Consider the following 55,731-nt stretch of genomic DNA (forward strand, 5'->3'; position numbering starts at 1 on the left):
GCTTATGGACGGGGCGCTGCTAGTGATTGCCGCCAATGAGCGCTGCCCCCAGCCCCAGACCTACGAGCACTTGATGGCTCTCGACATAGTGGGTACCCACGACATCGTGATAGTGCAGAATAAGGTAGACGTGGTGACCCCGGAGAGGGCCAGGGAGAGCTACCGCGAGATAAAGGAGTTTGTTAGGGGTACATTCGCGGAGAGCGCTCCAATAATGCCGGTCAGCGCGCTCCACAAGATAAATATAGACGCCGTGCTCATGGCCATGGAGTACATCATACCAACTCCCAAGAGGGATCCATCAAAGCCTCCACTAATGTTCGTGGCAAGGAGCTTCGATGTAAACAAACCCGGAACACCGGTAGAGGAGCTGGAGGGAGGCGTGGTGGGTGGCTCCCTGATACAGGGCGTCCTCCGCGTGGGCGACGAGGTCGAGATAGTCCCAGGCGTGAGGGTCGAGGATAAGGGGCGTGTACGCTACGAGCCCCTAGTAACCGAGGTGACCAGCCTACGCTTTGGCAGCCTGGAGGTGGAGGAGGCTAAGCCCGGCGGCCTCGTCGCCGTCGGCACCAAGCTGGATCCATCCATAGCTAAGGCCGACAATCTTGTCGGCAACATAGTGGGGAAGCCTGGCCACCTGCCCCCGGTCCGTGATACCCTGAGGCTCGAGCACCATCTCCTGGAGCGCGCTGTCGGCGCACGCGAGTTCGTCAAGGTGACGCCGATACGCCCGAAGGAGATACTGATGCTGACTGTTGGGACAGCGATAACCCTAGGCATAGTCACCAAGGCGGGCAGCGGTGAGGTCGAAGTGAAGCTCCGCAAGCCCGTGGCGGCATGGGAGGGCGCCAGGGTAGCGATCTCCAGGCAGATCCTCGGCCGCTGGAGGCTGGTTGGATGGGGGTTGGTAAAAGACTAAAACGGGTCATTTACGACACCAGTATGCTAATGCTCCTCTATGAAGGCGTTCCCGTGTTCGAGGAGAGCGCCTCCCTACTCCTATCAAATCCCGAGTGCGTGGTGCCGCGCCAGGTTCTAGAGGAGCTGGAGCGCATCGCCTCCGGCCCTGGCCCCATCCACCGCCGGCGGGCCGCCCGCCTCGCCATAGAGGCTCTAAGGAGGGAGAGCTGCCGCGTTGTAGACACTAGCGCCGAGAGCGCCGACGAGGCTATCCTGGCGCTTGCCCTCTCCGACCAAGAGGCTATAGTGGCTACGGCCGACAATGAGCTCCGGAGGAGGCTCCGGGAGAAGGGGCTCCCCAACATTTACTACCGCCGGTCCCGCCACGGCCTCATGCTCGAGGGGGATTAGCCTGAGGGCCCCTATCCTTATTTTTAGGCCTATACGGACACGCTTAATACTTCCCAGCCTCCAGTCAGCCCTCGGCGCTGCTAGGGTATCGTATAGGCGATACTGAGGCTCATGTGCGGGTGACAGCTTGTACATGGTATACCGTGTTAGGGACACTGTTAGGATCCCGCCAAGCATGTTCGGCATGCCCCTTGAGGAGGCTGCCTTCCAGGTGCTGACTGAGAAGTACGTAGGCTATGTGCACCCTGATATGGGCATCATAGTGGCTATATTCGATGTAAAGGTTGGCGAGGAGGGCCGCGTAATACCGGGCGACGGCGCCACTTACCATGAATCGGAGTACAGTGTGCTGGCCTTCAAGCCGGAGGTCAAGGAGGTCGTCGAGGGCACTGTGGCCAATGTGCAGCAGTATGGCCTCTGGGTAAACCTTGGCCCTGTCGAGGGGTTTGCCCACATAACACAGCTGATGGATGACCGTGTCGTGTTCGACCCACAGAGGAAGGCGCTGATAGGAGAGCGCACGCGGCGCCTGGTAGAGATAAATGATGTGGTGAGGGCAAGGGTGGTATCCGTATCGATGCCCTCCGAGCCCACTATGAGGCCCAGGATACAGCTGACGATGAGACAGCCTTACCTGGGCAAGCTGGAGTGGTTTAAGAAGACGGAGGGCAGGGAGAGAAGCGCCGAGGCGGAGAAGGCGGCCTAGCCTACAGACCGCGTTTTATCCGTCTCGTGTGGCCCGGGAGTTCGCGTACATGGTATCGCCTGTGTCACGGCACCCTCATATGGGATAGTGTCCACGGAGGTATTGGGGCGCTATGTCCGCGCGTAGGAGCAGAACTCCCCCTTTCAAGGCCTGTCGTAGGTGTAAGAGCCTAGCGCCTCGCGAGGCCACCCGCTGCCCTGTATGCGGCTCCACAGACCTCTCCGAGGACTGGGAGGGCGCGATAATAGTTATAGACCCGGAGAACTCGCTCATAGCGAAGAAGCTGGGCATTACGAGGCCGGGCAGGTATGCCATCAAGGTTAGGTAGGCCTGCGGGAGGGGGACGCCGCCGAGGAGCATCCGCGACGCCCCTGGGCGACGGGTGATGTTCTCCCGGCCCCTCTGCCTCCGGGAGGAGCTCCGGCCCCTGCTGGCCTCGAGAGTTCCACGCGGCGAGCTGGTTCCAGGCCTGGGGCACGTTGCCGCCGGGCTCCGCTACACGAGGCTAGTGACCGTAGGGGACATGGTGTCGAGGACCGCCTTCCGGCTAGGTCTCCGTCCCTTCGTGGCGGTGTATGACTGTAGAGAGATGCGCAGCAGCGTCGGCTGCCCCGAGCCTCCCCCGGGCTATGTCCGCATCAGGGCTCGTAATCCTCGCTCCACAATCCAGCCGGAGGCGGCTGGGGCAGTCCGGGAGGCCCTCCGCCGCGGCAATGCAGTGGTGGAGGTTGATGGGGAGGAGGACCTACTAGCACTGCCAGCAATACTCTACAGCGACGTCGGGGTTGTGGTGGCTTATGGGCAGCCGGGGGAAGGCGTGGTGCTGGTGCAGGTCGACCAGGCCGTGAAGAGGCTTGCCGCCGCTATACTTCGCAGGCTCGCCCCGTGCAGCCCGGCTGGGAAAGGCTAAAGAGCAAGCCTGACAGGCCCTGGGGCTCCCACGGGCTAGGTAGTAGGGGTGTCGGTAGTGGCGCAGGAGGCTGCCCCCATGGATATAATGGAGCTACTGAGGCCTAAGGACGCTAAGAGGCTTGAGGTGGATCTGGGCGAGGGCTACGAGGTATACGTGGTGAGGGACTGGTACAACCCGCTTATCAAGCGCCGCGAGCTGGACCTTGTGATACTCCACGTGGGCAAGCCTACTCCCAGCCGGATGAAGCTCCGCCATGCCTTCTCCAAGGCGCTCAACGTGGATGTGAAGAGGCTCTACGTGAGGAAGGTTGAGAGCGAGTACGGTGTCGGGAGGAGCAGGGTGGAGATACACGTCTACGACTCCCCCGAGCGCGCCCTCCAGTTCGAGCCCAAGTATATTATCGAGCGTAACAAGCTGCCGGAGGAAGAGGAGGAGTAATTAGCCCTGCATAGCTCCTCCGAGGCTCAGTGGGTGAGGAGGCATGGCGAATAAGGAGCTGAAGCTGTACGTGCACAGGCTCTACGAGTACGACTACAAGACTGGGACCATTAGGCGCAAGAACAAGATATGCCCGCGCTGCGGCAGCTTCATGGCCTTCCACAAGAAGCCCGTGCCGAGGTGGCACTGTGGCAAATGCGGCCACACCGAGTTCGTCAGGGAGAGTAAGTGACCCCCGTCTCCTCTACCGTGGCCTTGACTGGGACCGTGAGGTATACGTGCTCGGGATAGAGTCTACCGCCCACACGTTCGGGGCAGGCGTGGCCTCCACGAGGCCGCCCTACATACTTTCTAACGTGCGTGACACTTACCGCCCCGAGAAGGGCGGCATCCACCCCAGGGAGGCTGCTAGTCACCACGCCCGTGTGGCCCCCAGGGTACTCCGGGAGGCGCTTCGGGAGGCAGGGCTCAGCATACGCGACGTGGACGGCATAGCTGTCGCCCTGGGCCCCGGCCTGGGCCCCGCCCTCAGGGTTGGCGCCACTATAGCCAGGGGGCTCGCCGTCTACTACTCTAAGCCTCTCATACCGGTGAACCATGCGCTGGCTCATATCGAGGTAGGCAGGCTAGTCACAGGGCTCCTCGACCCCCTGGTGCTCTACGTGTCCGGCGGCAACACGATGGTGGCGGCCTTTGCTAAGAAGAGGTACCGGGTGTTCGGGGAGACGCTAGATATAGCCCTGGGGAACCTGCTAGACACGTTCGCCAGGGATGCCGGGCTCGCGCCACCCTACGTGGTGGAGGGGCTCCACGTGGTCGACCGCTGCGCCGAGGACGCCAAGGAGCCCGCTGACCTCCCCTACGTGGTTAAGGGCATGGATGTCTCGTTCTCGGGGCTCCTCACCGCCGCGCTCCGCATGTGGGAGAGGAGCGGCCCCAGCGAGCATCCCTCTATCTGCCTCGGGCTCCGCGAGGTGGCCTACGGCGCGGCGGTGGAGGTTGCGGAGAGGGGGCTCGTCCACATGAGGAAGGACTCGGTGCTTCTCACGGGCGGCGTTGCCGCGAGCCCGGTGCTCCGTAGGAAGATAGAGGAGATGGCCAGGTACCATGGAGCTGCTGCAGGGTATCCTCCCCCAAGCCTAGCTGGCGACAACGGCGCGATGATAGCCTGGGTCGGGCTTCTCAACCTGCTAGCCGGGATCACGATAAGCCCCGAGGAGGCCGTGGTGAGGCAGCGTTGGAGGCTAGACCTGGTGGAGGCCCCCTGGCGCTAGGAGGCTTCGAGGAGCTCGGAGAGCCCTTCCACCGAGGCGCCGAGGCCTACCTCTACCTAATCGACTGGCTCGGCCGCAGAGCGGTGCTGAAGCTTCGGGTTGCGAAGAGCTATCGCCACCCTCTCCTGGACCAGAGGCTCCGCTGGCGCCGCACCGTGAACGAGGCCAAGGCTGTGCAAGCAGCGCTTGAGGCCGGTGTAAACGCTCCAGCGATATACTATGTCGACCCTGCAGCGGCGGCGATAGTGATGGAGTACATCGATGGCGTGAGCCTCCGCGACCTCGTCGAGGAGAAGCCGGGGGAGGCGGCCCGCTACGCCCGCATGCTCGGGGAGGCAGCGGCAAGGCTGCACGCAGCCGGAATAAGCCATGGCGACCTCACTACCAGCAACGTGCTAGTCAGCGGCGATAGAGTCTACCTCATAGACTTCGGCCTGGCATCCCTCCGGAGCGAGGAGCGGGACCAGGCGGTGGACGTCCACCTCTACCTCCGTAGCCTCGAGTCAACCCACCCCGAGCACGTGGACGAGATGCTCCAGGCCTTCCTCGAGGGCTACCGGCGGGTTCGCGGGGGCGAGGCAGCGGATAGAATAATGAGCCTTGTCAGAGAGATTAGGCTGATGGGCAGGTACCGGGAGGAGAGGAGGACGGCATGGCGCCAGGAAGAGTGATATACGCGGCAACATCAAACATGCATAAGATCCGCGAGCTGGAGAGGGTCCTCTCAGAGTGCGGCTACCGGGTAGAGCCCATAGCGGCGCCCAAGGTGGAGCTGCAGGGCGACCTTAGGAGCGTGGCCCTCTACGCGGCCTCCCTGGCCTACAGCATCGTAGGGAGACCGCTCATAGTAGAGGACGCGGGCCTCTTCATAGAGGCTCTCAACGGGTTCCCGGGCCCCTACTCCGCCTACGTCTACAAGACGATAGGCATCGAGGGCGTGGTGAAGCTCATGGAGGGCGTGGCCGACCGGAGGGCCTACTTCTACTCGGTCATAGCCCTGGCCTATGACCGGGGAGTGGCTCTCTTCGAGGGTAGATGCGACGGCAGGATAGCCGAGGAGCCCCGGGGCACCAGAGGCTTCGGCTTCGACCCGATATTTATCCCGGAGGGCGAGTCCAGGACCTTCGCGGAGATGAGCATTGAGGAGAAGAACATGTATTCACACAGGGCCCGCGCCGCCCGCAGGCTCTGCAGCTGGCTAGAGAGCGGCGAGGAGCTGGGAGGCGGGCGCTGATAGCGTTTATTAGCCTAGGCCCCGGGAGGCCCGGCCCATGGCGAGCCCCCGGGACACCCGGGGGTAGGGGCTCGCCCTCGCTCGATGCGGGCTCCTACTCGCCGGGTAGCAGGGGTGATGCCCTGTGCCAGGTAAGAGGAGGAAGAAGGGTAGGTCGCACTCGACCAGGCCGGCTAGCCCGACCGTGCCGAAGTGGGTCCAGTACGACCCCGAGGAGATAGAGGAGATCATAGTCGACCTTGCCAGGAAGGGCTACGGCCCGAGCATGATAGGCATAGTGCTTCGCGACCAGTTCGGCATACCCCTGGTGAAGCCGATACTAGGTAAGAGCATAACCGAGGTCCTCGAGAAGCATGGTATAAAGATGGTTGTCCCCGAGGACCTCTTCAGGCTAATAGAGAAGGCTGTGAACCTCCGCCGCCACCTGGAGGAGCACCCGAAGGATACCCACGCCAAGAAGGGCCTGCTGGACCTGGAGGCTAAGATACGCAGGCTAGCCGAGTACTACAAGAGGGTTGGCAAGCTGCCGAAGGACTGGCGCTACGACCCGAAGCAGGCGAAGCTGCTGGTGGCTGGCGGCCTCTACCAGGAGTAAGCAGGTGGCTAGACCCCCACTCTTTTCCAGAAACCCCTTAGCCTCCAGCTTCTCTCGGCGGCTAGGGGCGTCAGGGCTTGAACCTTGACGAGTTCATCTCCAGGTTTGTCGGCGAGAAGGAGGCCGCCCTCCTCCACCCCTCGGCTAGCCAAATAGCCGCGGCCACCAAGGACTACGGGTACATGGAGGTATACGCCTACCCCTCCGTGGACTCCGTCCTCGCTGCGGCCATACTCGCCAGCACTTTCGCCAGGAACAACGTAGGCTTTACCCTCTACTTCACAGCGGCGCCTCCCGCCGCCAGCGATGCACCCATGCTCCTCCTAGGCTACCCCTCCTCCCTGGCCAGCGAGCTCTCACCCCGCAAACCCTCCGCCCTCATAGGCTTCGGAGAGGTACCCCAAGGCCTCCTATCGGTGGCTGTGACGAGCCATACCTCCTCTAGCATAGCGGGCCTCCTAGTCGGGGTTCTCTCCGAGATAACAGTCGTAGGGCCCCCCGCGGTCTACTCGGTGGTTGCGGGCTACTGGCGCGGCCTTGACGTGGGCAAGAAGGGCGAGTTCACCGGCATAGAAAACGGTATCATAGAGACACTTAAGCTCGAAAACAGGGTGGAGGAGCACTTCAGCCTCAGGCTCTTCCGCTGGCTCTTCGAGCCGACGGAGGAGGCCCTTCACCTGACCCTTGAGCCCTACCTCCCGGGCATAACGGGTAGGCCGGAGGAGGCCCGCCGCCTCCTGGAAGAGGATCCTCGCCTCTCCCCCCTAATCGGCAAGACCCTGGAGGAGGCGCCGGAGCAGGCGGTGGCAACCCTCGGGGAGAAGCTCTACGTTATGCTGAAGGAGGCCAGCAGCGTGCCGCGCAGGCCCTCGGAGCTGATAGGGATAACCCACTACAGCCGTCCCGCCCCCCTGCAGGACCTGCGCGAGGCGGCTATAGCCCTAGCGGTCTACGGCGAGAAGCACGGGGCAGCCGCACTAGCCTCCCTAGGCGTGGCGGAGGACCTAGTTGCGGCTGCAGCCTACTACACCTACCACGAGAGTATACCCTCCATAGTAGATGCCGTGGAGGCCAACCTCTCCAGAAAGAGGCCCCCACTGAAGAGGAGCGGCCCCTTCACAGTAGCCCTCCTCGAGAGGGTTGGGGACGCCCCGCTGCTCCCAGTGGAGCGTATACTCCGCAAACTGGGGGTGATCCGGGGCCAGGAGGTGGCCGGCTACCAGCTGGATGGCTCCACAGCCCTCGTATCCATGGAGAGCCTCCTCTACAGCCAGGGGCTGGGGGCTGTGAGAGAGGCTATCGACTCCAAGTGTCTACGCTATCGGGAGGGGGAGCTGCTTGGCGAGATCAGGCTCGGATGCCAGTAGGGCCCTGAAGGTGGAGATCCTCCTGCGCATAGAGGGGCTTGGCGAGGAGGCTGCTAGAGCGCTCCAGGCCGCTATACGGCCCGACGACGCCACAGCGCCTCGATGGATGAGGATTTCTGAGCGTGTGGAGGACGGAGACCTGGTCCTGGAGCTGGCTGTAGAGGCCGGGGATCCTAGGAGGCTTGGATCTCTACGCAACACTGTGGACGAGATACTAGAGTACCTATACTCGCTGCTGAAGGCCATAGAGGAGACTACTAAGACTTTAAAGCAGCCCGGGGCAGGCCACGGCGGTACCCGGGGCAGCAGGTAATGAGCCGCAGGCCTGCTAGAACGAGGGATAAGTGGCGCCTCAAGAAGTGGTACGAGGTAGTGGCGCCCCAGGTGTTCGGTAGCGTCACCCTAGGCACGACCCCCGCCGACGACCCGCGCAAGCTCATAGGCAGGGTGATGGAGACCACGCTCTACGACATAACCGGCGACTTCTCGCTGATCCATGTTCACCTCTACCTCCAGATAATCGACGTGGATGAGGAGAACCTCAAGGCCTTCACGAGGTTCAAGGGGCACGAGCTGGCCCGCGACTACATGAAGAGCCTCATACGCAGGAAGAGCAGTAAGGTGCAGGGCATATACAATGTGACCACTAAGGACGGCTACGGGCTTAGGATAACCGGCGTGGTCCTCACGACCTATAGGTGTAAGACCAGCCAGAAGAGGGCTATAAGGAAGGTGATGGGAGACATAATAGTCAAGCGCTCCGCCGAGATGACTCTAGACGGGCTGATAAAGGCAATGCTGTTCGGGCAGCTAGCCAACGAGGTATTCGAGGCGGCCAAGAAGATCTACCCGCTACGCAAAGTCGAGATATACAAGTCCAAGCTGCTTACCGTGCCCGGCCCTGACGGGAAGCCGCAGCCCGCGGTAGTGGTGTCGCCCCTAATGTACGAGATACGCTAGAAGCCCGGAATAGCGCATTGTTTTTACCCTCTGCCAGCCCGGCTCGGTGCAACATTCTCCCCTGTACCTCCAGTGCACTAGCCATAGCTCTGGCCGCCTCTCTGGGCCTTTGCCACAGCTAGAGGGAGCGGAACAAGCTTAGACCGTCGTCCCGGGGAACGGGCGCTGGGCCTGGGGGGTGGAGGGTCTCCATAGGATGCAGGGCTCCAAGTGTAACCTCGTCCTCATGAAGACAGTGCTGGGGATGGAGAAGGTGGCTGCGAGCTACGTAAAGGAGATAGACCCCGGCGCTCGTGTCGAGCCTTCTCCCCGCGGCTTCCGCGGCCTAGTACTAGTTGAGCCCTCTAGGGACAAGTATGAGGTGGCCAAGGAGATAGAGGAGAGGGTGCCCGAGGCAGAGAAGGTTGTCGTCGCGGAGGCCTGCACAGAGGCGGACCCCAGGAAGATCGCTGAGATAGCTGCCGAGTTAGCCCCCAGGTTCATATCAAGCAGTGAGACCTTCGCAGTGCGCACCGTCCGGCGCGGGAGACATGGCTTCACGAGCATAGATGTGAACGTTGTCGTGGGCGACGCTGTGAGGCGGGCAACCGGGGCGCAGGTGAACCTCCGCTACCCCGACAAGGTTGTAGCGGTTGAGATCATCCAGGACCTTGCCCTCATAGCCTTCTACCCAGGCTCCCGTGAATGGCGGAAGATGAGGCCCGGCAAGTACCCGCTCTACAAGCTCTTCCGCCGCCTCTCGGTAGTCCAGATGCCCTACCTCGGCCCCCTGGACGCGTGCCGCACCATGGGTGTCAGGGTAGGGAGGGAGGTCCAGAACTTCGAGGTAGGAGAGCTGGTCGTCTCCCCGATAGGCCTGGTGGACGCGCTCCAGCTTAAAACCTTCCTGGATGGCGTGTTTGAGGGCATAGAGTCTAGGTACCAGGTGCAGAGGAAGAGCTACGGGAGGGACGTGCACCGGGTCCCGGTTTACGTGCAGGACCTCTACCAGCTCGTCCGCAGCCGCTATGACGAGCCGGTGATAGTATTCGAGCCCGAGGGAGACCCGATTTCCAAGAGGGCCAGGGACATACTAGAGCTGGTCAGGAAGGGGAGGAGGGTGAACCTGCTCTTCGGCTCCAGGGAGGGCATACCCGAGGGCGTCTACCGGTTCGCCGACCTCGTGCTCGATGTTGCTCCCGGTATAACGCTGTCGACAGAGTACGCTGCGGCCGCCGCACTCATAGCCATAGGGAGCGTCATCCATGACCTGCTAGCTGTAGACCGGGAGCCGGCTGGGGAGCAGGGCTCCAGGAGCTAAGGGGCAAGAAACCACGCTCCTCTCGCCCGGGGGGCTTAGACGGGTAGGCCGCGTGCCTTCAGAATCCTGGCTACCTGCTTGGCAAGCAGCGGGTCGCGGCGCCCCAGCTCCCGTATGAGCCGCCTTATGTTCTGGAGAGGGTCTGGCCTCCTGGGCTGCCTCCTCCGCCTCCGGGGTATGGCGGGCTGCGGCGGCTCCAGGTAATCTCTAACCTCGTTGAAGACAGCCTCGCGGGAGTCGTCGAGCCTAGCTGGCTGCATGGCTGCTGAGACCTTCTCGAGTATAGATTTGGCCTCTTCAAGCGGCTCATCGGATTTAATGGTTTCTTTGAGCTCCTGCATTACAGACTTTATGAACTCCTCTCCCTTGTTGCTCGCCGCATTGTATATGAAGACGTTGGCCACCAGGCTGGCGAAGCTTGTAGCTATCCTCCTAGCCTCTCCCAGGCCCGAGTCTATGGGCTTCAGCGGGGTGTAAAGCGCGTCTGCTGCAGCCACTAGCGCCTTGGCGCACCGGGCTGCGTCGGCCTCCCCGCTGGTGCACGATGCCTCAATGTGATCCAGCGCCGCCTCCAGTATTGATGCCATTATGTTGCGCCACGCCACGTCGCAGCGCCTCCACGGGTCCAGGGCCCCAGGAGGGAAGGTGCGTGCCAAGGGCTTGCCTACAAGGAGTAGATCTTATCTGTTCTCATCTGAGCGCGTAGTGCGCCGGCGAGACTACAACCACCCCCAGGGGGCCTGGAGCCCCCGGGAGGTGGCCTGCCGGGTTGGTCAGACTGCTCATAGTATCGGATATACACGGGGCCGTCGAGAAGGCTAGGCGCCTGGCCAGGATCAGGAGAGACGTGACAGTAGTAGCGGGGGATATAGCCCGGTGCGGCTCCATCGAGGAGGCCCGCGAGGTGCTCTCAGTGCTCGCGGCCCAGTCCCCGGTTGTCTGGGTTCCCGGCAACTGCGACAGCCCGGAGTCGCCGGGGATACGCGTGGAGAACGCGGAGTGCATCCACCTTAAGGCCGTCAGCATGGCGGGGCTCGTATTCGCCGGCGTAGGCGGCTCCGTGGCAACCCCCTTCGGCACCCCCTTTGAGTATAGCGAGGAGGAGTTTGCTAGGATGCTGCAGCAGCTGAGAAGCATTGTGAAGGGTTATGAGGATAGACTCGTGCTGGTATCCCACACCCCGCCCTACATGAGCGGGCTTGACAGGGTGCGCGGGGGAGAGTACGTCGGCAGCCCCAGCCTCCGGAGCTTCATAGCCGAGGTCAAGCCGCTGCTGGTGGCTACCGGCCACATACACGAAGCCTGGGGCTCAGCCTGCGTCGAGGGCGTGCCCGTGGTTAACCCCGGGCCCCTAGAGGCTGGAAGGTACGCTCTGGTCGACCTCGACCCGGGCCGTGGCATGGCCCGCGTACAGCTTGCGAGGATCTCTGAGGCGCTGTAGAGGGGCTCGGCAATCCCAGCCCGTTCTCCCCAGCAGCCCGTCGGCGAAGAGCGCTCTCCTCACCGCCCCTCCTCCCAGGGTGGCAGCACAGTATTAATTTCGGTCCTTGCCGCCGTCCGGGCCCCTGGGGGTGCGGTGGAGAGTTGTCCACGGCAGGGCTCAAGGGGATAAACGCGGTCGGCCACCGGGGCTGGGTCGAGGTAAAGTGTAGGATATGCGCCAAGAAGCTCGATATAACGCTCGACATAGTATACGTCTGCCCCCACTGCCGTGACCGCTATGGGGCCTACTTCTGCGCGGCCGATGCCAAGAGGCTCCACTACCGCTGCCCGTTCTGCGGCCGCGAGCTGCAGCCCATAACCCCCTGGATAGCGCAGAAACGCCGCTAGCCCCTACCGCCTAGATGCTTGGGCTACAGCCCCGGCCCCGCGGCCCCTCTTTCTCCCGCGCCCACCCCGGCTGCGCTCCAGGGCACGGTGGACGCGTATGCCTGTCCCCCCGGCGGCTGAGCATCCAAGCATAGTGGAGGCCTGGAGAGGGGTAACGGAGTACTGGTACGAGAACTTCCGACGCGTGCTGGTCGTGCGTGCCGGGGGCTGTACGGTACTCTCTATAGACGTGTACAGGAAGCTCGACGGCATACCCCCGGGCTACCGTGTGGCCGGGAGGCTCCAGGCCCCCGACGCGCCTGTGGAGCTGATCTACCTCGAGGCCCCCGAGCTCGCCCGGAGCCTGGAGAGCCTGGGCCTGAGGCCAGACCGTGTCGAGCTAGTAGTCGTCCATAGCAGCGGCGAGGCCGGCGACCGCTATGAGGCGGGCAACGTTAGGATAACCTGCTGCAGCAGCGCCTGCGGTGGCCTCTCCTACAGCGATGTCTACCGCCTATACCGCCGTATCGTGGAGGCTGTTGAGGGGAGGGATCCCGAGGAGAAGCCGCTCCGGGCCCCCGAGCCTGTTGAGAGGGTCTATATGCACCGGCTCTCTAGGCGCTAGCCCTGGCCCTCGCCCCCGGCACGTTATAAGGGGGCAGGCTCCTTTGCTATACTACGGTAAGGGTAACGCGAGTCATGCCCATGCCGTTCTCCATACTCGCTGATACCTTTGAGAAGCTTGAGAGGGTTACAGCGCGTACCCAGATGCTCCTCTACCTGGTAGAGCTGTTCAAGAAGACGCCGCCAGATGTTGTGGATAAAGTGGTCTACTTCCTCCAGGGTAAGCTGTGGCCGGACTGGAAGGGGCTCCCCGAGCTGGGCGTGGGGGAGAAGCTGCTGATAAAGGCTGCATCTATAGCGCTCCACGTATCCGAGCCCCAGCTGGAGCAGCTGGCTAAGAAGCTCGGGGACATAGGCCGCGCCATAGAGAAGGTGAAGGCTGAGAAGGCTAAGAAGACGCAGGCGGTGGGCCTCCTAGCCTTCATGAAGGCCCCAGGTGGGCAGCAGACGGGGCTGACGGTTGAGAAGGTGTACGATACGCTGGCCAAAATAGCCATGGCACAGGGCGAGGGGAGCCGCGAGATAAAGCTGAAGCTTCTCGCCGGCCTCCTGGCAGAGGCCTCCCCCAAGGAGGCCAAGTACATAGCCAGGTTCGTGGAGGGCAAGCTGAGGCTCGGAGTCGGCGACGCTACTATCATGGACGCCCTAGCCGCTGTCTACGCAGGCAGCGCCTCGATGAGGAGTATAGTGGAGAGGGCTTACAACCTCCGCGCGGACCTCGGCATGATAGCTAAGATACTGGCCACCAAGGGCATAGAGGAGCTGAAGCATGTGAAGCCGGAGGTAGGTATACCCGTACGCCCCATGCTGGCGGAGAGGCTGAACGACCCGGCGGAGATACTCCGCAAGCTCGGCGGGAGGGCGCTGGTCGAGTACAAGTATGACGGTGAGCGGGCGCAGATACACAAGAAGGGAGAAAAGATATGGATATTCTCCCGTAGGCTCGAGAACATAACCTACATGTACCCAGACGTAGTAGAGATGGCCAGGAAGGGGATAAAGGCCAGCGAGGCTATAGTAGAGGGCGAGATAGTAGCAATAGACCCGGAGACCGGGGAGCTGCGGCCCTTCCAGGTCCTCATGCATAGGAGGCGTAAGCACGACATACACGTGGTGCTCTCCGAGATACCCGTCGCAGTATTCCTATTCGACACCATATACGTGGACGGCGAGGATCTAACCGTAAAACCCCTGCCCGCTAGGCACGAGATCCTCGAGAAGATAATAGAGCCCAGCGACACGTGGCAGCTAGCCAAGGGGATAGTGACAAGCAGCCCCGAGGAGCTGGAGAAGTTCTTCCTCGAGGCCATAGAGAACGGCGCCGAAGGCGTCATGGCGAAGGCCATGCACGAGCGCAGCATCTACCAGGCCGGCTCCAGAGGCTGGCTCTGGATAAAATACAAGCGCGACTACAAGTCAGAAATGAGCGACACCGTGGACCTAGTGGTTATAGGCGCGTTCTACGGCAAGGGCAGGCGCGGCGGCAAGTTCGGCGCCCTGCTCATGGCGGCCTACGACCCCGACACGGACACGTTCAAGAGCGTCTGTAAGGTTGGCAGCGGTTTCACCGACGAGGACCTGGACAAGCTCGGCGACATACTGAAGCCCTACATACGTGACCGCAAGCCGGCCCGTGTTGACAGCCAGCTGAAGCCCGACGTATGGGTTGAGCCGGCGCTTGTGGCCGAGATCATAGGCGCTGAGCTGACTCTCAGCCCGATACACACCTGCTGCTATGGATGGGTGAGGAAGGGGGCCGGCATATCGATAAGGTTCCCGAGGTTCATACGCTGGAGGCCCGACAAGGGCCCCGAGGACGCGACCACAGCTAAGGAGCTCTACGAGATGTACAAGAGGCAGCTACGGAAGATAGAGGCCTCCAGCGCCCAGGGGTATTAGGGCCAGCGGCGCGGCCAGCACCCGGGGGCTGTGAGGACTACCCGGCAAGTAGGAGCCGCCCTTCCAGCGGCCATGACTGGTCAGGGTTTCGCCGAGCCCCATTAACCCCTATCCCGGCGGGGACGCTGGCCCCGGGATTACTCGTAAGAGGCTTCCCGGGTCCTCGGGCCTGAACCCCCTAGGGGGAGGGGCGGTGACGAGGGACCCTATCGCAGCTCGCAGTGCTACCTAGAACTCGGGGGAGCGTCCCGCCCTCCCCGAGGATGTTGTGGGGCCGGCGCTTCCGAGCCCCTCCCACGCCGCTGCGAGGCCGCCCCCTCCTTCTGGCCTATGAGTAGTGAGAGCAGCGTCCTAACCGTTATAGTGCCCACCACCTCCCCCTTCTCGTTGACCACGGCTATTATAGGCTCGTGGAGCAGGGCCGCGTTTGAGAGTATCTCTACAAGCCTTGTGTCGGCGGTAACTATAGGCACCTCGGTGCGCGTGAAGAAGCGCACGGGCAGGCGCCGGAGCAGCTGCGGATCAACCCCTACAAGATCCTCTGCAACCACGTAGCCTGCAGGCCTCATGTGCTCGTCCACTACTACAACGGCCCCCTTCTCCGAGACGACCCGGGCCGCGTACTCAGCCGTCTCGTCGGCATGGATAACGTTCATTTGGAGGTCTACGTCGCGTAGCCTCAGCCGCAGTATATCCGGCCGGCGCTCGGTCACGCGGAGCGACAACGAGGAGAGTATGGTAGACGCCACTATAGCCATAAGCGCTGCAGTGTAGGCGTCATAGCCCAGCAGCCCGTCCTGGAGGAGTGTGAGGAGCAGCGCGGCGTCAACCCCGCCCTTAGCCAGGTAGAGGAGGCTCTCCCTCCCCCGGAACCCCTCGAGCATGGCTACCGCTATCTTAGGCGCCGAGGAGGCCGCTAGGAGGGCTAGCGAGAGGAGCAGTGTGGGAAGGCCGGGCCTAGCAGCGTTAACGCCTATGCCTATGAAGAATAGCGGCTCGAGGAACCCGTAGGTGAACGCCCTCACGCGCTCCAGGTAGAGCGGGCGTAGCTCCATATACTCGGAGAGCGAGACGCCGAGCAGCAGGGCGGTCACGGCGGCATTAAAGCCCAGCACCTCGGCTATATAGCCAGCCATTATAACGAGCGAGACCACTATAGCGAAGGGCGCCTCCCTGACAGCCATGTGCCTCTCTATGAACAGCATGAACTTGTCCAGGTAGTGCCTCCCGAACAGGTAGATCAATATGATGAACGCTGCGGACTCCACAAGCTTGTCGACGCTCAGCCCCTGGGCCACAGTGTTGAAGAGCGTCAGCCCAGCCACCTCTGCTATCAGCGCGATCCTCATAGCAGCTACATCCTGCTCCCTGAGCGTCCCCTTGGAGAGCAGTATCTTCATCAAAGGCCCGGCGCTTACCATAGCCATTACTATAGCCAAGGCCAGCTCTACTCGGAGAGGCATCGAGGCTATCACGTGGAGAAGCGGGAGAACGGAGGCAATCGATAGCGAGAGGAGCAGCAGGGACACGAGAACTTCTCTCACTCTTGGACGGAGCAGCGAGGGGTTCGAGAGCTCCTCCACGCCCGCCAGGAAGAGCGTGAAGTTTATACCGAGCATGAAGAGGAGAGACGCCTGGCCCAGATCGCTCGGCGAAACCAGCCCCGTCACAGCCCTGCTCAGGATAAGCCCCGCTAGCACAGAGCCCGCAAACCCGGGTAGCCCTAGCCGCTCTGCAGCCTCCTCGCTAGCCTTGGCTGCGAGCAGCAGTAGCCCTAGCAGTACTGCAGCCCCAGCAGCCTCCATGCCTCGGGGCCTCCGACCAGCACTCCCCCGGGCCTCGGCGTAGAGGAGAGCCGGGGAGCCTCCAGTCCTCTAGGGCCTGGAGGGAGAGGCGGGGGTCTATGGCGGCGGGATGGGGCCTATAGCTGCTTGGCCCCGTCACCCGCAAGCCTGGAGCCTATATGAAGGACTGGCTCTGCGGCTCCTTGCCAGCCACGGTGCCCGGGAACCTCTCCCAGAGTACAGCGTTAACCATGAGGAACAGGTTGACAAGCCTGGCCACATCGTCCATAATCCTCTGCCTGGAGACCTCGTCCCCGGATAAGAGCACCTCGGCTACAATAGCCTCCGGAGAGTCTATACTACCATTGAGCGCCACGCGGCAGTATGGGCACACCGCTATTAGCCTTTCAAGCAGCTGGGCGGTAAACCTCACACGCTCCTCAACCGGCATCTTCCTAACCTCCTCCCTATGCTGCTCCGAGAAGTTGACACCAATGCTGAGGATCACGTCGCCATTCTTCAGCCCTATGACGCGCAGCTTGACCTGGAGAGGAGGAGGCGTTGCAACCAGGAGGCCCCACTCGGCGTTCGAGGGCATCGGGGCGTTGAGGGGCGCCACCACGAGCCCAGCGTCGGTAAGCCATGCTGTAATCTTCTCCCTGGCCTGCTTGGCCAAAACCCCGGCCCCTCCACGGGCCTCTACAAGGATTCTCGATAAAGGGTCTAGCGGCCCCCAGAGGTGCTATGGCGATTCTCTTTATGGATATCATTTTAACCTAGCCATATACCCCTAGTAACTCCCCGGAACGGGTGAACCCGGCCATGGCTGAGCGTGTTAAGACGGGTATACCCGGGCTTGACGAGATACTCTACGGCGGCATACCCCGGAGGAACGTTGTCCTCCTCAGCGGAGGCCCGGGCACCGGCAAGACCATCATGAGCCAGCAGTACCTCTGGAACGGGCTCCAGATGGGGGAGCCCGGGGTATATGTCGCGCTCGAGGAGCACCCCGTCCAGATAAGGATAAACATGAGCCAGTTCGGCTGGGATGTGAGGCCCTACGAGAAGGAGGGAGTCTTCGCCATTGTAGATGCCTTCACCGGCGGGATAGGAGAGGCTGCTAAGAGGGAGCGCTACGTCGTACGCGACCCCAGCGACGTGGGGCTTCTGATAGACGTGCTTAAGGAGGCCATAAGGGATACCGGAGCCCAGCGGGTGGCTATAGACTCCGTGTCCACACTCTACCTCACCAAGCCCAGTGTGGCGCGCAGCGTGGTGATGATGCTGAAGAGGGTGCTAAGCGGGCTCGGCACGACGAGCTTCCTGGTGAGCCAGGTGTCCGTCACCGAGAGGGGCTTCGGCGGCCCCGGCGTCGAGCACGCGGCTGATGGCATCATAAGGCTAGACCTTGACGAGATCGAGGGCGAGCTAAAGCGCAGCCTCATAGTATGGAAGATGAGGGGCACCAAGCATAGTATGAGGAGGCACCCCTTCGAGATAACCGACAAGGGGATAGTGATCTACCACAACAAGGTGCTCCGCATAACTAGGCGGGGCGTGTTGGAGGAGGCTGTGGGTGGGCCCTAGAGTGGCTGGACGGCTTCGGCACGGCTCTTCATCAGCATCCCGCAGCCCCGCTCAGTGTGGGGCTGCGGTATCGTCGTCGCAGGCGCACCACACCGCCGTCCGGTGGTAGGAGGGCCGGTAAGAGCGTTTTATGCCTTAAAGGTGTGTAGTCCAGCGCTGCCCGTACTGGTGTGGCTGGGCCATGGGCGAGACTGGGGAGATACCATACCGGGCTAAGAGGATGATAGTCTCCGAGGCTCCTAGGGGCGGTATAACGCTCGCGGGGGTCCTGGCGTCCCTCTCCAGCCTTGTGCCCCTACTGCTCCTCAACATGGGGGCGCGCACCGGCCTTGTAGAGGATGTGTTTGCTGCACTCTACCTCTCCAGCCTCCCCGTGGTGGCCTCGGGGGTCTACCAGTTGTATAGGCTCGCTCTAAGCATCTCCGAGGCCTGTGGGCTTGCGAAGCCCTCCGGCCTCGTGTTTGCAGTCGGTGCCGCCCCGCTGGGCTACGTGGTCCCGATATACTACACGCTGTACCTGCTCAGCCGCTGCGACGGCTTGAAGGGCAGGGTTAATGCTACGCCTCTAGACATAATGCTCAACCTTATAACCTTCGGGCTCCACTCAGCGCTCTACGCCTCCCTGTTCAACAAGGTGCTTGACAACGCGTTGAAGATGCTGGGCAGACCCTACTAGCCGCATCTCTCGCGGAAGGGGCAGGAGGCGCACCAACGCCCCCTCCTTACTGCAGCTTGCCTCTCTCCCCTCCAGTACGCCAATAGGGGTGCAAGCATCTCCAGCTCCAGGTCCGGGTCGTGGGCCAGCACATGGAGTGCAGCCCCGTCGCCAGCCACGGGCCTCACCCTGGATAGGTCGAGCCCGGAGAGCAGTGCGATCAGGCTCCGATTGTCGCGGGCGGCTGCGAGCACGAGCCTGGTGCCACTGCTCATCGGGAACCCTGCGCGCTCCAGGGTGAGGGCGTAGGCGTAGAGCCTCACCTTGTCGCTTGGATAGAGCCTGCCTGGCCTCCCAGAGATCTTCCCCACGACCACAGCCGCCACTCTGCCATTCCTCACGTGGACTGCGTGGGGCCTGCCTATCACCGGCACCCCCTCAACCACAGCGGCCACGGGTATGGAGAGGGTGAAGGAGCCCGCTCCCGGGGGTATGCGGCGCCTCGCCTCGAGGAGCACCTCGACGAGCTTGCGGGCCTCGCTCGCCCTCTTCGCGCCCGGCTCCTGCTCCCCGAGCAGCTCGTACTCCAGCCTCTTCTCGCAGAGGGCCTGGCTGGCCAGGAGCCCGGGGGTGACATAGGGGAGGCCGAAGCGGAGGCAGCAGTACTCGCCCTTGGAGACAGCCTCCAGCACCAGCCTCACGTTCTCAAGCACTTCCTCGAGGCCATCCGGCATAGCGGGTCCTCGTGGCGTGGCTGGGCGGGTATCACGTGATAACCTTTGGCGCCGAAGGGCTGCGCAGCGGGTAGTGTTTAAGAATAGCCGTGGGGGCCGGTGAACGGGGTGCCTTATGATGGTGGACTACTCGAAGTTCTACTCCTCCTACGCGAGGGAGGCTAGGGCGTCCGATATACGTGAGCTGCTCAAGGTGGTCGAGAAGGGCGGCGTGATAAGCCTTGCGGGCGGCCTGCCGGACCCCAGGAGCTTCCCCCGCGACGAGATAGCCCGTATAGCCTCCGAGGTTGTGGAGAGGTATGGCGAGAAGGCGCTCCAGTACAGCCCGACCAGGGGTGTCTCCCACTTCCTCGAGGCGGTGAGGAAGTTCTCCGAGCGGCACGGGGTTGCGGTGAGCGACTCCGACGGTATAATAGCCACGGTGGGCAGCCAGCAGGCCCTCTACCTCGTCGGCCAGGCCCTGCTGGATCCCGGCGACTACGTGGTGACGGAGGAGCCTACCTACCTGGGCATGCTCCAGGCCTTCCGGGTCACCGGCGCCAGGTTCCTCACTGTGCCGATAGACGAGGAGGGGATGCGGACTGACAAGCTGGAGGAGGTGCTTAGGAGGGCTAGGAGCGAGAGGCTCAGGATTAAGTTGATCTATACTGTGCCCACCTGCCACAATCCCGCCGGGACCACTCTGCCCATGGATAGGCGCCGCCACCTGCTGGAGCTCGCCGAGGAGTACGACCTCCTCGTGGTGGAGGACGACCCCTACAGCTTCATAGCCTTCGAGGAGAGGGATGTAAAGCCGCTCAAGACGCTGGACAAGAGCGGCAGGGTCATATATATGAGCACTGTCAGCAAGATCCTCGCCCCCGGCCTGAGGCTCGGCTGGGCCATAGGCCCGGAGCCCGTGATAGCCAAGATGGAGCTAGTGAAGCAGAGCATAGACCTCCACACCCCGAGCCTGAGCCAGTTCATAGCGGCGGAGGCTATGAACCGCGGCGTGATAGACAAGCATATACCGTTCATAAAGAAGCTGTACAGGGAGAAGCGGGACGCCATGCTGGAGGCCCTGGAAGAGTACATGCCGGAGGGGGCTAGGTGGACAAGACCCATAGGCGGGCTCTTCGTCTGGGTATGGCTGCCGGAGAGCATCAACAGCCGTAGGCTGCTCGAGAAGGCTGTCGAGAAGGGCGTGGTATTCGTGCCGGGGGACGCGTTCTACCCCAACGGCGGCGGCGAGAACACCATGAGGCTGAACTTCAGCTACCCCAGCGTGGAGGAGATAAGGGAGGGTGTGCGCCGCCTAGCAGAGGCTGTAAGGGAGATGGTGGGAGCCTAGGCTTCTCGTCCAAGCCGGTACACGTAGCCGAGGAGCGGGCCCCCGGCGAGGGGCGGGGGCTCAAGCCCCTCCACAACCCCTATATTGCTCTCTATCAGCCGCCTCGCCTTCTCCAGCAGCCTTCTAGCGCAGCCCGGGGCTCCCCCCTCCAGCACCACGGCCTCCAGCCTCCTGCACCTCCTGCAGCCCGGCCACGCCTGCTGCGTGTACAGGGGGTGGAGGAGCAGCTTCCCAGGCACCGTGGCCTCGATAAGCTTCTCAAGAGTATAGAGGCTCGCCGTGGCCGCTACTACAGTGTCCACCCTGGATTGGGGCTTCTCCACGGCCTCAAGTCCCAGGCTCCGCGCGGCCTCCCTCGCCTCCCTCCTACCGGCGTATACTACCACGTGCCCACCCTCCTCCCAGATGGCGAGCGCGGCTAGGAGCCCGAAGGGCCCTGCCCCCGCTATAAGCACCCGGTGGGAGTCCATGGCCTCTCTTGCGGCCTCGCAGGCCAGGGAGGCCTCGGGGAGGAAGGTGTAGATGGGGTCGGGCCCCTGCACCTCGGCTAGGACACTGGAGGGCGCGGCGGTGTAGGCCGCTAGGAACCCGTCGCCAGTGAACGGTGGGAGGTGGTCAGCGCTGAGCCTTGCCGGCGCCACCCGCCTGCCGGCCAGGCCCGTGTCCGCGTCGACCCCGGCCTCGAGCACAATGCCCACCCCGGAGCAGCCGAGCACCGTGCCGTTCTCGAGTGGCATGGCGCCGGCCGCGGCCAGGGAGTCGAGGGGGCACCAGCGAGCGTACTCGACGCGTAGCAGCACCCAGCCCCTAGGCACGAGGGGCGGCAGCCTCTCCTCCCGCATCGGCTCGCCTCTCCAGACTATCGCGGGGTTAGCCGTCGCCAAGGCCTCCATGCTCCTCTACTGCGGCTCTATCGTTGCCGGCGGCTTCGTTGTGACGGCGTAGGCCACCATTGTTACGCCGGGCACCTCAGAGGTTATCCTCCTTGATATACTGTCCAGCACATCGTAGGGCAGCCTCGTCCAGTCAGCCGTCATGCCGTCCTCGCTCTCCACGACACGCACTATCACTATATGGCCCTCCTCGCGGCGGTCGCCCTTCACCCCGACCCAGCGGTCATCCCCCACGACGGCGAAGGCTTGCCAGACCTTCTCGTAGAGCCCCGCCTTCTTCAGCTCCTCCTCGACTATCCGGGAGGCCCTGCGGGCTATCTCGAGCTTCTCCTCTGTAACCTCGCCTATAACCCTGACCGCCAGCCCGGGCCCAGGGAAGGGGTGGCGGTACGCAAGCTCCCGGGGCAGCCCCAGGGCCAGGGCTAGCCTCCTCACCTCGTCCTTGTAGAACTCGCGGAGGGGCTCCACCACCTCTAGGCCGAGCCAGCTAGGGAGCCCGCCCACGTTATGGTGGCTCTTGATCCTGTCCGCGCCCGGCGCGGCGCCCGACTCTATGACGTCCGGGTAGAGGGTGCCCTGGGCCAGGTACCTTATATCAGGGTTCTCCTCGACTATCCTCTTGAACACCCTGGCGAAGGTCTCTCCTATCCTCCGCCTCTTCTCCTCCGGGTCCCTGACCCCTCTAACCGCCTCCATGAACTCCCTCCTGGCGTCGACGAGCAGCGGCTCAACCCCGGCCTTCCTCAACATCCTAAGGGTCTCCTCGACCTCCCCCTCCCTGAAGAACCCGTGGTCTACGAGGACCGCGAGGAGCCGGTCCCCTATAGCGCGCCTCAGCAGCACAGCCGTGACGGTGGAGTCTACGCCCCCGCTGACGGCGACCAGCACTCTGCCCTCGCGGATTCTCTCCCGCAGCTCTCTCACTATAGAGTCCACAAGGTTCTCCGGCCGCCACCAGGCCTCGGCGCCCGCCAGCCTAGCGAAGTTGGCGAGCAGCAGCCTCCCCTTCGGCGTGTGGGAGACCTCGGGGTGGAACTGGACGCCGTAGATCGGCACGCCCTGCCGCTCGGCCCGGAAGGCGGCCACGTAGCCGTTCTCGCTCACCGCTAGCAGCCTGGAGCCCGGCGGGGGCTCGCGGACGCAGTCGCCGTGGCTCATCCAGGCCTGCTCCTCGCTCCCCCAGCCCCTGAAGAGGGGGTCACCGGGGTCCAGAACCCTCACAATGGTGCGGCCGTACTCGCCGCAGCCTGTCTCGACCCTGCCCCCCAGCATGGCGGCTAGAAGCTGGAAGCCGTAGCAGATGCCTAGCACGGGCTTGCCGAGGTCCAGGACCCAGTCGGGGATCCTCGGTGCGCCGGGGACGTGGACGCTCGGCGGGCCGCCGGAGAGCACTATAGCCTTTACCCTAGGGTCCTCCAGCTCCTCCTTCCGGATAGCGCTGTGGGGCACTATCTCGGCGTAGAAGCCCTGCTCGCGCAGCCTCCGGGCTATGAGGTGCATATACTGGCCGCCGAACCCGACTACTAGTATGCGGTCCCCCTTCTCCAGGGCACGCCCCCGGGGGTGGAGCGGCGCCACCCGCCACCCGGATATTATTAGCCCCGACTCCCTGGAGCCCCCGGGGCTACATGGGGCAGGGCTGTTGGCGCAGAGCCGTGTGGTGGACGAGGCCCTCAGCTTCGACGACGTCGTCGTCCTGCCCGGGCTTAGCCCCGTAGAGCCCTGGCAGGTGGACCTCTCGAGCAAGGCGTCGCGCAGGGTCCAGGTGAGGATACCCCTCCTCTCGGCACCCATGGATACTGTGAGCGAGTGGAGGCTCGCCGCAGCCCTCGCCCTGCTCGGCGGCGTGGGCGTTATACACAGGAACATGCCGGTGGAGGAGCAGCGCCGCCACGTCGAGATGGTGAAGAAGCACCCTCTCGTGGAGCTCTCGAGCGCGGCCGCTGGCGAGGCCGATGAGTGCTGCAGGGTGAGAGAGTACATGAGGAGCCTTGGCCTCCGCCAGCTCCCCCTCGTCGACTCGTCGGGCGCGGTGAAGGGCTACGCCGAGTTCTCGGATCTAGAGTCATGCGGCTGCGGCACGCCGGTGGGGAAGCTGGCCCGGCCCGGCCCCGTCTTCGAGGTGGGCGAGGAGGCGAGGGCACTGGAGGAGGTTAAGCGCGGCAGGAGGGACGCTGCGGCGGTCACCCTTGGAGGCAGGTTTCTCGGCACTATAACGGTGCAGGAGGCGCTGGCGGTCTACAGCCCCGCCCTGGACGAGGAGGGCAGGCTCCGTGCGGCGGCAGCGGTCTCCCCCTTCGACGCGAGGAGGATAGAGGCGCTCGACGGGCTCGCCGACATACTGGTGGCTGATGTGGCGCACTTCCACAATGTTAACGTGCTTGAGGCTGCGAGGAGGATAGTAAAGAGCCTGGAATCGGACTTTGTGGCCGGCAACCTGGGCACCAGGGAGGGGGTCATAGACACTATAACGAGGCTGGAGAGGGTTGACGGGCTCCGGATGGGCATAGCCGGGGGCTCTATCTGCACCACGAGCGGGGTGGCGGGGGTAGCGGCCCCCACGCTCTTTGCGGTGATGCAGGCCCGCGGCGCCCTCCGCGAGATGGGGCTAGGGCTCGAGGAGGTCCCGATAATAGCTGACGGCGGTATTCGCGGCCCCGGCGACGCGGTGAAGGCGCTCGCCGCCGGGGCCTCGGCCGTCATGACGGGGTACATGCTCGCCGGCACCGATGAGGCGGCGGCGCCCCTGCTGAGGATAGGTGGGAGCCTCTACAAGCCCTACCGGGGCATGGCTAGCCGCGGGGCGCTGGAGAGGAGGTTCGCGGCCGACCGCTACTCGAGGGCTGCTAAGCGTGTAGAGGAGGGCATCGAGGGGCTTGTAGAGTACCGCGGCCCCCTGCGCCGCGTGGTGCTGGAGTTCGTGGAGGGTGTCAGGGCGGGGCTGGGCTACGCCGGTGCCTCGTCTATAAAGGAGCTGTGGGCTAAGGCCCGCTTCGCGAGGCTGACAAGCAGGATAGGCGCATACACGGGGGTCGTTAAGACAAGCGTCTAGCCCCCAGACCTAAGGGGGGCTGCGGCCGCGCTGGATAGGATGGTGCAGAGCTCTCTTGCCTGCGGCGGGCTTCATAGCGTCTACGCGCACCCTCCGCCTGCCTTTAGCGGAGGCTGTCGAGAGGCTCTACGACATGGGGTTCAGGAGGATAGACGTGAACTACGCCAACCTCGAGAGGAGCGGAGTCGACGACCCCTCGGTGCTCAGCCACTTTCGCTGGGCCCTCCTCACCGCGGCTAGGCTAGGCGCGGACCCGGTGACCCTCCACGCGCCCTGGGAGGACTACTTCCTCCTCCCCCTGGGCCAGGGGGTTGAGCGGGCTCTGGCCGAGGCCAGGCTGCTGCTCGACATGGCCTACAGCTACGGGGTGGAGGTGGTAGTCTTCCACCCCCTGCCCGCCAAGCACGTGGGGAGCCATAGGGTGGAGTGGCTCAACAAGAGGATATTCTCCGCGCTGGCCGAGTACTCCGAGCGCGAAGGCCTCTCCATCGTGGCGCTAGAGAACGCCTCCAGGAGCGGGCCCTGGAACAGGCTGGAGCGGCTAGCGGCGCTCATACGCTCCGTGGCCAGCCCGAGGCTCAGGGTGTGCTACGACACTGGCCACGGGAACCTCAACGGCTACAGCCCCGGCAGGGCGGCGGAGATCCTGGGCGACATGATGGCATGCATACACCTCCACGACAACGACGGCACGAGGGACGAGCACGCTCCCCCGGGCACCGGCGCCATAGACTGGAGCCAGGCCGGGATGCTGGACAGCGAGGCCCTGAAGCGCGTGGTACTGGAGATAGACTGTATGGCCGAGCCCCGTGTCTGCGGCCTCCACATAAAGGCCGCAGAGGCCGCTGCTAGGCTCCTCCTGGGCCCCGGAGGCTGAGAGGGCCCCGAGCACCTTATATTGAGCCCCCGGGTGGCCGGCAGCCACCCGGTGCATGCGGGATGCAGGTTCCGCCTCTCTGACCTGACTGTAGCCGTCCTCGGGGCGGGCAAGATAGGCAGTATAATGGCCTCCTCCTTCTCCAGCTGCGGCATGCACGTCATAGCCACGGCCCGTAGCAGGGAGAGGATAGAGAGGCTCCGCATGCAGGGCTTCGAGGCCACGAGCGACAACGCCTACGCCGTCAGAAAGGCCTCGGCAGTGTTCATAGCAGTGAAGCCCTACCAGTACCCGGCCCTCGCCCGGCAGATAGAGGGCCACGTGGCCGGGAAGCCTGTGGTATCCGTAATGGCTGGCATCCCCCTCCGCCTCCTCAGGAAGACCCTGCCCGGGGCAGAGGTCTACCGCGCCATGCCCAACCTGAACGCGGCGGTGAAGAGGAGCGCCACCGGGTTAGTGGCCCCTCCCGGGGCCCAGTACAAGGAGCTGGTAAAGAGCATACTCTCGTGCATGGGCAGGGTATACGAGCTGCCCGAGCAGCTCATAGACGCCTGGACAGCCGTGGCGGGCTCCGGGCCGGCGATAATAGCGGAGTTCATAGACTCGATGATCCTAGCCGCCCTGGCTGTCGGGATCCCCCGGGACCTGGCCTACGACGCGGTGCTGGAGTCCATCATAGGCACGGCCGAGTACCTCCGCGCGAGGCCCGTTCACCCTGCCCAGCTGCGTGACGAGGTAACGACGCCCGGGGGCACCACTATAACGGCTCTAAAGATTATAGAGGGCAAGGGAATGAAGTCGGCGCTGATAGATGCTGTCGAGAAAGCCACGGCTAGGGCGGCGAGGCTGGCCAGGGAGATAGAGGCCATGCTCGAGGAGACTGCGGGGGACCCGCAGGGTGGAGGGGGTCAGCCTTGAAACACCTCCCCATCCCCTCCCCGGTGGGGAAGGGTGGGGGTTCACGGCCCGCATCATCCCCGGAGACTTCTCCCCGGAAGAGCTACTCGGGCGTTATAACGTAGTCCTCGTCCCTGTAGGCCACCACGTACATGCTAGCCAGGCTCGTCAGAACGGCTAGCAGCGCCATAGACTCGATCAAGGGCTTCGGGCTCTTCAGGGCGGTTAGCATCAGTCTGGCCTCCACGCTGGCAAGCTCACCCATCGCTATCACTGTGGCCTGGGTGTAGCTGTTCTCAAGGAAGCCGGCCTGGTTATACCTGCCCTCAAAGTAGAAGGGTCTCACCAGGACGCTAACAGTCTGGAATGGCGAGACCGGCACCTCTACCTTCACGCTCCTCAGCTGCTCGCTGCCGAGCACCAGGTGGCTGCCAGCCAGCCTCGGGTTGTAGAGGAGCCCATTATACTCGAGAGCCTTTACGAGGACACGGGCTGGGAGCGTCTGGGTGGCCTCCAGAAGCGGCGTGGCCAGCTCCCGCGCCTTGGCAACCCCCAGGAAGGCTATATCCTGGTGCACCGTGCCGCCGCCGGGCCTCCATGCTATCGAGTAGCTGGCGAACTCTATAGGAGTGCTACCCGTGAACGCTAGGGCGGCCGCAGAGCCGGCAAGCAGCATGCCGATGAGCGTTAGGAGCACAGCCTTCGTGGGCGCGTTGAGGCCCCGGTGGCGGTAGAACTGGGGCAGGAACACTATTACGCCGAAGAGCCTCCTCGCCCCCGCGTAGAGCCTCATCGCCTCTAGCCTGGCCCGGTCCGCGAGGAGCGGCAGCAGGGCCATCCCGGCTATGAAGCCACCAGCATGGGCGAAGAAGGCCACGGTTGACGTAGAGGAGAAGTAGCCCTCCAGCACCTGCAGCGCGAACCAGAAGACGAGGTAGTAGGCTGCCAGCAGCTCGAAGCACACCGGGAAGATGAAGAGGAAGAAGCAGGCTGCGAGCCTAGTGCCCGGGAACAGTATCATGTAGGCTCCCAGCACGCCGCTTATAGCGCCGCTGGCCCCAACGCTGGGTACAGCCAGCCCGTTCGGGTCCTGTATGAACATGAACACGGTGTGGAAGAGCGCGGCCATAACCCCGCTGAGGAGGTAGAGGGCCAGGTAGCGGGCGTGGCCCAGGACCCTCTCGACAGCCCTCCCGAAGAGGTAGAGGAAGTACATGTTGAAGAATATGTGCAGCAGGTTAGCATGGGTGAACATGGCGGTGAATATCTTGTAGACACTGTATGGGTTTAGAAGCATGTAGACCGGCTCGAAGCCCAGCTTGACTATCCAGTACTCAGTGCTTGCCATGAACCCGGTTTGCCACGAGGTTACAATGTAGACCAGCGTGTTCAAGGCTATCAGCAGGTACGTTGCCCATGGGGCCTCGGGGCTGGGTACTTCCTCCTCGACGGCTATGGGCAGCTCGCGGGTTATACGCGGCAGGCGCGGCGCCTCCCCAGTCTCCAGGATGCCACACCCCGTACGTGCACTGCCCCATTGGACGCTTGGAGCCTCGTGCCTAATTAGGCTGGCTGCGCCGCGGCCTCACCACGCCCCAGCCCTTGCACATCCTTCATCCCCGCCAGGCGGGGCCCGGCCCTCCTTTTTATTACGAGGGCTTCTTCGCCCCGATACGCCACGGGGTGCCGCCGAAGTGAGCGAGGTAATGGACCTACTATCCTCGGCAGTATCCTACGCCTCGAGGCTTGGGGCGGAGTTCGCCGAGATAAGGCTCGAGCGCACCAGGTTCACCAGGATAGAGGCTAGAAACGGCGTCTACACGGTCTCCTCCGGCACCGACTACGGTGCGGCCGTGAGGGTCTACGTTAACGGGTCCATAGGCTTCGCCTTCGCCACCAGGATCAACCTGGACTCTCTACGCCGCGCCCTCGAGCAGGCCTACTCCCTAGCCCGAGCCGCCCCCGGGAAGCAGCCCAAGCCCCTCCTCCTCGACCCGGCCGAGGACTTCCACGAGCACCCGGTGAAGAGGAGCGTAGAGGATGTACCCGTAGACGTGAAGCTGAGGGACGTGACTGAGCTGGACAAGCTGGTGGCCGAGAAGAGCTTCGTCAAGTCGAGGACGCTCGTCTACCATGAGAGGGTGGAGGAGCGCTACTATGCTAGCACAGAGGAGAGGCTGCTGGGCGAGCGCAGGGAGCTAGCCTACCTCTACGCCTCCGCCTTCGGCGAGGAGGCGGGGGTCAGGGGCTCCGCCCACGTGAACAAGGGTACTATAAAGGGCTATATTCTCTGGGAGAAGGCGCCGCAGGAGAAGGTTGCAGAGGAGCTCCTTGGCAGGCTGCAGCGGCAGCTGCGTGCTAAGACGCCCCGGGCGGGCAGCTTCCCCGTCGTCATAGCCCCCGAGGCCCTCGGCGTGTTCGTCCACGAGGCCTTCGGACACCTGGCCGAGGCGGACCTGGTGGCGGCGGGCAGCGCGCTCCAGGGCAAGAAGGGCCAGCAGGTGGCGTCCAGCTCGGTAACCATAGTGGACGACCCCGATATCGACGACGGGTTCGGCACCATCCGCTACGACGATGAGGGCGTCCGCACGGCTAAGGCGGTGATAGTGGAGAAGGGCATACACCGCCAGATAATGACGGATAGGATACACGCTGCCATGCTGGGGGAGGACCCGACCGGCAATGCCCGCGCGGAGTCCTTCCGATACCCTCCCCTGGTGAGGATGAGGAACACTGTAATGCTCCCAGGCGACCATAGCGTGGAGGAGCTCTTCGAGGACATAGACTTCGGCTACTATGTAGTCTCCACGGGCGGGGGCCAGACCAATATCGACGGCAGCTTCCAGGTGGGCGTGGAGGAGGCCTTCGAGATAGTCAAGGGGGAGATAGGGGCGCCCGTCCGCAACCTAAGCATAGTCGGGAACACTCTGGAGACCCTCCTAAGAATAGACGCTGTGGCCAAGGACTTCGGCCTCTTCTATGGCCGCTGCGGCAAGGGCCAGCTAGTCTACGTCTCCGACGGCGGCCCCCATGTGAGGGTCCGCAGCATGACCATGGGCGGCCGCGAGTAGGCTCCCCTGGCCCTCCCCATTTACCCCGTGCCGTGCGTCTCCTAGACCAGGCCCTGGAGGGGTGCTGAGAGGTGTCCAGCCGCATAGCCCCGGCCGAGCTGGCGGTAATGGCGGCCCGCTGGGCTATGAGGGAGGGCGCGTCCGAGGCCGAGGTCTATGTAAGCTCGTCTCGCGGCTATAGCGTGAGCATAAGAACCAACGCTATAGAGGCTGTCGAAGCCATCGACGACGTGGGCGTGGGGATAAGGGTGGCTGTGGGCAAGAGGGTGGGCTTCTCCTACACTACCGGGATGGACCCGGCCGGTGTGAGGGAGGCGGCGAGGAGGGCGGTCAAGCAGGCTAGGGCCTCCCCTGAGGACCGGTGGTGGCAGGGCTTCCCGGAGCCCAGTAGCCGGTACGCCGAGCCCGGTGGCATATACAGCCCAGTTCTGGCCCGCGTCTCGCCCGGCACGGTGGTCGAGCACGCCCGTGGGATGCTGGAGAAGGCCTCCGGAATCAAGGGCCTCGTGCTCGGCCGCGGCGGCGTCAGCGTCTACGTGGTCGAGCGCGTGGTGGTGAACACTAACGGAGTGTACCGGGTTGATGTAGGCACAACGGCTCACGTGTACGCGGGGGTAGTTATGAGGAGGGATGGGGCCACAACACCGATGATATACGAGTTCGACTCCAGCAGGGTGGCAATACCCGATGGTGGCCGGGTGGTGGAGAGGGCCGCTGATACCGCCAGGCTCTGCACCCGCGTGTACAGCGGCCTGGAGACGGGCAGGTACACGCTCGTCCTCTCCCCCAAGGTGCTCGCGGAGCTCATGGAGGCTACTGTCCTCTACTCCCTCCGCGGCGACATCTACGTGCAGGGTAGGAGCTACTACGGCGACAAGCTGGGCTCCCAGGCGCTCTCGGAGAAGGTTACGATAGTCGACGATGGCACCATGAAGGGCGGCGACGCCACCTGGAGGTTTGACGGCGAGGGGGTGGCCACGTCCCGCAAGATCCTGGTCGAGAAGGGCGTGGTCAAGGGCTTCGTGTTCGACAGCTACTGGGGCAGGCGCGCCGGCAAGGCCAGCATCGGTAACGCTGCTAGGAGCGGCTACACGTCCAAGCCCATGCCCGGCTTCACCAACGTGGTAGTTGAGCCGGGCGACGCGGCCCCTGAGGAGCTGCTGGAGGGCCGCGTGCTAGTGATACACCAGGTCCAGGGCGCCCATACCGCGAGCAGCGATACTGGGGAGTACAGCGTCCTAGCCAACCCAGCCATCTACTACGAGAACGGGGAGCCCAGGGGATGGGTGCCCGGAGCGGTGCTCTCCGGCAACTTCTACCGGGAGATGCGGGACAGCCTAGAGGCGCTGGGCAAGCTAGTGGAGAAGGCCTACCCGGGCGTCTACATGCCCTGGGCCAGGGTAGCCGGGGTCACGGTGGCGGTGAAGGGCTAGCAGAGGTATTTTACCCAGATCTCCCCGGGCCCCTCCACCCTGTACTCCACCACCAGCATGTCCCCGGCCCCGCAGGCCCTGCCCCGGTCCATGCCTGCTGCCTCCAGGGCGCGGGCCCTCAGCATCTCCAGTATCGCTCCAGCAGCCTCCTCCAGGGGGAGCCGCATCTCCATAACAGCCCTCCTTATGGCCGCCGGGTCGGGGAGGACGGCGACCCCGCTGCCAGGCGGGTCTACCCCCGCGGCGTGGAGCCCGGCCGCGGCTAGGACGTGGAGGGAGCTGGGCACTGTTATAAGCACCTTCCTATCATCCCTCTTCATGAGCAGTGTTTGCTGGCCCGGGGCCCTCCGCAGCCCCCTCCCGGGCCAGCAGTCCAGCCCAGCCCCTTCAAGCCCTAGCCCCATCACCGCGGCTGCTAGTATAGGCTCCGCGTGGAAGACAGTGGAGCTATCGGCCAGCCTCTCCTCGAAGGCTGCCAGCGCCTCCACCTCCTCCTCGAGCGCGTGGAGCCAGGGCTTGAACCTCGGCTCCATGGTGGGCGGCAGCTCTCCGGCAGAATCCTTTAGGTCGTAGTAGGCTTCAACCACGTAGTCGAAGAGCTCCTCGTAGCCGGTCGCATGGGCCGGGGGTATCGCTGCGAAGACGGGAGCCAGCTCCCCCGGGGCGCGGTAGCCCAGGCTCTCGAGCCTCCTCCGCGAGTAGTCCACCAGCGGCTGCAGCCAGCGCGGCGGCTCGAGAGAGACAGCCTGGGGAAGCATCAGCAGCCACCCCTTCCCGGTACCTGCGCCTCCGCTGCCCCGTAGCGGCCGCTCGGGGCCCTAGTAGTCCTCTGGCACGGCCACCGGGAGCCCCGCCCTCATAGCCCTCAGGGCCAGCTCCGCCGCCCTCCACGGGTCGTCGAGCGCCGGCGCCTTGACACCCTCGAGCCACACCCTCCGGTAAGCCTCGGCGACCTCCCTGGAGGAGACCTCCTCCAGGCCCTCGGCCGACTCGACGGCCTTCTTGGCGTTGAGGAGGAGCCTCGCTTCACCGGAGCCGAAGCGCCACAGGTGCTGCTCCCGGAACACCTCCAGGCTGGTCCAGCTGTACCACCGCCTCCACGTCTTCTCCAGCACCTTCTCTATAAGCTCGGGGTCCTCGAGGGGAGGGAGCTTCTCGAACTCGTGGAGCGCCTTGTAGGGGCAGAGGGTGCAGGCGACCCGGGGCACCCCGTCGAGGTAGTCGGGGTGCACTAGGCCGAGGCCCCTGACAACCTCCACGATGTCGGCCAGCGTGAACATGTAGGTGGGTCTGAACTTCCTCCCGGCGAGCACCACCCGGTTGGCAGCCGCTTTGGATAGCCTCTCGAACCTCTTAGGCGACTCCGTCAGCCGGTCCCCCACCACCTCTAGCAGCCTCGGGTCCTTCTTCCTCTCCTCCCTCATCGGCCTCGCCTTGTACATGGTGCAGAACCGGTAGCCCCTCCTGGGCATGCCCTTCCATTTCAACAGGCTCTTCATCTCCCTCCTAGGGGCAGCCCTCATGTCTACCTCTACGCCGAGCCTGGCGGCAGCCTTCTCCACGAACTCTACGCTTCTAGGGCTCTCTAGGAAGGGTATGTGGACGAACATCACATGTATCTTGAAGTCTATGTACTCCTGCAGCCTCAGGAGCACCGCTAGCGCCGCCATGGAGTCCTTGCCGCCGCTGAAGCCTAGGAGCACCCTCCTCCCCCGTAGCTCCCTTCCCACCCAGCGGGCCAGCATCCGGGCGTACTCGTCCAGGTCGGGCACGGCGCGGGCGTGCACGTAGGGGGGTGAGAGGAGCCAGGGCTTAACCGGGGCGAAGCCCCTGTCTCCGCCCTGCCCCGTCTCCAGGATCCCCCGGCGGTCGAGCAGCCCGGTAACGTCGACTCCACTGCTCTTCGAGATCCAGAGGTAGTAGCGGCAGCCACCCTCCACGCTGCACAGCTTCGTGGCCTCGCCGCCGCTGCCCAGGACGCCTGCCAGCTCGCCGCGCCGGAGCAGCGGGTACAGCTCGGTCAAGGCTCAACGCCTCTCTGGCGGGCCTCTGGGGGCGGTCAGGGAGCTGTAGGGGGCGGTCCCCACAGCCCCGGGTCGGTGGCTCAACCCTTCATCAGCCCGCGGGGTCCCCGGGAGGATGTTTTGCTGTGGCAGCGTAGCTGCCTATATCAGCGCGCCCCGGACCCGCTACAGCCTCCGGGCTGGCAGCGGAAGGTGCCCTCCACGCCATGTTCACGATCATAGTTAGGAGTAAAAGGGACGCTGACGCTGTAAAGGCTATGCTCGACCGCTTCTACCCCGGCTGGGGGGTTGAGGTAAGGACGCTCCACGGCGCCCGCGGCGGTGAGGCCATGCTAGCCGAGCTCTCCGGCATAGTCGAGCCCGACCGCTTCTACATACTCCTCCTCGGCAGGGAGGACGCGGAGGCAGCCAGGCTGGTGAGGGAGGAGGCGCCTAGAAACGTCGTGATGCACATGGTGCCCCGCCGCAGGGTGCGCAACGCTAGACTAGAGCTGCTCTACGCCGAGGTGGCCCGGGCGCGCTCGATGATACGCGTCTCAGCCTCCTGGGACCCCTCGAGGAGGGTGTTCCTCCTCGGCCCGCGGGCCCCCGGCCAGCCCCTGGAAGGCCTCGAGCCCAAGCCGAGCCTCGAGGCCTTCATAGGCGTTGGCAGGTTCTCCGAGATACTCTCCAGGCTGGCCGGGGGCAGGGTGGGTAGGAACCCGCTGGTCGTGAGGGCCTCGGGGAGCCTCCACCTGGTCTACAACGGGGCCCGGCCCCGCGCCGAGCTGGACATTGTGGATGAGGGGCCGGCGCCCCGGGCTAGGCTGCTCGAGGGCTCCGAGCCCGTGGACGTGGACCTCCCCCGCATGGTTGAGGCCAACCGCGGGGTGCTGGGGCTCTACGAGCGGGCCTCGGCCAGGTTCCTGGAGGGCCTGGGCGAGTTCGACACCGTGATTGTGCCCTGGAGTGGGGGCAAGGACAGCACGGCCACGCTGCTGCTCGCCCTCAAGATCTACGGGCGCGACAGGGTGCGCGTGGTCTACGGGGACACCGGCACGGAGTTCCCCCTCTCAGTGGAGTACGTGGAGCAGGTGGCTGACAAGCTTGGGATAGACTATGTGCGGGCGTACGCCGGCATCGACAAGGCCCTTCTCAAGGGGGCTGCGCCGATGCCGAGCCACAGTAGCCGCTGGTGCACGGGCCTCAAGGTGGAGGCTGTAGAGAGGGCTGTGAGGAAGCTGGCCCGGGGAAGGACCCTCCTGCTCATAGGCGACCGGGACGCGGAGTCGCCGAGACGCAGCGCCCGGCCCCCCGTCCGCCCGGGCCCTGCAGAGGGCATCATGGCCGCCGCGCCCCTCAAGCTCTGGGGTGGCGTCCACGTGCAGCTCTACATACTCTCCCAGGGGCTCCCGCTCAACCCCATGTACGAGCACGGGTTCTACAGGATAGGCTGCTACATGTGCCCGGCCCTCCGCAGCTGGGAGGTCTACGTGCTCACCTCGACGCCGGGGCTCCACTTCAGGCTCCTCCGCAGCCCGATCTACCGGAGGTTCATCGCATCAAGGCTGAGGCGCGGCCCGGCGCCTGTAGGGGAGGGGGACGGGTGCAGCCTGGAGGCCGGGCTCGCCGGCTGCGGCTAGAGAGCCCGCCCGGGAGGCCGTGTTAAAGGGTCCCCAGGGGGCCTCTCTGGCCGGGCTGCGGTGCTGAGAACCCCTGTTGCCAGCCCCTCGTGGGCGCGGAGCCCCTAGGGGCGGGGGGCGGTGAGGACTTCAGCGGCGGCTGAGCAGCCCTCCGGCGGTGCAAGGCGCTGCAGGGAGCGTGGCTAGCTGGATGCGTGTTGAGGAGCTGGACCTACCCCAGGAGGCTAAGCGTGTACTCCTCGCGCAGGGGTACAGGGAGCTCTTCCCCCCGCAGGAGGAGGCTGTGAGGGCCGGCCTCCTCGAGGGCAGGAACCTGGTAGTGGCGTCGCCCACCGGGTCTGGGAAGAGCCTGGTGGCGCTTCTCGCGGCTCTACGCGTGCTCTCGGGGCCGCATAGGGGCTGCCGGGTTGTATATGCTGCCCCTCTCAGGAGCCTGGTCTACGAGAGGGCGGAGGAGTGGAGGAGCATCCTCGGCGAGCTGGGCCGCCGAGTCGCCGTGTCGACGGGGGACTATGACAGGGTGGAGCCCTGGCTCGGCGAGGCCGACGCGGTCATGGTTACCTACGAGAAGCTCGACTCCCTGCTGCGGCACGGCGCCGGCTGGCTACGCGAGGTTTGCGTGCTGGTGGTGGATGAGATCCACTACGTCGGGGACCTCCGCCGCGGCCCCGTCCTGGAGACGGTCATAGCCCGGCTCATGTCGATGAACCAGGGCATGCAGGTAGTCGCGCTCAGCGCCACGATAAGCAACGCGGGCGAGATGGCGGCCTGGCTCGGCGCCGGCCTAGTCGAGAGCGGCTGGAGGCCCGTGAGGCTAAGGGAGGGCGTGATGAGCGGCTACACTATAGTGTGGGGGGACGGCGGCGAGACCCGGGTGGAGAGGCTCGTCAGGAACCCAACCCTCGATGCAGCCCTGGACGCCGTGGCCTCTGGAGGCCAGGCCCTCGTGTTCGTGAACTCCAGGAGGAAGGCTGTGGAGCTGGCGGAGAGGCTCGTAGGGGCGGCAGCGGGCAGCAGGGAGGTTAGAAGCCTCCTCGACCCGGGTGGCGTTGAGCCCTACATAGAGCTGCTGAGGAGCCACGGGGAGCACAGGGAGCTTAACGACAGGCTCGCCCGGCTCATGTCCAGCGGGGTTGCATTCCACCACGCGGGGCTGGCGAGCTACCAGAGGGACGTGGTGGAGAAGGCCTTCCGGGCCCGCGTCCTCCGCGTCCTAGTCGCGACCCCTACTCTCGCCGCGGGCGTCAACCTCCCGGCCCGCCGCGTGGTCGTGGACAGCCTCTACAGGTTCAAGCCTGGGCGGGGCTCCGAGCCGATCAAGGTGTCGGAGTACAAGCAGCTGGCCGGCCGCGCCGGCAGGCCGGGTCTCGACGCGGTTGGCGAGGCTGTGATTATTGCCAGGTCGGGCGAGCAGGCCTGGGAGGCCATGGAGAGCTATGTGAGGGGCGAGCCCGAGCCCATAGTGTCCAAGCTGGTCTCCGAGGCCGCTTTGAGGAGCCAGGTGCTCGCCGTGGTCTCGAGCCTCGGGACGGCCACAGTCCAGGAGGTGGCCGGTATCTTCAGGCGCACCCTCTACGCAGTCCAGGCCGGGCCGCCCCGGGAGGAGATAGACAGGGTGGCCTGGCTCCTCGACGAGTATGGGTTCCTGGAGCGCGTCGGCGACGTGCTGGAGGCGACCGACACCGGGCGCAGGGTCTCCGAGCTGTACATAGACCCTCTCACCGGCTACCGGATGCTCCGCGGCCTCGACGCTCTCCGGGAGGAGAAGCCTCCCATCGAGCGGCTCCTATTCTTAGCCCTATGGAACCCCGACGCCGCCAGGGTAAGGCCTCCCCGGGGCATGCACCTCGGCCTAGAGATGGAGGCTGAGCAGCTCCTTGAGGACCTGGGGTTCACCCCTTACGAGGAGGTGGGCGAGGCCGATATAGCGGTGGCAGCGGAGGCCCTCCACACAGCCGACATGCTCCTCGACTGGGTCCTGGAGAAGCCCGAGGACGCCATACTGGACAAGTACGGCGTGGACCCCGGCGACCTGCGTGCAGTAGTTGAGACGGCCAGCTGGCTGGTGTACTCCATGGCGCAGCTCGCGCGGCTCAGGGGCCACCCGGCTGCGGGCTACCTGGACCGGCTGGCCGTAATGGTGCGGCACGGGGTCCAGGAGGAGCTCGTGGATCTCGTGAAGCTCCCTGGCATAGGCAGGGTTAGGGCCCGCCTCCTCTACAACACCGGCTACCGCGACCCAGGGAGCCTCGCCGGCCTCAGCCCCGAGCAGCTGGCCTCCCTGCTCCGCGGCCTCGGCGAGGAGCGGGCCCGCAGGGCTCTGGCGGAGGCCCAGAGGATGGCTGCCAGGGAGAAGCCCGGGGGCGGCGGGGAGGAGGCCAGGCGGCGGGGGAGGCAGAGGAGCATACTCGACTACCTCGGCTAGCCCCCGGGGCCCGCCTCCCCCTGGGCTGTGAGGAGACCGCCAGTGACCGAGCCCCGGGAGCCCCCCGGGGCGGTGACGTGCGCTTCGCAGCCCGAGCCCGTTCAAGGGTAAGGTTTTTGTAGAAGCGCGGCCTACGACCCTCCATGATGGGGAGGAGCACCATGGCGGCGATAAAGGAGGTCAAGCCGGTGAGGAAGGAGTTTAGGAGGGTGGGCGCGCATAGCCATATCAGAGGCCTAGGCCTAGACGAGAACGGCCGCGCCAAGTTCATGGCCGACGGTATGGTGGGCCAGGCCGAGGCCCGCGAAGCGGCCGGCATCGTGGTGCAGATGATACGCGAGGGCAAGATGGCCGGCCGCGGCGTGCTCATAGTGGGGCCCAGCGGCACCGGTAAGACGGCAATAGCGGTCGGCATAGCTAAGGAGCTGGGGGAGGACACACCGTTCGTAGCCATGACCGGCTCCGAGATATACAGCAGCGAGATGAAGAAGACAGAGGCTATGATGCAGGCGCTGCGCAAGGCCATAGGTGTGAGGTTCCGCGAGCGCCGCACCGTATACGAGGGCGTCGTGAGCAGGATACGCATAGGCTATGTGAAGCACCCGTTCAACCCCTACGTCAGGGTCCCCCATGAGGCCGAGGTAGTCCTAGAGACCAGGGATGACAGTGTGAAGCTCCGCGTGGGCGAGGAGATAGCCGTTCAGCTCCTCCAGCTCCGCGTACGCCGCGGTGACGTTATCTGGATAGACGCGGAGACTGGGGAGGTCCACAAGACCGGCAGGATATGCGAGAAGAGGGAGTACGACATATCGGTATACAAGTGCGTCGAGAAGCCCAGCGGCCCGGTTAAGAAGGAGAAGGAGATAGTGCACCTGCTAACCCTCCACGACCTCGACGTCGCCTACGCCGCCCAGCGTGCAGCGGCGGCGAGCTTCCTCGGCATGCCGCTGACCCGCGAGATCCCCAGCGACGTGAGGCAGAGGGTGGATGAGGAGGTGAAGAAGCTTGTAAGCGAGGGCCGCGCCGAGCTAGTGCCCGGCGTGCTGTTCATAGACGACGCCCACATGCTCGACATAGAGGCCTTCAGCTTCCTCACAAGGGCTATGGAGAGCGACCTCGCCCCGATACTGGTGCTCGCCACTAACAGGGGCATAACCAAGATAAGGGGCACGGACATCGAGTCGCCGCACGGCATACCGCTGGACCTGCTGGACCGCCTGCTAATAATAAAGACAAGGCCCTACAAGCCCGAGGAGATAAGAGAGATACTCAGGATAAGGGCTGACGAGGAGGAGGTGCCGCTCACCGAGGAAGCGCTGGAGGAGCTCACCAAGCTCGGCGCCGAGCGCAGCCTGCGCTACGCCGTGCAGCTGATGGAGCCGGCCCGCATACTCGCCGAGCGCGAGGGCCGTGCAAAGGTGACCGTCGAGGACGTGAGGAGGGCGGCGGAGTACTTCGTGGACGTGAAGGAGAGCGTACGCTACATACAGCAGTACGAGGAGAAGTTCCTCAAGTAGCGCTGCATCCTGGAGGACCTCCTCCAGGGGAAGTTGGAATAACCTCGCCCCCTAGCCTACCCTCTTCTCCCCTAGGAGGCCCCCGGGGGCCCGCTCCCCGGCGCAGAGCACCACCTGGAGAGCCCCCCGGGGTAGGCCCCGTCACCCCCCGGGCTGCTGGAGGTCTAGGGCCGGGTATGGAGGATAGCCTCTGGCTCAGCAGGTACATAGCCCGTCTCAGGGGCTTCATACGCGAGCTAGCCGGGCTCCCGGCCGGCCAGTTCGCCGAGGTTGTCAAGGCTCTAGAGGAGCCCGGCACACTGGACCTGGCGGTCCTCTACGCGGCCAGTGTTCCGAGGATAACAAGCCTATGGCTGATATGGGAGGACTACTGCAGGGGCAGGGGCTCGGGCCGGCGGGTCTGCAGGGAGGTGCAGTCAATAGTCGAGGGCGCCGGGCCCGGCATGGGTGTCGTGACCTTCTTCAACCGGGAGGTCAAGAGCCTCATAGTCAAGTCCTTCAACGACCTGTCCCCCGGCATACTGGTGCCCGGCTGGGTGCTCGCCTACTCTGCGAGGATGGGCCAGCCCCTGGCGGAGCGGCTCCGGGGCCTCGGCCCAGTCGAGCAGGCTTCAAGGCTCCCCGGCTTCGTGGCCGCCTTCTACACCCTAGAGGCTGTGGAGAGGGCTATGCTAGACTACTATGCCTCGAAGCGCTCCGACTTCGCCTACACCACCGCCGGCTACGTCTACTGGGAGATAGTGAAGCCCTCCAGCCTGCTCGCGGAGGTCTTCGCAGAGGCCTTCGCCGGGTCTACACGGCTCCACGAGGCGTGGCAGGAGGCCTACAATGCCGTGCTCGGCCGGCTCCGGGCCAGCGACTCTGAGCCCCCGAGGCTGGACTACAGGAGGATGGTATCCAGGGTGTTCGAGGAGGCGAGAAAAGCGCTGATAGAGGAACTGAGGAGGGAGAGGATCCTGCAGCAGGGCTCCAAAAACATGTAGCTCCCGCGGGCCCGGCTCCGGGCTGAAGCCCCGGGGGCGTGCGGCGCTAGAACCCGAAGAGGCTCTCGAGGCCGGCGGCCAGCTGCTCCTCGCTGACCTCCTTCTTCTCCTCTTCCTTCTTCTCCTCCTCTTCCTCCTTCTTCTCCTCGGCGGCGGCAGGGGCGGCTGCGGCCGGAGCGGCCGCCGGAGCCACCGGCATGGCGGTGGCGGACTTTATGACCTCGTCTATGTTTATGTTCTTGAGGGCTGCTACTACAGCCTTCACGCGGGCCTCGTCTACCTCTACGCCGGCCGCCTCCAGGACCTTCTTAAGGTTCTCCTCGTTTATCTCCTTGCCAGCCGCGTGCAGCATGAGGCTAGCGTATATGTACTCCATCGCGCGACTCCTCCTGCTAGCCTTCTAGGCTCTAGCCCGGATCGCTCCCTGGGTCCCGGCGGGATTCTTTATCTTTCCGCTCCCCGCCGCTCCTCCAGAGCATGAGGGCTAGGGGCTCGCTTCTCTCCCCCTCGGCGGCTATGGGCATCCCCTGCGTGTTCATAGCGGCCGCGGCTGCACCGCTGTGGTCAAGCAGGATGAGGCCGAGCGTGTCGGGGCCGAAGAGCCTGGTGTGCCTCGCGACAGCGGCGCGGGCAGCCTCCTCGACGGGGACCCCCTGGGCCAGCAGCTCGACAGCGTATACGCAGGGGCGGCCGAGGATGATGGTCTCCCCTATACCGGTCGCGGCGCAGCCGCCCACACCCTTCTCTACGTAGAACCCGGCGCCGGGCACGGGGGAGTCGCCCACCCTGCCCGGGTGCTTCAGCGCTATACCCCCGGTGCTCGCGGCCGCCGCCAGCCTCCCCCTGGAGAGGAGCACCGCGCCCACAGTGTCGCCGTAGAGGCGGTGGACGGCCCGGGCCCAGCTGCTGCCCCCGCCCCTGGCCAGCTCCTCGCGCAGCATCCTCCAGCGCTCCAGCGCCCTCCTGCTCGGCCCAGGGTGCTTCTCGAGCCCCAGGCGCTCGGCCAGCCTATCCGCGGCGGGCCCCGCGATGAGGACGTGGGGCAGCTCCCTGGCCACGTAGGCCGCCAGGCGGATAGGGTTGCGGGGGTAGGTGACCGCGGCGACCCCGCCAGCCTCCATCGAGTCCGTCATGAGCCCGGCGTCCATCTCAACCCTGCCATCATATGTCAGCACGCTCCCCACGCCAGCGTTGAGTACCCCGCTGTCCTCGAGGGCGGCTACAGCCTCCACGAGCGCCTCCAGCAGCCCGCGGCCGGTGCTCGCCATCCCAGCCCGGGCCCCGGAGCGGACGGCCTCGAGCACCTCCCCTGTACCGCTCACCCCGCGCCAGCCGCCCGCGCCGCCGTGGACGATGATCGCGGGGTCTCCCAGCCTGAGAGGACCGTGGACGGTTACCTCAGCCATGGCCTCCCACTCCTCGCCCGCTGCTTCTCCTCCTCGGCCAGCTTTCGCAGCTCCCTTACAAGCTCCTCAACCCGCTCCCGCGCGTCGAGCCGGTACCATGGAGCGCTTCCCCCGGGCTCCCCGCGGAGGGCCCTGGCCAGCCTGGCCACGGCCACGCCCACGTTGTAGGCGTCTAGCACGGCCTGCTCGTCGTCGAGTACGTCGCCCCTGCCGTGGTAGTATGCAGAGCCCCAGGCGGGTATGTGGAGGCCCATCATGTTGAGTGTGAGGATGAGCCAGGATAACGCGTTGGCGGCGCCGGCCTCCTCGCCGGCCGCTATGACGCCGGCCACCTTTCCGTCCAGGAGGCTCCTACCCGTATGGTATATCATGTTCTCCATGGATGTCAGCCTCTCTATGAAGGTCTTCACGACAGCGGACGCCATGAACCAGTAGACCGGCGTAGCTATTATCACTGCGTCGGCCTCGAGCACCTCCCTCGCAAGCTCGTGGAACATGTCGCCCCGGGCCTCGGCGAGCGGGCACCTCTTCGGATAGTAGCACTCGTAGATGTTGTCAGAGTAGCAGGCCATGCATGGCTCAGGCCGGTAGTCGTAGAGGTTTACCAGCCTCGTCTTAGCCCCCTGGTCCTCGGCCCCCCTGAGAGCAAGCCATAGCATCTTGAACGTGTTCCCGTAGGTCCTCGGGGAACCATTGAACCCGACAACCCTCAGCCCTGCCACGGGCCAGCCCCCCGGGCCCTGAAGCAGGAGGCACGCTAAATCGCTGCACCACAGGCCCGCGTAGCCGGGCCCTCCGAGAAGGGGTGCATGGTGGCCGCCTTGCCGGGGCGCCGGGTGGGGGCATATGTGGTGCTCGAGGGCATAGATGGGGCCGGTACAACAACCCACAGCAGGCTCCTGGCGGAGGGGCTCCAGGCCCTGGGCTACTGCGCCTGCCTGCTAGGGGAGCCCAGCCGGGGCGAGATAGGGGGCTTGATAAGAAGGGCGCTCGCGGGGGGCCCCTTCAGCCAGCGGCTCCTGGCCCTGCTCTTTGCCGCCGACCGGCTAGAGCAGGCGGGCAGGGTACGGGAGTGCCTCAGCGAGGGCTGCGTGGCTGTAGGCGACAGGAGCTGGGTGTCCAGCCTAGCCTACCAGAGCTATGACGGGTTCCCCGACCCCGCTCCCCTGGACTGGGTCTATACGCTGAACCGCTACGCCCCCAGGCCCGACGTACTGGTGTTCCTCGATGTCGACCCCCTGGTGGCCTACCGGAGGATCGTGAAGCGGGCTGGCCGCGAGCTGCCGGAGAGGCTCAGCCACCTCCAGGGCCTGGCGAGGCAGTACGAGAGGGTCATAGAGATCCTCGCGGGCCTGGTCCCGGTCATAGTGAGGGTTAAGGGCACCGTTAAGGGGTACGAACGCCCGATAGACTCAGTGTCGAGAGATGTTTTAACTGCAGTCCTCGCGGCCCTCAACTACCGGGGCCTCCAGGGCGACGTGACGCCCTAACGGGGCTCATGGGTTGGTCGGCGGGAGGCCCGTGTCACGTGCTTCCAGCGCTGCGAGGGGGGCACGGTTTGGGCCAGGGCGCTGCGAAGGGGGTTGTAACGCTAGACATGCTCCCTCCAGGCTCCCGTGCCCGCGTTGTCCACATAGACGCGGGGACCAGGGCGCTGCGCCGCCTCATAGAGATGGGGATAACCCCCGGCACAGTGCTGGAGATTGTGAGGAACTACGGGGGCCCCATACTGGTCAGGGTTAGGGGCACTATCATCGCGCTCGGTAAGGGTATGGCCAGGAAGGTGCTCGTGGAGCCCCTCTAGACCCTCCTCAACGCCGCGACAAAGCCGCCCGTGGACCTTGAAACGTGCGGGTAGAGCCTCTGGGCGCCGTTCACCCTAGAGTGGTAATGTCCACTCTAGGGTTCATCACGGTCTCCGCTGGGCGGGCTACGGGAGCCTCCTGCAGGAGGCTCCCCTCGCGCACCCAGCGGTCACCACATAGTTTATAAGGCTTATATGGTTTATAAATTTTATGTGGGGACTCCCCTTCATAGTCCTAAAGGACTAAAAACAACCAACAACTGATATAAAAGTCTCCAACAACAATCAAAAACTATACTGCCCCGGGGCACCTTGGGCCTAAGCCTCTCAACCACGTAGCGTATAGAGTATAGCCTCGCCTCCACCCTGCCAAGCACCAGCGAGCAGGCTTCCTCAACGGTCTCCAGGGCTCCTCCCCGCCCCAGGCCCCCCGGGGGGCCGCAGGCCGGCCATCCCTAACCCAAATAACGGGTGGCCTTGGCCGCACCCCGGCGGATGGGTGGAGCACTGCTCTAAGGACTCCCGGGGCTTGGGTGCTGGGGCAGCCGGGGCATGGGGTACCGGGTGCTGATAATAGGCGGTGTCGGCTACCTGGGCTACAACCTGGCCCTCGAGCACAGCGACAGGGGGTGACACGGTCTACATAGTGTCTAGGAGGAGTAGCGCGGAGCGGAGGCCGAGGCTTCTCGAGGAGGTGAGGGATCTCGCAGACAGGGTCCTGCTCCCGCTGACGCTCGACGACCCAGCTGACATCGAGGCAAGCATTGACAGCTCCGGGTGCCCGGACATAGCCTACATGGCTGTGGGCAGGCTGCAGGGCTCCCGGGAGGAGCTGCTCCAGGCCAACGCGGTCATCCCGAGGAGATGGGCCCAGGTGCTATCGCGCCGCTGCAGCAGCACCCTGTACGTCTACGTGAGCAGCACACTCGCCGTGGGCGACGCCGGCGGCTGCAGCATGGGCGACAGGGTGGTGGAGGAGAGGCCCCACCTCTACGGCTGCAGGCCGCTGGGGGCCTACGGCTACTCGAAGATGGAGGGCGAGCGCGGCGTCATAGATGTCTGCCGCCGCTCCAGGCTGAGCGTCGCCGTGCTCCGGCCAGGGCTCCTAGTGGGCGGCTGGTGCTACCACGCGGAGTGGCGCGCCATGTACCGGCTGGCCAGGCTCCATATAAGGATAAGAGGCGGCCCATACATCCACGCCACCCCCGCCCGCGACATAGCCGTGGCCGCCAGGCTCCTCCGCGACAGGATGGGGGACAAGCTCTGCGGCTGGTTCTACGCAACCCCCTGGAGGGGGAGGCTGGGCAGGCTCCACGAGATGCTCGAGAGGCACCTGGGCGTCAGAAGCGCCATCCCCCTCCCGCTCCCCGGCCTGCTGCCCCGGCTGCGGCTCCCAGGCCTCCCCGAGGCGCTCGTGGAGCTCAGCGGCCAGAAGGACAGGGTTTTTGAGCCGCTCGCGCTCGAGAAGCTTGGTATGAGGTGGCGCAGCATGGACGAGGCAGTGCGGGAGGCCGCGCAGTGGCTTAAAACACACATGAAGGGCTCCACAGCCCCCAGCTAGGCTCCCGGGGAGGCCTGGCAGCCTTGACCGAGCAGGTGCGCCCGGAGGAGCTCAGCCCGGAGGAGGGCGAGTACCTGGTCCGCCTGGCCAGGCGGTCGGTGGAGCACTACCTGCGTACCGGTGAGAAGCTCCCCCTGCCCGGGGACGCCCCCTCCAGGCTCGGGAAGCCCGGCGCGGCCTTCGTGACGATAACCACGTACCATGGCCCGGAGTACCGCGAGCTACGCGGCTGCATAGGCTACGTTGAGCCCGTGAAGAGCCTCCTGGAGGCCGTCAGGGACGTGGCGCTCGAGGCGGCATTCAATGACCCCAGGTTCCCGCCGCTGAACCCCGACGAGCTCCCCCGCGTCACCTTCGAGGTGAGCGTCCTCGGGCCCCTAGAGCCTCTGCCCAGGAGGCCCGAGGAGAGGCCGGGGAGCTTCAGGATAGGCCGCCACGGGCTCGTAGCCCGGCGCGGCGTGTTCCAGGGCCTCCTCCTCCCCGAGGTGCCTGTCGAGTACCTCTGGGACCCGGAGACCTTCCTCGCCGAGACCTGCGTCAAGGCGGGTATGGCGCCCAGCTGCTGGCTCGACCCCGAGACCGAGTTCTACCGGTTCAGCGGCCGCGTCTGGCGCGAGAAGACGCCCAGGGGAGAGGTGGAGGAGCGGGACCTCGAGGAGGAGTACCGGCGCCTCCTCAGCCGCTACCTCCGCGGCTAGCCCACGCGGATATAGGGCCCCCGACGGTCCTGCAGGGCCTCCAGGGTGGAGCAGAGTGGCGAGGAGGCGCCGCCAGCAGGCCGCCGCGCCGCCGGCGCTCACCGCGAAGGGCGAGGAGCTCTACCTCATCTCGATACGCCCCGTCTACGCCTACCAGATATTCCGGTCCAAGAAGCGGTTCGAGCTACGCCGCAACGCAGCCGGCAGGATACCCGAGGGGGCGGTGATGGTGGTCTACGCCTCGGGCAACGTGAGGGCAATTATAGGCGAGTTCACTGTGGGCCGGGTGATAGAGGGCACGGCGGAGCAGGTCTGGCGGAGCGTGACCGGGCAGCCGGGCGCCGGTGTGGGCGGCGACGCCTGGCGCTACATCAAGGGGGCCCAGCACGCTATGGCCCTGGAGGTGGTGGACCCCATACTCTACCCCAGGAGGGTCACCCTGGAGGAGATAAGGAGGGTGATACCAGGCTGGAGCCCGCCTCTGAGCTACAAGCAGCTACGCGAGGGGGAGCCGGTATACGAGCTGATCATAAGGAGGCTCCGCCGCCTAGCCGGGCTGGAGCCCGAGCCCATCGAGGCACCGGCCTAGCGGCGGGAGTGGATCTCCACCACGTCCCCGTCCTCCAGCACGTGGTCCAGCCCCACCCTCTCGCCCGGATACTTCGCCGAGGGGCCCCAGACCCTGGCGTACTGGAAGTACTCTAGCAGGTCGCTGTGTATCCTCTCCGCCAGGTCCCGGACCGTGGCTCCGCGGCGCAGCACCACCGGGGTCTTGCTCGGCTCGCTGTTAGGCCTCTTAGTGTAGACTCTTATCACCTCGAGGCGGCGGAAGAGCAGCTCGCCAAGCCTGTCCAGGTTGTACCCCGTCCTCGCGGAGACTGGGAGGAGCCAGACGCTTTTCTCCCTCCTGGAGGCGAGGTAGCTGTAGAGCCTCCGGTAGTTCTCTGACGCCCCCGGCGCGTCGGCCTTGTTGGCGAGCACTACCGCTGGCCTGTAGACGCTGCTCCGGAGCACCGCCATCTCGATATCGTCCAGCGTGACCTCGCCCTCTATGTAGACCTTGGCCCGGTAGACCCGGTAGCGGGCGAGCAGCCTCTCCACGTCCCTGACCGTGCCGTCCAGTATCCTCCCGGTGCCTAGGACCTGCACGCCGTGCTCCCCGCCCTTCTCTATCCTCACCGTGCCCCTGGGCTTCTCTATGTAGACGCCGTGCTCGGCCAGTATGTCCCTGACCTTTCGGTACTGTTCCAGCGCGTCCTCATCGAGGCCCACAACCACTATCACGGCGTCTGCGTTCCTGGCTATACCAGCCACCCTGGGTATGTACTGGGGCGCGTCCTCGGACAGCGGCGGGGTGTCCACCAGCTGGAAGTAGATATCCTTGTAGGGCAGCATCCCGGGCACGGGGATGGTGGTGGAGAACGGGTAGTCCGCGACCCTGGTCCGGGCCCCAGTGAGCCTCTGGACCAGGAGGCTCTTCCCCGTGTTAGGCGGCCCTATTACAGCCACCTGGGCCGCCCCCTCCTTCTCGACGAAGATCCGTGGCCCCCCGCCGCCCCTGCGCTTCCTCCTCTGCTCCTCCAGCTCCTCCCTCAGCTCCGCCAGCCGGCGCTTGGCCCAGAGGAGGAGGTTCTCGGCGCCCTTGTGCTTGGGCGCCGCCGAGAGGAACTCCTCGAGCGCCCTTATCTTCTCCTCGATAGTCTTGGCCTCCGAGTACTTGGCCAGCTTCGCCTGCGCCTCTGGCGGCAGATTGGCCGGCATCGCCGCCGCACCCCTTCCCGCTGCGCCCCCAGCCCCCCGGGGGGAGGGGCTACCCGGCCGGCGCCCCGGGCCTCGTGGGATGCGGGAGGCGGGAGGGGATCCTATAACCCTGCCAGGGGCTCGCCGCCCCCGGGCCTCGGAGGGTTTATAGCAAGCAGCCCAGCCCCCAACGCCCCTGGGTCATTGGGTGGAGGAGGAGTGGCTCGTCGACGCCGCCGGGGCAGAGGCAAGCTCGTGGCAGCGCTGCTGGCCGGGGTCTTCATCGTAGTGCTCACCCTGGAACTTATAGCAATGTTCTCGCCCGCCCTCCTCGGCCTCGTGGGCAGCCGCAGGCACAGGTACAGCGTCACAGTCTACGCCCCCGCGGGCATGGAGCAGCAGGCAGCGCTGCTCGCCAGGCAGGTGGCGGCGAGGCTCGGAGTCAAGGACTACCGTGTAGAGCCCGTGGCCGCCAATAGTAGCAGCGGGCTGATGTCGGTGGTGCTCTACGACAAGGGGGAGCCGGTGCTAGTACTCTTCACCAGCAGTGTTGAGGGGATAAGCAGCCTGGTCTACCAGCTAGCCTCCCAGCTGCTGCCCAGGGTGGAGCAGAACGCTACGCTGCGGAACGCGACGCTCCTCTACGCGGGCTCCGCGGGGATATTCCTCCTCCCCAAGAACGCTACCTTCGTGGACCAGTTCGTGAGGAGCATCATATCCTCCCACGCCTCCACAGAGTCCAGCACATCCTCCAACACCACCTCCACCGCTGCGAACGCTACCGCGCCCGGCTAGCACCTCGGCCCCCGGGGATGGGGGGCCTCGCTAGGAGACGGGCATAGGGTAGAGGCGGCGTGGCGGAGAAGAATGGCGACGGGCTCTCCAGGCTCCGGGAGCGCATCCTCTACCAGCGGAGCATCCCACGCCTCCTCCTATGGCTCGCCGCCCCCCTCATGGTCTCGGGCAGCGTTAACGCGCTCTACCAGCTCGTGGACACCCTCTGGCTCTCCAGGCTGGGGAGCGCGGCCCTCGCAGTGCCCTCGGTCTCCTGGCCCTACCGGGACATACTGGGGAGCATAGGCTTCGGCCTCGCCAGCTCGGTCTCAGCGCTCGCAGGCCAGTACATCGGCGCCCGGCGCTTCGACAGGGCCTCCCGGGCCGTGGGCAGCGTGCTCGGCATCCTCCTGGCGATAGGGATCCCGGCCTCCATACTGCTCACCCTGGGCCTCGGCCTCTACCTGGACGCGATGCACGTGCCCCCGGACGTGAAGCCCCTAGCTGCCAAGTACCTGGCGGTCCTCATGCTCACCGTGCCCCTGACCTACATCTACCTAGTCTTCTCCTTCGCGCTGAGCGCGGCGGGGAACACGAGGACCCCGACGAAGGTAAGCGTGGCCTCCACCCTGTTCAACGCGGTGCTAGACCCCGTCCTCATATTCTGGGCCGGCCTCGGCGTGCTGGGCGCGGCCCTGGCCACCGCGGCCGCTGCCGCCCTCTCGGCTGGCTACGCCCTCCACAGCTTCGCCACGGGGCGGCACGGCTACCGCCTGGGGCTCCGCGACCTGGTGCCCGAGAGGAGGCTGCTCCCCCTCATAGCCAGGGTCTCGGGCCCCTCCGTGGCCCAGAGGCTTGGCACGAGCCTGGGCTTCGTGTTCATGGTCAGGATTATATCCGGGCTCTCCACGCCGGTTATAGCAGCCTACTCTATAGGCCAAGTCATACTGGACATAAACTTCATGATAGCTATGCCCCTGGCCAGGGCTACGGGCATAGTGGTGGCCCAGAGCCTCGGCGCCGGCATGAGGGAGCGCAGCCGCCGCGCCGTGGCGGCGGGGGCGGCTATGAGCCTGGCCGCCTCAGCGGCCTACATAGCAGGCCTCCTGGCGCTACGCGGGCCCTTCATAGGCGTCTTCACCAGCGACCCCCGGGTCGCGGGCGTGGCCAGCGACATGCTCGCCGTGTTCGCCCCCAGCATACTAGGCTTCAACCTCTTCGCGCTGGCCAACGCGGTGGCTAGGTCGAGCGGCCACACCCTCTTCATATCCATGGTCGGGATAGCGAGGCTTTGGCTGCTGCGCATACCCCTCTCCTGGCTCCTAGCCTACCACCTGGGCCTAGGCGAGCGCGGGCTATGGGCCGGCATGGCTGCCAGCAACTACGCCGCGGGCGCAGCCTCCGCCGCCTGGCTCCTCTGGGGCGGCTGGGCCGAGGCAGTGGTAGAGGAGGCGCGCCAGGGGGAGGCCAGGCCCAGGACGCGGCGCCCCTGGGGCCTGGGGCGGGAAACCCGGGAACCCGGTAAGCCCTGAGAGCCTTGGCTAGACGCTGCGCAGCCTCTCGGCTCCGAGCAGCTTCTTCAGCTCCTCCTCGCCCACCTCGCCGACCCGGTTGCCCTCCTCGTCGTATATGTACAGCTTGCCCTCCTCCTCGTCCCTTGTCTTCAGGTGGCTGCCGTCACAGAAGGGGTACTTCTTGCTGAGCCCACACATGCATATAGCAGCTACGGTCACGCCGCGCCGGTCCTTGACGGGCACGGGCCCCCTGGCCCGGTGTATGATGAGCCGAGCCATCCCCCTCCACCGGGGCCCCGTGGCCCAGGCTCCCGGGTATCAGCGCTGCCCCGCCCGCTACCCCTGCTGCTCCGCCTGCAGGGGGCGCCGCGGCCCCGGCTGAGCCTGGGGCAGCCCACCAGCCTGGGCCGGGGCCTTGGGCTCCAGGATCCTCCTGCAGGGCTTGACCAGCGTATCCTCCAGCCCCGCCCGGGCCTCCGCCGGGTGCCGGGCGTAGCGGGGGCTGCCCCGGGGGGCCACCGCTGCCCCGCCGGCGGGGCCCCGGGAGCCCGACCGGGGCGAGGGCCGTGGAGCTGTAGACACGGGCTGCCGTAGGGGCCCAGTGCTAGCTACCGGGCCGCCGGGGCCAATACCCGGGGCTAGGGCTTCAGGAAGCTCGACTCTAGCAGCCGGACGCTGAGCCTCTGCGGCCGCTTCAGCGCCCCCCGGACCTCGGCCTCGAGGCTCCGGAGCCAGCCGGCCTCCTGGTCCCAGGAGGCCCTCACCCGGAGCACAGCCCCCATGAACCTGAGGCTCTCCTCCGCTGCCCCGCCGGGGAGGCTCCCGGGCTCCGTGTAGAGTATCCCAGGGCCCACGCCCCGGGTGAAGAAGGAGGCCAGGTCGACCCTGTTGCCGCGGGGGATCCTCTGCTCCCCCCGGAGCCCCCGGGCTACCAGCTGGGCCAGCGGGTCCCGCAGCCCCCGCACCTCCTCCGGCCGGACGCGCACCAGGAAGCCCTCCTCGTCCACCCCGGTTATCTCCACCCGGATCCTCATCCTGACCCCGGTGCTAGTCTCCACCCCGTAGATGATGTAGTCCCCCGGCCTGGGCACGCTCCGGCGCCTCCACGTTCCCTCCAAAGCCAGTGGTATGGGGAAAAACCGCTACCGGCCCAGGAGGCGGTGGAGGCCGAGGAGAGGCACCGGGGTGGCCCGGCGTGGGGGAGCAGCATCGCTGCAGGATAAGGCTAGCCGTCTTCGACGTCGACGGGGTGCTGCTGCCCATCAGAAGCAGCTGGGGCTATATCCATGAGAGGCTCGGCACCAGGGAGGCCAGCAGGCTGAACTACAGGCTGTTCATGGAGGGCAGGATAGGCTACTGGGAGTGGATGTTCCTCGACACGCTGGCCTGGATAGAGGCGAGGCCCGGCATAACCCGCTGGGATCTCGAGCAGCTGTTCGAGAGCATCCCGGTCGGCGAGGACGCGCGGGAGGCAGTCCGCATACTCCGCGAGGCCGGGATAGAGGCGGCCCTGGTCAGCGGCGGGGTAGACGTGGCTGTGGCGAGGGTGGCCAGGGAGCTGGGGATACGGCACTGGGTCTCCCCGGCCCTGGCCTTCGACCCCTGGGGCCGCCTGGTCCCCGGCGGGGAGCCGAGGCTGGAGGCCGACAGGAAGGACCGCGCGGTGCTGAGCCTCGCAAGGCGCCTGGGCTACACTATGAGGGAGGTGGCATTCGTGGGCGACAGCCGCTGGGACCTGCGGGGGATGCGCGAAGCCTGCCTAGCGGTAGCGGTCAACCCCCACGACCCCCACGTGGAGCAGGAGGCGGACTACGTGGCCAGGGACCTGGTCGACGCGGCCTACTTCATACTCGAGCACTCGACGGCCTGGAGGGCCGGCCGGAGGCGGCCGGGGCGGTGAGGCCAGCGGAGTCCAGGCCGGCCCTCCAGGCTGCCGGGTGGGCAGCGGCAGCCCCCCGGGGCATCCCGGGGGCTCCGGGCTGCAGCCGTAGCCCTGAAGGGGCGCCACGGGGTGTTGAGAGGGGGCTAGCCCCTGCGGGGCGCCCCTGGGAGCCTGGCTAGGGCGCGGCGGAGGGTGGCGCGCACCAGCCCGTCCACGGCGATGCTCAGCGCGGTGTAGAGTGTGTAGGCCTCGGCCAGGGGCGCTGCTAGGAGGCGTAGCTCGCTCCAGAACCTGGGGGCCGGCGGCCCGGGGGGCGCCGCGGGGAGGGAGGCCAGCGCCGCGAGCGCCGGGTAGAGGACGAGCATGCGGGCCAGCCCGGCCAGCAGCCTCCCCCTCTCCCCCGGCGGGAGCCTCCGGTACGCCTCCACGGCCGGCACCAGGAGCCTGGCGGACGCCATGGCGAGGAGCGCAGCCGCCCAGGCCGCCACGGCGGCGGCCCGCCCCCCGGCCAGGGCCAGGCCCAGCGCCTCCGCGGCAAGGTAGACGGCGGGGGCCAGGAGGTACCGCGTGTTGAGCCTGGCCACGTCGGCCGCCGCCTCCCCCGCGGAGCCCCTTATCAGGCCGAGGGCTAGCTGGGAGAGCCCGTCGCCGGCCACGAGGAGTAGCCCGGCGGCAGCGGCCAGGGGGACGGCCCCGGCGGCCCAGCTGTAGCCGGGGTTCAGCAGGTAGACGTAGTGCAGGGGGTGGAGGGCCGCGTAGACCAGGAGAGGCGCCGCCGCCCAGACCGCGAGCCTCACAGCGTTAAGCGCCGAGCCCGCGTCCCCCGTGGTGAGCACGTAGGAGTGGAGGTACCGGAACCCCCAGAGGAAGGCCTCACCAGCCACGAGGAAGAGGCTGGTGGCCGCGAAGAAGCCCGCCACGGCACCCGGGCCCCAGAGGCGGTAGCCCAGCACCACGTCCAGCCCGTAGAGGAGCTGGGCCAGGGCCCCCGGCGCGGTCGAGTAGGACGCCCGGAGCCACTCCCGGAGCAGCCCTAGGGCCCTGGCGGGCCCCGGCCACGCCAGCCCCCTCCCCCGGGCCCAGCGGAGGGCGGCCAGGGAGCCCGAGGCGTAGGCCACGGCGACGGCCAGGAGGGCCCCGGGGAGCCCGGCCCCCAGCAGGTAGACGAGGGCCACCACGCCCAGGCTGTAGAGGAGCCTGACGAGCAACACGGCGGCGGCCGAGCGCACCGGCCTAACCGCGTCCACAACCGTGGCGGCCATGGGCCAGAGGGCCAGCGCCGCCAGAGCCGCGCCAGCGAGCAAGGCGGCGATGCCGCCGCCCACCAGCATCCAGGCCGCAGCCGCCCCCGCCGCGAAGCCCAGGGCGCTGGTGGCGAGCGCCGCCAGCAGCCCGGCGGCGGCCGCGCCCTCCACCCCCTCGGCCACGTACCTGTAGACCCACATGGCGATGAGCGCCTGGGGGAGGAGGATGTAGCGGTTAAGCCTCTTGGTGAGCGTCTGGTAGGCGGCGTAGCCCGCGGGGGGCAGCCGGCGGACAAGCACCAGGGAGGCGGCCGTGTTGAGGAGCAGCGCGGCCCCGTAGAGGAGGACGCGGAGCGCAGTGGAGAGGAGCACCCCCATCCCGTGCCGCCACCGCCCTTGCCTCCCCTCCCCGGGCCCCCGGGGGGCTTCTAGCCCGCGCAGCCGCGGGGCCCGCTGCAGGCCTCCACGGCCTCGCGGTACCGGCGGTAGCCCTCCAGCGCCCTGGCGAGCAGCTGGCCGTGGTCCCGGTAGGCGCTCGTCTCCTCCAGGGCCAGGTCCCTGCCCCTCACGGCCGCCTCTAGGCCGGCGGCGCAGACCAGCATCGCCGCCAGCCCCTGGTGGATGTCCACGAGGGGGCTCCTCCCCTGCTGGAGGGCGGCTAGGGCGTGGAGGTCCTCGAGGTATAGCGGCTCCTCCTTCTCCACCCGCACCCGGGTCTCGCCCAGCTCCGTGTAGAGCCGGAGCTCCTGGGCCATGTAGTCCAGCGTGGCCGTGCCCCTGCTGCCGGTGAGGTAGAGGAGCCGCTGCTTGAACGGGGTTATCCTGTTCACCTCGAGGCTGGCGTAGCCCCAGGTGAAGCCTAGGACGAGGAGGGCGTAGTCGTTCAGCCCGGAGACTATCCTGCCAAGCGTGTAGGCCCGCACCACCCCCGGGGCCTCCAGGGCGAGGGCGAGCGCGTTATCGGCCTCGTGCACCCCGAGGTCGTAGACCACGTCCGTGTCCCCCGCCCTCGGGGCGAAGGGGCCGACCCTCCTGGCCACCAGGGTGAGCGGCTCCCCGATCAGCCCCCGGGCGGCGAGCCGGTGGAGGGCCCAGACGGCGGGGTTGAACCGCTCCACATGCCCCACCGCGGCCCAGGCGCCGGCCTCCTCCACAGCCTCCACGAGCCTGGCCGCCTCCTCCAGGCTCGCGGCGAGCGGCTTCTCGACGAGCAGCCCCCTCACGCCCCGCTCCAGCAGCTCCACGGCCACTCTGTAGTGGTGGCGCGTCGGCACAGCCACTATGGCCAGGTCCACGGAGTCCCTGGGCAGCTCCCCCACCCGCTCCAGGGGCCTGCCCCCGTACCGGGCCGCGGCCAGCCCCGCCCGGCCGCGGTCGACGTCGACTATGTAGGCTAGCTCCACAAGCCCCGGGTGCTCCCGCGCGATCCTCGAGAGCACCCGGGCGTGGGCGGACCCCATGTAGCCTGCCCCGACCACGGCGACCCTGACGGCCATCCAGCGGGCCCTGCTCCGGCGGGCCAGGGGCTGGATGGATAATAATCCCTCAGCCCCCGGGGCCACGGGCACGGGGCCTGGTAGGGTCTTGGCCGGCGCCTGCCCTAGAAGGCTGGCCGTGATCGGCGGGGGCTTCGTGGGGCTCCACGCCGCGGTCCACGCCGCCCTCCGGGGCGTGGAGGAGGTTGTGGTGGTCGACATCGACCCCGGGGTGGTTGAGAGGATAGAGTCGGGTGACGCCTCGAGGCTCCACGTGAGGGAGCCCTACGTTGTCGAGAACTGGCCCCGGGTCCGGGGGAGGATTAGGGCGTCGACTAGCTACGAGGCCGCCCGGGGCGCAGAGGCGTTCATAGTAGCGGTCCAGACCCCGCTCCGCGGGGGCAGGGTGGACTACACCCCCCTCCGCCGCGCAGCCGAGGGCCTGGCGGGCGTGGTCGAGCCCGGGGCCCTCGTATCCTCCGAGGTTACCATCTACCCGGGCGGCACGGTGGAGCTGCTGGCCGAGCCCCTCTCCCGCCTCACCGGGCTCCGGCTGGACGAGGAGCTGCTGGTCGCCCATGCCCCGGAGAGGCTGAGCCCCGGCTCGGCCCGCTGGACCCCGGAGAACATCCCCCGGGTGGTGGGGGCCGTCGGGCCCCGGAGCCTGGAGGCGGCGCTCCGCCTCTACCGCGGCTGCCTCGGCGTCCCCGTCCACCCCGTCGACGATATTCGCGTCGCCGAGGCGTCCAAGCTCCTCGAGAACTCTTTCCGGCTCCTAAACATATCCTTCGTCAACGAGCTTAAGAGGAGCCTGGACAGGCTGGGGATAGACGTCAGGAGGGTTATAGAGGCCGCCTCTACCAAGCCGTTCGGCTACATGCCCTTCTACCCGGGGCCCGGGGCCGGCGGCGCCTGCCTCCCCAAGGACGCGCGCATGCTCGAGGAGTACACCGGCTCCCTGCTGCTGAGGATAGCCCGCCACGTAAACGAGACCCAGCCCCTCTACTACGCGGCCCTCCTCCTCAAGAGGATACGCAGCCACGGGGCGAGGAGGATCCTCTTCTACGGGCTCGGGTTCAAGCCCGGCTCCCCCTACCCGGCCAACAGCCCGGTGCTCCGGGTGGCCGAGGAGCTGGCGCAGCTCGACCCCGGGCTGGAGGTGAGGAGGTACGACCCCCAGATACCCTGGCTGAGCGACTTCGCGGGCGAGGAGGAGGCCCTCGACTGGGCCGAGCTGGTGGCTCGCTGGGGCTACCGGGGCCGCCCCACCAGGGGCAAGCCGGTGGTGCAGATCGAGGACCTCTAGCCACGCCCAGGGGGCCCGGGAGGAGGCGTTGGGGGAGGTGCTGCTCACCGCCGCGCCGGGCGGCCACAGCGGCTACGCGGCCGCGATAGCCCACCACCTCCGGGGGATGGGGCTCCAGCCCGTCTTCATAGCCGCGAGGGGCGACGAGCTGGCCCGGAGGAGGCTCTCCAGGCTCGGCAGGGTCGTCGAGATAACCATGCCCCGGCGCCCCGGCGAGCCCCTCGCGGCGACCATCCACCGCTGGCCCCGCGCCCTCGCCGAGGCCCTGGGGCTGGTCGAGAGGAGGCACCGGGTCCTAGTCAGCTGCGGGGGCAACCTCAGCATAGCCCCGGCGCTGGCGGCGAAGCTGAAGGGCCTGAGGCTCGTGAACCTCGAGAGCATCGTGAGGCTGACCACGCCCGGCCGGACCCCAAGGCTCCTCCGCCCCCTCGCCGACGCCACGCTGGTCCACTGGCCGGAGCAGCTCCGAATCCACCCCGGCGCCCTCGTCGTCGGCCCAGTCTACGAGCCCCCACGCTACCCGCCGCGCGACGAGGGGTACATACTCGTCACAGCGGGCACCATGGGGCACCCCAGGCTCTTCGACGCGGTGGACAAGCTGGCCCCGCCCAGGGTGGTTATGCAGACCGGCCGGGTCGACCCGGAGCCCTACCGCAGGAGGCACCCCGGCTGGAGGGTCTTCCGCTACGACCCGGACCTGGACAGGTGGATAGCGGGCGCGAGCATAGTGGTGACCCACTTCCCCGGAATGACCTCCGCGACCGCGGCCCTGGCCTACCGGAAGCCGGTGGTGCTCGTAGCGGCGCCCCACCTCAGGCTATCAGCGAGCCAGCGGGACGGCCCACCCTACGCCGAGAAGATAGGGGCAGTCTACCTGCCGGACCCCACCCCCCAGGCCCTGGCCAGAGCGATGGAGGAGGCCCGGAGCCGGGAGCCCCCCAGGCACCCCAACGGGGCGGAGAAGGCGGCCGAGATAATAGCAAGGCTGTACCGCGGCCTCTAGCCGGCCCCTA

At 66.0% G+C, this 55,731-nt stretch carries 58 protein-coding genes (1 of these 58 only partly in view); 41 read left to right on the forward strand and 17 right to left on the reverse strand.

Annotation, left to right across the window (positions count from 1 at the left end; translation table 11 throughout):
* The 15 genes from ACZ42Y_RS02245 to ACZ42Y_RS02315 all read left to right on the forward strand — a co-directional run.
* On the forward strand, positions 1 to 919 hold the 3' portion of the coding sequence (locus ACZ42Y_RS02245) for a translation initiation factor IF-2 subunit gamma (protein WP_058371299.1). The gene continues 332 nt to the left of window position 1, outside the view; the window shows 919 of its 1,251 coding nt (coding positions 333-1,251); the start codon falls outside the window, past its left edge; it ends in the stop codon at positions 917 to 919.
* Entirely contained in the window at positions 898 to 1,311 is a 414-nt protein-coding gene (locus ACZ42Y_RS02250; protein ID WP_070807793.1) for a PIN domain-containing protein, read from the forward strand. Before ACZ42Y_RS02245 ends, ACZ42Y_RS02250 begins: the two co-directional genes overlap by 22 nt.
* Positions 1,312 to 1,444: 133 nt before the next feature.
* Positions 1,445 to 2,017, forward strand: coding sequence for a DNA-directed RNA polymerase (locus ACZ42Y_RS02255; RefSeq protein WP_236698049.1), 573 nt, complete (start codon positions 1,445 to 1,447; stop codon positions 2,015 to 2,017).
* A 112-nt stretch (positions 2,018 to 2,129) separates the two neighbouring features.
* The gene (gene spt4, locus ACZ42Y_RS02260; protein WP_058370001.1) at positions 2,130 to 2,345 is read left to right on the forward strand and encodes a transcription elongation factor subunit Spt4; all 216 of its coding nucleotides are present in this window, start codon (positions 2,130 to 2,132) and stop codon (positions 2,343 to 2,345) included.
* A 57-nt stretch (positions 2,346 to 2,402) separates the two neighbouring features.
* Positions 2,403 to 2,927 (forward strand): GTP-dependent dephospho-CoA kinase family protein, encoded by a 525-nt coding sequence (locus ACZ42Y_RS02265; RefSeq protein WP_058370000.1) that lies wholly within the window; start codon positions 2,403 to 2,405, stop codon positions 2,925 to 2,927.
* A 57-nt stretch (positions 2,928 to 2,984) separates the two neighbouring features.
* Positions 2,985 to 3,368 (forward strand): 30S ribosomal protein S24e, encoded by a 384-nt coding sequence (locus tag ACZ42Y_RS02270; protein WP_338052264.1) that lies wholly within the window; start codon positions 2,985 to 2,987, stop codon positions 3,366 to 3,368.
* Between the two features lie 43 nt (positions 3,369 to 3,411).
* A complete protein-coding gene (locus ACZ42Y_RS02275; protein WP_058369999.1) occupies positions 3,412 to 3,600 on the forward strand; it encodes a 30S ribosomal protein S27ae in 189 nt (62 codons plus the stop codon).
* 46 nt (positions 3,601 to 3,646) lie between these two features.
* The gene (kae1, locus tag ACZ42Y_RS02280) at positions 3,647 to 4,642 is read left to right on the forward strand and encodes a KEOPS complex N(6)-L-threonylcarbamoyladenine synthase Kae1 (protein WP_058369998.1); all 996 of its coding nucleotides are present in this window, start codon (positions 3,647 to 3,649) and stop codon (positions 4,640 to 4,642) included.
* The gene (locus tag ACZ42Y_RS02285) at positions 4,606 to 5,313 is read left to right on the forward strand and encodes a Kae1-associated kinase Bud32 (protein WP_058369997.1); all 708 of its coding nucleotides are present in this window, start codon (positions 4,606 to 4,608) and stop codon (positions 5,311 to 5,313) included. Before kae1 ends, ACZ42Y_RS02285 begins: the two co-directional genes overlap by 37 nt.
* Entirely contained in the window at positions 5,295 to 5,876 is a 582-nt protein-coding gene (locus ACZ42Y_RS02290; protein ID WP_058369996.1) for an XTP/dITP diphosphatase, read from the forward strand. Before ACZ42Y_RS02285 ends, ACZ42Y_RS02290 begins: the two co-directional genes overlap by 19 nt.
* A 124-nt stretch (positions 5,877 to 6,000) precedes the next feature.
* Positions 6,001 to 6,471, forward strand: coding sequence for a 30S ribosomal protein S15 (locus ACZ42Y_RS02295; RefSeq protein WP_058369995.1), 471 nt, complete (start codon positions 6,001 to 6,003; stop codon positions 6,469 to 6,471).
* 77 nt (positions 6,472 to 6,548) lie between these two features.
* Positions 6,549 to 7,838, forward strand: a complete 1,290-nt coding sequence (locus tag ACZ42Y_RS02300) for a hypothetical protein (RefSeq protein ID WP_464735576.1) — start codon at positions 6,549 to 6,551, stop codon at positions 7,836 to 7,838.
* Positions 7,810 to 8,151 (forward strand): KEOPS complex subunit Pcc1, encoded by a 342-nt coding sequence (locus ACZ42Y_RS02305; protein WP_058369993.1) that lies wholly within the window; start codon positions 7,810 to 7,812, stop codon positions 8,149 to 8,151. Before ACZ42Y_RS02300 ends, ACZ42Y_RS02305 begins: the two co-directional genes overlap by 29 nt.
* Positions 8,151 to 8,798: a 30S ribosomal protein S3ae gene (locus ACZ42Y_RS02310; protein WP_058369992.1), complete on the forward strand. Its 648-nt coding sequence runs from the start codon at positions 8,151 to 8,153 to the stop codon at positions 8,796 to 8,798. The genes ACZ42Y_RS02305 and ACZ42Y_RS02310 overlap by 1 nt, the downstream gene beginning before the upstream one ends.
* Before the next feature lie 178 nt (positions 8,799 to 8,976).
* Complete coding sequence (locus ACZ42Y_RS02315; protein ID WP_236698047.1) at positions 8,977 to 10,098, forward strand: SPOUT family RNA methylase; 1,122 nt, start codon at positions 8,977 to 8,979, stop codon at positions 10,096 to 10,098.
* Positions 10,099 to 10,133: 35 nt separating this feature from the next.
* Here ACZ42Y_RS02315 and ACZ42Y_RS02320 read toward each other — a convergent pair whose 3' ends face one another.
* Positions 10,134 to 10,754 carry a hypothetical protein gene (locus ACZ42Y_RS02320; protein ID WP_168371178.1) on the reverse strand — a complete coding sequence of 207 codons (621 nt, stop codon included), beginning with the start codon at positions 10,752 to 10,754 and terminating at the stop codon, positions 10,134 to 10,136.
* Between the two features lie 113 nt (positions 10,755 to 10,867).
* Between ACZ42Y_RS02320 and ACZ42Y_RS02325 the strand changes: the two genes are divergently transcribed.
* The 4 genes from ACZ42Y_RS02325 (at position 10,868) to lig (ending at position 14,430) form a co-directional block, all read left to right on the forward strand.
* Positions 10,868 to 11,539 (forward strand): metallophosphoesterase, encoded by a 672-nt coding sequence (locus ACZ42Y_RS02325; RefSeq protein WP_058369989.1) that lies wholly within the window; start codon positions 10,868 to 10,870, stop codon positions 11,537 to 11,539.
* 143 nt (positions 11,540 to 11,682) lie between these two features.
* Positions 11,683 to 11,928, forward strand: coding sequence for a hypothetical protein (locus ACZ42Y_RS02330; RefSeq protein WP_058369988.1), 246 nt, complete (start codon positions 11,683 to 11,685; stop codon positions 11,926 to 11,928).
* 97 nt (positions 11,929 to 12,025) lie between these two features.
* The gene (locus tag ACZ42Y_RS02335; protein WP_058369987.1) at positions 12,026 to 12,532 is read left to right on the forward strand and encodes a hypothetical protein; all 507 of its coding nucleotides are present in this window, start codon (positions 12,026 to 12,028) and stop codon (positions 12,530 to 12,532) included.
* A gap of 74 nt (positions 12,533 to 12,606) precedes the next feature.
* Positions 12,607 to 14,430, forward strand: coding sequence for a DNA ligase (gene lig / locus ACZ42Y_RS02340; RefSeq protein ID WP_058369986.1), 1,824 nt, complete (start codon positions 12,607 to 12,609; stop codon positions 14,428 to 14,430).
* Between the two features lie 224 nt (positions 14,431 to 14,654).
* Here lig and ACZ42Y_RS02345 read toward each other — a convergent pair whose 3' ends face one another.
* Both ACZ42Y_RS02345 and ACZ42Y_RS02350 read right to left on the reverse strand, forming a co-directional pair.
* Complete coding sequence (locus ACZ42Y_RS02345) at positions 14,655 to 16,235, reverse strand: cation:proton antiporter domain-containing protein (RefSeq protein ID WP_464735577.1); 1,581 nt, start codon at positions 16,233 to 16,235, stop codon at positions 14,655 to 14,657.
* Positions 16,236 to 16,389: 154 nt separating this feature from the next.
* On the reverse strand, positions 16,390 to 16,890 hold the full coding sequence (locus ACZ42Y_RS02350; protein WP_464735578.1) for a DUF2299 domain-containing protein: 501 nt from the start codon (positions 16,888 to 16,890) through the stop codon (positions 16,390 to 16,392).
* A 134-nt stretch (positions 16,891 to 17,024) separates the two neighbouring features.
* Here ACZ42Y_RS02350 and ACZ42Y_RS02355 point away from each other — a divergent pair, with 134 nt between their 5' ends.
* Positions 17,025 to 17,801, forward strand: coding sequence for a KaiC domain-containing protein (locus ACZ42Y_RS02355; protein WP_464735579.1), 777 nt, complete (start codon positions 17,025 to 17,027; stop codon positions 17,799 to 17,801).
* A 181-nt stretch (positions 17,802 to 17,982) separates the two neighbouring features.
* A complete protein-coding gene (locus ACZ42Y_RS02360) occupies positions 17,983 to 18,477 on the forward strand; it encodes a hypothetical protein (protein WP_058369982.1) in 495 nt (164 codons plus the stop codon).
* On the opposite strand, the gene ACZ42Y_RS02365 is transcribed toward ACZ42Y_RS02360, so the two are convergent.
* Positions 18,474 to 19,190 carry a hypothetical protein gene (locus ACZ42Y_RS02365; protein WP_058369981.1) on the reverse strand — a complete coding sequence of 239 codons (717 nt, stop codon included), beginning with the start codon at positions 19,188 to 19,190 and terminating at the stop codon, positions 18,474 to 18,476. The genes ACZ42Y_RS02360 and ACZ42Y_RS02365 overlap by 4 nt on opposite strands.
* Positions 19,191 to 19,308: 118 nt before the next feature.
* Between ACZ42Y_RS02365 and ACZ42Y_RS02370 the strand changes: the two genes are divergently transcribed.
* The gene (locus tag ACZ42Y_RS02370) at positions 19,309 to 20,520 is read left to right on the forward strand and encodes an aminotransferase-like domain-containing protein (RefSeq protein ID WP_058371297.1); all 1,212 of its coding nucleotides are present in this window, start codon (positions 19,309 to 19,311) and stop codon (positions 20,518 to 20,520) included.
* Here the strand turns inward: ACZ42Y_RS02370 and ACZ42Y_RS02375 are convergent.
* The gene (locus tag ACZ42Y_RS02375) at positions 20,517 to 21,404 is read right to left on the reverse strand and encodes an alcohol dehydrogenase catalytic domain-containing protein (RefSeq protein ID WP_464735580.1); all 888 of its coding nucleotides are present in this window, start codon (positions 21,402 to 21,404) and stop codon (positions 20,517 to 20,519) included. The genes ACZ42Y_RS02370 and ACZ42Y_RS02375 overlap by 4 nt on opposite strands.
* A gap of 15 nt (positions 21,405 to 21,419) precedes the next feature.
* Entirely contained in the window at positions 21,420 to 22,991 is a 1,572-nt protein-coding gene (gene guaA / locus ACZ42Y_RS02380; RefSeq protein ID WP_269082788.1) for a glutamine-hydrolyzing GMP synthase, read from the reverse strand.
* A gap of 64 nt (positions 22,992 to 23,055) precedes the next feature.
* On the opposite strand from guaA, the gene ACZ42Y_RS02385 reads away from it, so the two are divergent.
* From ACZ42Y_RS02385 to proC, 3 genes are read left to right on the forward strand one after another with little or no spacing between them, the layout of a single operon-like run.
* Entirely contained in the window at positions 23,056 to 24,465 is a 1,410-nt protein-coding gene (locus tag ACZ42Y_RS02385) for an IMP dehydrogenase (protein ID WP_236698045.1), read from the forward strand.
* A 55-nt stretch (positions 24,466 to 24,520) separates the two neighbouring features.
* On the forward strand, positions 24,521 to 25,342 hold the full coding sequence (locus ACZ42Y_RS02390; protein ID WP_058369978.1) for a sugar phosphate isomerase/epimerase family protein: 822 nt from the start codon (positions 24,521 to 24,523) through the stop codon (positions 25,340 to 25,342).
* 21 nt (positions 25,343 to 25,363) lie between these two features.
* Complete coding sequence (proC, locus tag ACZ42Y_RS02395; RefSeq protein WP_058369977.1) at positions 25,364 to 26,260, forward strand: pyrroline-5-carboxylate reductase; 897 nt, start codon at positions 25,364 to 25,366, stop codon at positions 26,258 to 26,260.
* Between the two features lie 82 nt (positions 26,261 to 26,342).
* On the opposite strand, the gene ACZ42Y_RS02400 is transcribed toward proC, so the two are convergent.
* Complete coding sequence (locus ACZ42Y_RS02400) at positions 26,343 to 27,632, reverse strand: rhomboid family intramembrane serine protease (protein WP_464735581.1); 1,290 nt, start codon at positions 27,630 to 27,632, stop codon at positions 26,343 to 26,345.
* A gap of 301 nt (positions 27,633 to 27,933) precedes the next feature.
* Here ACZ42Y_RS02400 and ACZ42Y_RS02405 point away from each other — a divergent pair, with 301 nt between their 5' ends.
* The gene (locus tag ACZ42Y_RS02405; RefSeq protein ID WP_464735582.1) at positions 27,934 to 29,310 is read left to right on the forward strand and encodes a metallopeptidase TldD-related protein; all 1,377 of its coding nucleotides are present in this window, start codon (positions 27,934 to 27,936) and stop codon (positions 29,308 to 29,310) included.
* 71 nt (positions 29,311 to 29,381) lie between these two features.
* On the forward strand, positions 29,382 to 30,743 hold the full coding sequence (locus tag ACZ42Y_RS02410) for a TldD/PmbA family protein (RefSeq protein WP_464735583.1): 1,362 nt from the start codon (positions 29,382 to 29,384) through the stop codon (positions 30,741 to 30,743).
* Here ACZ42Y_RS02410 and ACZ42Y_RS02415 read toward each other — a convergent pair.
* Complete coding sequence (locus ACZ42Y_RS02415) at positions 30,740 to 31,501, reverse strand: hypothetical protein (protein WP_058369974.1); 762 nt, start codon at positions 31,499 to 31,501, stop codon at positions 30,740 to 30,742. The two genes, ACZ42Y_RS02410 and ACZ42Y_RS02415, sit on opposite strands and share 4 nt — an antisense overlap.
* A gap of 60 nt (positions 31,502 to 31,561) precedes the next feature.
* Positions 31,562 to 32,767, reverse strand: a complete 1,206-nt coding sequence (locus ACZ42Y_RS02420) for a phosphoadenosine phosphosulfate reductase family protein (protein WP_058369973.1) — start codon at positions 32,765 to 32,767, stop codon at positions 31,562 to 31,564.
* Between the two features lie 206 nt (positions 32,768 to 32,973).
* Here ACZ42Y_RS02420 and ACZ42Y_RS02425 point away from each other — a divergent pair, with 206 nt between their 5' ends.
* The 4 genes from ACZ42Y_RS02425 (at position 32,974) to ACZ42Y_RS02440 (ending at position 39,314) form a co-directional block, all read left to right on the forward strand.
* Positions 32,974 to 34,389, forward strand: a complete 1,416-nt coding sequence (locus ACZ42Y_RS02425) for a phosphoadenosine phosphosulfate reductase domain-containing protein (protein ID WP_058369972.1) — start codon at positions 32,974 to 32,976, stop codon at positions 34,387 to 34,389.
* A gap of 178 nt (positions 34,390 to 34,567) precedes the next feature.
* Positions 34,568 to 36,814 carry a DEAD/DEAH box helicase gene (locus ACZ42Y_RS02430; protein WP_168371175.1) on the forward strand — a complete coding sequence of 749 codons (2,247 nt, stop codon included), beginning with the start codon at positions 34,568 to 34,570 and terminating at the stop codon, positions 36,812 to 36,814.
* Positions 36,815 to 36,975: 161 nt separating this feature from the next.
* Entirely contained in the window at positions 36,976 to 38,331 is a 1,356-nt protein-coding gene (locus ACZ42Y_RS02435) for a RuvB-like helicase (protein ID WP_058369970.1), read from the forward strand.
* 176 nt (positions 38,332 to 38,507) lie between these two features.
* Positions 38,508 to 39,314 (forward strand): hypothetical protein, encoded by an 807-nt coding sequence (locus ACZ42Y_RS02440; RefSeq protein WP_464735584.1) that lies wholly within the window; start codon positions 38,508 to 38,510, stop codon positions 39,312 to 39,314.
* A gap of 46 nt (positions 39,315 to 39,360) precedes the next feature.
* Here ACZ42Y_RS02440 and rpl12p read toward each other — a convergent pair whose 3' ends face one another.
* From rpl12p to ACZ42Y_RS02455, 3 genes are read right to left on the reverse strand one after another with little or no spacing between them, the layout of a single operon-like run.
* Complete coding sequence (rpl12p, locus tag ACZ42Y_RS02445; protein ID WP_464735585.1) at positions 39,361 to 39,690, reverse strand: 50S ribosomal protein P1; 330 nt, start codon at positions 39,688 to 39,690, stop codon at positions 39,361 to 39,363.
* Positions 39,691 to 39,721: 31 nt separating this feature from the next.
* Complete coding sequence (locus tag ACZ42Y_RS02450) at positions 39,722 to 40,720, reverse strand: isoaspartyl peptidase/L-asparaginase (RefSeq protein WP_464735586.1); 999 nt, start codon at positions 40,718 to 40,720, stop codon at positions 39,722 to 39,724.
* A complete protein-coding gene (locus tag ACZ42Y_RS02455; protein WP_464735587.1) occupies positions 40,708 to 41,442 on the reverse strand; it encodes a flavodoxin family protein in 735 nt (244 codons plus the stop codon). The genes ACZ42Y_RS02450 and ACZ42Y_RS02455 overlap by 13 nt, the downstream gene beginning before the upstream one ends.
* Before the next feature lie 99 nt (positions 41,443 to 41,541).
* On the opposite strand from ACZ42Y_RS02455, the gene tmk reads away from it, so the two are divergent.
* From tmk to ACZ42Y_RS02480, 5 genes are all read left to right on the forward strand, one after another.
* Positions 41,542 to 42,210, forward strand: a complete 669-nt coding sequence (tmk, locus tag ACZ42Y_RS02460; protein ID WP_464735588.1) for a dTMP kinase — start codon at positions 41,542 to 41,544, stop codon at positions 42,208 to 42,210.
* Between the two features lie 68 nt (positions 42,211 to 42,278).
* Entirely contained in the window at positions 42,279 to 42,524 is a 246-nt protein-coding gene (locus tag ACZ42Y_RS02465) for a FeoA family protein (protein ID WP_464735589.1), read from the forward strand.
* A gap of 580 nt (positions 42,525 to 43,104) precedes the next feature.
* A complete protein-coding gene (locus tag ACZ42Y_RS02470) occupies positions 43,105 to 44,085 on the forward strand; it encodes an NAD-dependent epimerase/dehydratase family protein (protein WP_464735590.1) in 981 nt (326 codons plus the stop codon).
* Positions 44,086 to 44,108: 23 nt separating this feature from the next.
* Positions 44,109 to 44,783, forward strand: a complete 675-nt coding sequence (locus tag ACZ42Y_RS02475) for a TIGR00296 family protein (protein ID WP_464735591.1) — start codon at positions 44,109 to 44,111, stop codon at positions 44,781 to 44,783.
* Positions 44,784 to 44,838: 55 nt separating this feature from the next.
* Complete coding sequence (locus ACZ42Y_RS02480) at positions 44,839 to 45,372, forward strand: ASCH domain-containing protein (RefSeq protein ID WP_464735592.1); 534 nt, start codon at positions 44,839 to 44,841, stop codon at positions 45,370 to 45,372.
* Here the strand turns inward: ACZ42Y_RS02480 and ACZ42Y_RS02485 are convergent.
* The gene (locus ACZ42Y_RS02485) at positions 45,369 to 46,544 is read right to left on the reverse strand and encodes an OBG GTPase family GTP-binding protein (RefSeq protein WP_464735593.1); all 1,176 of its coding nucleotides are present in this window, start codon (positions 46,542 to 46,544) and stop codon (positions 45,369 to 45,371) included. The two genes, ACZ42Y_RS02480 and ACZ42Y_RS02485, sit on opposite strands and share 4 nt — an antisense overlap.
* Before the next feature lie 198 nt (positions 46,545 to 46,742).
* Between ACZ42Y_RS02485 and ACZ42Y_RS02490 the strand changes: the two genes are divergently transcribed.
* Both ACZ42Y_RS02490 and ACZ42Y_RS02495 read left to right on the forward strand, forming a co-directional pair.
* Entirely contained in the window at positions 46,743 to 47,318 is a 576-nt protein-coding gene (locus tag ACZ42Y_RS02490; protein WP_168371381.1) for a hypothetical protein, read from the forward strand.
* A 59-nt stretch (positions 47,319 to 47,377) separates the two neighbouring features.
* Positions 47,378 to 48,829 carry an MATE family efflux transporter gene (locus tag ACZ42Y_RS02495; RefSeq protein WP_464735594.1) on the forward strand — a complete coding sequence of 484 codons (1,452 nt, stop codon included), beginning with the start codon at positions 47,378 to 47,380 and terminating at the stop codon, positions 48,827 to 48,829.
* A gap of 9 nt (positions 48,830 to 48,838) precedes the next feature.
* Here the strand turns inward: ACZ42Y_RS02495 and ACZ42Y_RS02500 are convergent, their stop codons facing one another.
* Complete coding sequence (locus ACZ42Y_RS02500) at positions 48,839 to 49,090, reverse strand: CDGSH iron-sulfur domain-containing protein (RefSeq protein ID WP_058371553.1); 252 nt, start codon at positions 49,088 to 49,090, stop codon at positions 48,839 to 48,841.
* Between the two features lie 359 nt (positions 49,091 to 49,449).
* Positions 49,450 to 49,902 (reverse strand): hypothetical protein, encoded by a 453-nt coding sequence (locus ACZ42Y_RS02505; protein WP_464735595.1) that lies wholly within the window; start codon positions 49,900 to 49,902, stop codon positions 49,450 to 49,452.
* A gap of 104 nt (positions 49,903 to 50,006) precedes the next feature.
* Here ACZ42Y_RS02505 and ACZ42Y_RS02510 point away from each other — a divergent pair, with 104 nt between their 5' ends.
* Entirely contained in the window at positions 50,007 to 50,711 is a 705-nt protein-coding gene (locus ACZ42Y_RS02510) for an HAD-IB family phosphatase (protein WP_058371550.1), read from the forward strand.
* 125 nt (positions 50,712 to 50,836) lie between these two features.
* Here the strand turns inward: ACZ42Y_RS02510 and ACZ42Y_RS02515 are convergent, their stop codons facing one another.
* Both ACZ42Y_RS02515 and ACZ42Y_RS02520 read right to left on the reverse strand, forming a co-directional pair.
* Positions 50,837 to 52,315 carry a hypothetical protein gene (locus tag ACZ42Y_RS02515; RefSeq protein WP_464735596.1) on the reverse strand — a complete coding sequence of 493 codons (1,479 nt, stop codon included), beginning with the start codon at positions 52,313 to 52,315 and terminating at the stop codon, positions 50,837 to 50,839.
* A 50-nt stretch (positions 52,316 to 52,365) separates the two neighbouring features.
* Positions 52,366 to 53,433, reverse strand: a complete 1,068-nt coding sequence (locus ACZ42Y_RS02520; RefSeq protein ID WP_464735597.1) for a Gfo/Idh/MocA family oxidoreductase — start codon at positions 53,431 to 53,433, stop codon at positions 52,366 to 52,368.
* A gap of 88 nt (positions 53,434 to 53,521) precedes the next feature.
* Here ACZ42Y_RS02520 and ACZ42Y_RS02525 point away from each other — a divergent pair, with 88 nt between their 5' ends.
* Both ACZ42Y_RS02525 and ACZ42Y_RS02530 read left to right on the forward strand, forming a co-directional pair.
* Entirely contained in the window at positions 53,522 to 54,718 is a 1,197-nt protein-coding gene (locus ACZ42Y_RS02525) for a nucleotide sugar dehydrogenase (protein WP_464735598.1), read from the forward strand.
* A 28-nt stretch (positions 54,719 to 54,746) separates the two neighbouring features.
* Positions 54,747 to 55,721 (forward strand): UDP-N-acetylglucosamine--N-acetylmuramyl-(pentapeptide) pyrophosphoryl-undecaprenol N-acetylglucosamine transferase, encoded by a 975-nt coding sequence (locus ACZ42Y_RS02530; RefSeq protein ID WP_464735599.1) that lies wholly within the window; start codon positions 54,747 to 54,749, stop codon positions 55,719 to 55,721.
* Positions 55,722 to 55,731: the final 10 nt, after the last annotated feature.

It is taken from the genome of Pyrodictium brockii (genome assembly GCF_055379715.1).

Bases quoted from the DNA above. Each gene is read 5' to 3' on its own strand.
- ACZ42Y_RS02275 (WP_058369999.1), top strand. From the start codon at position 3,412: ATGGCGAATAAGGAGCTGAAGCTGTACGTGCACAGGCTCTACGAGTAC.
- ACZ42Y_RS02425 (WP_058369972.1), top strand. From the start codon at position 32,974: ATGTTCACGATCATAGTTAGGAGTAAAAGGGACGCTGACGCTGTAAAG.
- ACZ42Y_RS02250 (WP_070807793.1), top strand. From the start codon at position 898: ATGGGGGTTGGTAAAAGACTAAAACGGGTCATTTACGACACCAGTATG.
- ACZ42Y_RS02370 (WP_058371297.1), top strand. From the start codon at position 19,309: ATGGTGGACTACTCGAAGTTCTACTCCTCCTACGCGAGGGAGGCTAGG.
- ACZ42Y_RS02415 (WP_058369974.1), bottom strand. From the start codon at position 31,501: ATGCTTCCCCAGGCTGTCTCTCTCGAGCCGCCGCGCTGGCTGCAGCCG.
- ACZ42Y_RS02255 (WP_236698049.1), top strand. From the start codon at position 1,445: ATGGTATACCGTGTTAGGGACACTGTTAGGATCCCGCCAAGCATGTTC.
- ACZ42Y_RS02485 (WP_464735593.1), bottom strand. From the start codon at position 46,544: ATGCCGGCCAATCTGCCGCCAGAGGCGCAGGCGAAGCTGGCCAAGTAC.
- ACZ42Y_RS02290 (WP_058369996.1), top strand. From the start codon at position 5,295: ATGGCGCCAGGAAGAGTGATATACGCGGCAACATCAAACATGCATAAG.
- ACZ42Y_RS02345 (WP_464735577.1), bottom strand. From the start codon at position 16,235: ATGGAGGCTGCTGGGGCTGCAGTACTGCTAGGGCTACTGCTGCTCGCA.
- ACZ42Y_RS02500 (WP_058371553.1), bottom strand. From the start codon at position 49,090: ATGGCTCGGCTCATCATACACCGGGCCAGGGGGCCCGTGCCCGTCAAG.
- ACZ42Y_RS02440 (WP_464735584.1), top strand. From the start codon at position 38,508: ATGGAGGATAGCCTCTGGCTCAGCAGGTACATAGCCCGTCTCAGGGGC.
- lig (WP_058369986.1), top strand. From the start codon at position 12,607: ATGCCCATGCCGTTCTCCATACTCGCTGATACCTTTGAGAAGCTTGAG.
- ACZ42Y_RS02520 (WP_464735597.1), bottom strand. From the start codon at position 53,433: ATGGCCGTCAGGGTCGCCGTGGTCGGGGCAGGCTACATGGGGTCCGCC.
- ACZ42Y_RS02435 (WP_058369970.1), top strand. From the start codon at position 36,976: ATGGCGGCGATAAAGGAGGTCAAGCCGGTGAGGAAGGAGTTTAGGAGG.
- ACZ42Y_RS02515 (WP_464735596.1), bottom strand. From the start codon at position 52,315: ATGGGGGTGCTCCTCTCCACTGCGCTCCGCGTCCTCCTCTACGGGGCC.
- ACZ42Y_RS02365 (WP_058369981.1), bottom strand. From the start codon at position 19,190: ATGCCGGATGGCCTCGAGGAAGTGCTTGAGAACGTGAGGCTGGTGCTG.
- ACZ42Y_RS02360 (WP_058369982.1), top strand. From the start codon at position 17,983: ATGGGCGAGACTGGGGAGATACCATACCGGGCTAAGAGGATGATAGTC.
- spt4 (WP_058370001.1), top strand. From the start codon at position 2,130: ATGTCCGCGCGTAGGAGCAGAACTCCCCCTTTCAAGGCCTGTCGTAGG.
- ACZ42Y_RS02335 (WP_058369987.1), top strand. From the start codon at position 12,026: ATGCCTGTCCCCCCGGCGGCTGAGCATCCAAGCATAGTGGAGGCCTGG.
- ACZ42Y_RS02265 (WP_058370000.1), top strand. From the start codon at position 2,403: ATGTTCTCCCGGCCCCTCTGCCTCCGGGAGGAGCTCCGGCCCCTGCTG.
- rpl12p (WP_464735585.1), bottom strand. From the start codon at position 39,690: ATGGAGTACATATACGCTAGCCTCATGCTGCACGCGGCTGGCAAGGAG.
- ACZ42Y_RS02310 (WP_058369992.1), top strand. From the start codon at position 8,151: ATGAGCCGCAGGCCTGCTAGAACGAGGGATAAGTGGCGCCTCAAGAAG.
- ACZ42Y_RS02450 (WP_464735586.1), bottom strand. From the start codon at position 40,720: ATGGCTGAGGTAACCGTCCACGGTCCTCTCAGGCTGGGAGACCCCGCG.